This is a genomic window from Comamonas suwonensis, assembly GCF_012844455.2.
Taxonomy (GTDB): domain Bacteria; phylum Pseudomonadota; class Gammaproteobacteria; order Burkholderiales; family Burkholderiaceae_C; genus Comamonas; species Comamonas suwonensis.
Genome location: NZ_JABBCQ020000004.1, coordinates 229,230 through 285,947, shown reverse-complemented (window position 1 = coordinate 285,947; position 56,718 = coordinate 229,230). Strand labels below are relative to the sequence as shown.

The window sequence follows — 56,718 nt, the reverse complement described above, 5'->3', positions numbered from 1 at the left end:
TCCTGCTGCAAAAAACGGGCGAAGTCCTGCAGGCGCAGGTCCTCGCGAATCACGCCCATGGCGTCGAAGTATTCCTGCACCTTGGGCCTTTGCAGCGTCTGTGCAAAAGCGTCTGACCAGCGCCTGGCCAGTGCATCCGGTATGCCGGCTGTGGCAAACACGCCAAACCAGGTAGGCAGGCTCAGTCCCGGCACACTGGCTTCCAGGCTGGGCACTTGCGGCAGCACGGCCAACGGTGAGCGCGCAGTCACGCCAATCGCCTTGAGGCGACCGGCGCGCAGATGAATCAGCGCCGAGGCAATGTTGTCGAACATCAGATCGGCTGACCCGTCTAGCAGTGCCGACAACGCCGGACTGGCTCCGGAAAACGGCAGATGCTGCAGCGGCACGCGGGTGAGTGCCTGAAATAGCTGGCCCGCAATATGGCCGATGCTGCCGTTGCCCGCTGAGGCATAGCGCAGGGGTTGCCTGGTTTTGCTCATGAAGCGCAACAAATCGTCGGGCGTGTAGATGCGCCATTGCATGGCCAGATCGGCGCGCATGACCAGTACATGAGGCATGCGCGCCACCATGGTGAGAGGCTGAAAATCGCGCAGCGGGTCGTAGGGCAGTTGCGGGTTGAGCCAAGGCAGGACGGCATGGGTGGCCACCGCGCCCATCAGCAGCATGGGCTCGCGAGCCCCTGCTCTGGCCACCATGGCGGCACCCTTCGCCCCACCGTCGCCAAGCACATTGAGCACCTGAATGGAGCCCAGCGTCGTGGTCTCCGCCGCCAGCTTGCGCGCTGAGCGATCGAGAGGTCCACCTGCTGCGTAGGGAACGACCAGAGACAGCTCGCTCTTGCGGCGGCTGGTGTTTGAGGGAAATTCCCCATGCACCCCGGCGGCTAAAGCACTGGAAGCTACTAAAGATGTAGCGGTCGTAGCGGCCAGCCTGAGGGCCTGGCGTCTTGAAACACTGGTTGCTGCAGCAGGCAACTCCATTCCCGTCGCTCTGCAGGCTTGTGAGGCAGTGGCGGGTGGATGAGGGTGCGGCACGTTGGCTTTCAGGGCGTTGATCAGCGCTGCAGCGGGCCGGTGTCACCTGTGGTTTGACCACAAATGCGGCGATGCAGCATTTGTAAAAGTATAGATATGAAAAATGTAGCGGATATGGTCCGTTTGATCGTTGGTGGCGACCGGGCAACAGCACCTCGCCCCAGTCTGCTGCAGGGCGGCTGGCGCAGGCAGAAGAGCTGGGGTGGATGCTGAACATGGCTGTATTGCCGGTGTGATGGCCGTGGCGGGCTCAGCTCTTGAGCACGCCGCGGCGCATCTGGTCGAGCTCCATGGTCTCGAACAGCGCCTTGAAGTTACCTTCGCCAAAGCCGCTATTGCCCTTGCGCTGGATGAACTCGAAGAAGATGGGCCCCAGTTGGTTCTCGCTGAAGATTTGCAGCAGCAACTCGCCCTGTGCGCCATCCACCAGAATATTGCGCGCCATCAGCTCGGGCACAGGTTCTTGCAGATTGGGGATGCGCTTGGGCAGCAGCTCGTAATAGGTCTCGCTGGTGTTGAGCAGCTTGATGCCGTTCATCTGCAGGCCATCTACCGTGTCGTACAGATTGGTGGAGCCCAGCGCGATGTGCTGAAAACCCTCGCCGTGGTACATGTCCAGATATTCCTGAATCTGGCCGGCCTTGTCATTGCCTTCTTCGTTGATGGGTATGCGAATCTTGCCGCAGGGGCTGGTCATGGCCTTGCTCTTGACGCCCGTGGACAGGCCTTCAATATCGAAGTAGCGAATTTCGCGGAAGTTGAAGATGCGCTCGTAGAAATCGGCCAGTCCGCTCATGCGGCCCCGGTAGACGTTGTTGGTCAGGTGGTCGATGTAGGTCAGGCCCAGGCCTTCAGGATGCAAGTCGGCACCGGGCAGGGGCTCAAAGTCCACGTCAAAAAAGCTGATGTTGCCCAGGTCGCCGTCCTTGGCGCCGTTCTTGCCGCGCCATTTGTCGATGAAATAGATCAGCGAGTCGCCAACGCCTTTGATGGCGGGAATGTTCAGCTCGCCTGGGGCGGCCTGTTGGGCATAGCCCCAGGCCCCCAGCGAGGTGGCGCGCTCATAGGCAAACTTGGCATCGTCAACACGAATGGCAATGGCGCAGACGCTGGGGCCGTGCAGCCGGGCAAAGCGCTGGGCAAAGCTGTCAGGCTCGGCGTTGATGATGAAGTTGATCTCGCCCTGGCGGTACAGCGTCACATTCTTGCGGCGGTGCTTGGCGATGGCAGTAAAGCCCATGCGCTCGAACAGAGCGCCCATCGCAACGGGATCGGGGGCGGCATATTCGACGAACTCGAAACCGTCCGTACCCATGGGGTTGTCCCAGGTCTGGAAGTTGCTGGGGGTGCTTTGTGGCAGGGCTGCGTTCATGGCGGGGTCTCCATCCGATAGGGGGTCAACACATGAAGAACAGGTGTCGAAGGATGGATTCACTGTAGGGCAGAGCATGAACAGCCTTCATGCAAAAATACGGTAGTCGCCACCACTTGAATGCATGAAAATTGCGAGAAATATTGATTTCATGCAATTTAAGTGGATATTGCGGGTTAACCCCGAACAAAAACTGCGATATTTTTATAATCTGCCGCCATGAGCCCTACGCACACCATCGACAAACTGGACAAGGCGATTTTGCGCCGATTGCAGGCCAATGGCCGAGAAACTTATGACGTTATCGGCGAGCAGGTCGGCCTGTCCCCCAGCGCCGTGCTGCGCCGGGTTAAACGCCTCGAAGAAAACGGCGTTATCGACCGCTATGTCGCACTGGTGCAGCCCGAAAGTGTGGGCCTGGGCTTGACGGCTTACATCAACGTGCGCTTGGAAAAGTACACCGAAACCAGCAAGCGCAACCCCATGGATCTGTTTCGCGCCAGCGTGCAGACCTGGCCCGAGGTGGTGGAGTGCGTGTCCCTGACCGGTGAGATGGACTATTTGCTGCGCGTGGTGGTGGCCGACATGCAGCATTACAGCCGTTTCATCATGGATACCCTGCTCAAGCATCCCAGCGTGCAAGATTGCAAGACCAGCTTTGTGATGGACAGAGTCAAGGTCACAACGGCGGTTCCCCTGTAGAGTGCAAGAAGAGGTGGCGTCCTTCATACGGACCATGGGCTAGCCAAAAAATGGCGCTAAGGTGTTGAATTAACGCAAAATCCTTACAAGATTGTTGCGATGCAATATGGAGCTTGTGATGATTCGGGTTTTTACCTATATTTCATGCCATGAACCTCCCCAAAGACTGGTTGAAATCGCCCTGGCAGGCCAGCTCCGGCTGGCTGCGCGTCATGGGTAAGTCCCATAGCGCCGAGCGTCGCTCGCCGTCCTTGGTGCCGATTCGCTCGTTGAGCCCGCGCCACCGCGATCGCATTACCAAGCACCTGCTCAAGCTCGATGCGCGGGACCGCTATCTGCGCTTTGGCTATGCGGCCAACGATGAGCAGGTGGCGCGCTATGTGGAGCAGTTGGACTTTGAGCGCGACGATATCTTCGGTATCTTCAACCGCCGCCTGGAGTTGATCGCCATGGCCCACTTGGCGTTTGCGGGTCACCCGGAGTACGAGAAATGCGCTGAATTCGGTGTTTCCGTGCTCAAGACGGCACGCGGCAAGGGGCTGGGCGCGCGTCTGTTTGACCGTGCCGTGCTGCATGCACGCAGCAAGAATGTGAGCATGATGTTTATTCATGCGCTGTCCGAGAACACGGCCATGCTTAAGATCGCACGCAATGCAGGCGCGACCGTCAAGCGTGAAGGCTCGGAAGCCGAAGCCTATCTGGAGCTGCCGCCTGCCAACTTCGAGACCCATGTGAGCGAGCTGGTGACCGAGCATTTGGGCGAGATGGACTACCAGCTCAAAAAACAGGCCGTCAACTTCTGGAGCTTTCTGGCCGGCGTGCAGGAAGTGCGCAAGGGTGTGCAGGAAGGCCGCCACAAGTCGGGCGAGTAAGTCGCCTCGGCACCTGATGTCGATTGCACCGAAAATCTGCAGCAGTGTTCGAGTTTTGAAGGCTGAAATGCCTCAAGCCCAATCCAGAAAAGCGTAAGCAGCTATCAAAAAAGTGATAAAACTGCGCCGACTGGAATATTGGGGCATGGCTTTTGTGCCGTCGCAAGCTTGTTGTCATCACAATCCGTTATTCTTGGTAGCTTGTTTGACTACCGCACGTCCTGCACTCCAAGACAGTGTCTGACCCCCATCATTCGCGACTTCCTGAGAGGGAAGACAAGCGAAGCTTCCTGCAAAAGGTGGCTGAGTTCATCCATCCGGCTCCGGAATCAACCGATGAACTGATCGAAACCCTGGCTGAGGCCGAAGACAACCAGGTCATCGGCACCGAGTCCCGCGTCATGCTGGAACGCGTGATTCGCATGGCCGATATGAGCGCCGGCGAGGTCATGGTGGCTGCGCCACGCATGGATCTCGTCAATATTGACGCGCCGTTTGAAGAAATCCTGCACCAGGTCATCACCACGGCCCACTCGCGTTTTCCGGTGTATCAAGGCGAGCGCGAGAACATCATTGGCATTCTCCTGGCCAAGGATTTGCTCAAGCTGCAGCGCTCTCCGACCCTGAATATCCGCGCTCTGGTGCGCCACGCCGTGTTTGTGCCCGAGAGCAAGGGGCTCAACGATTTGCTGCGCGAGTTTCGCGCCAACCGAAACCATCTGGCCATCGTCATCGACGAATTTGGCCGCGTGGCGGGCTTGGTGACGATTGAAGACGTGCTGGAAGAAATCGTGGGCGAGATCGAAGACGAGTTCGACATCCCCGAGGATGAGGGCGACATCTTTGCTTTGGCTGACAACAGTTACCGCGTGGCGGGCGATGCAAGCGTCGAGCATGTGAGCGAGGAATTCGAGACCACGCTGCAGGCCAGCGACCCTCATGAGCATTTCGACACCATTGGCGGCCTGATTGCCCATGAAGTCGGCCATGTGCCCAAGCGCGGAGAGCAGATTCATCTGGGCGGGCTGGAGTTCACCGTGCTTCACACCAAGGGCGGCGCGGTGCGCTGGTTCAAGGTCGTGCGCGATCCATCGCCAGACAGTCTGGTGAAGAACTGATATCCCTTATCCTTGAACACACCCAGCCACCCGGTTGGGTGTTTTTGTTAGAGCCTGTCTATTCTTATGACCACCACCGCTTCCATTGCTAAGACCCTCGACGCCAAGCCCCAGGGCTGGATGAGCGGGCTTTTGATGCTGGTCGCGGGCGGCTTGCAGGCCTTTTCTCTGGCCTGGCCCTGGGCGCGCGGGCAGGGCGATGGGCTTCTGACGCTGGTGGGCGGCTATGGTCGCCCTCTGTGGTGGCTGCAGATTCTGTCGCTGGCCGTGCTGGTTCATGCATTGCTGGCGGCGGGCACTGCAAGGCAGGCCGCAGGCAGGGCGTGGCTGTTTGGTACGGCATGGCTGGCCGCTACTTTCTGGTGGTTGTTTATCTCCATGCACACCTACGGTGGTCTGGCAGCACCGCTGGCTGTGGCTGCGGTGCTGGCTCTGGCTGCGTTTTTGGGGTGTTATTACGCCATTTTTTCTTGGTTATTTAAGCGCCTATTTCATACACAGCATGCACTGACAGCTATGATTTTTGCTGCCTTGTGGACGCTGGCCGAGTTGGCGCGTGGCTGGCTGTGGACAGGCTTTCCCTGGGGGGCTGGCGGTTACGCCCATGTAGAAGGTCCGTTGGCCGCGCTGCCGCGCTGGGTGGGTGTTTACGGCACCGGTTTTGTGGCTGCCTGGATTGCGGCCTGGCTGGCCATGCTGCTCTGGCGCTGGCAGACGCAGCAGCGCGTGCTACAGCTCAAGCCTGCAGCGGCAAGTGTTGCAGCCCTGTCTCTCGCCTTGGGCGGCCTGTGGTGGCTGCGCAATGACGCCGTTGATGCCCCCAGTCCGCAGCCTGGCATGAGCGTGGCATTGCTGCAGGGCAATATTCCACAAGACGAAAAATTTGAAATGGGCTCTGGTGTGGTGGATGCGCTGCGCTGGTATGCCCAGCAGCTGCATGACGCCAAGGCTCAGCTGGTGGTAGCGCCTGAAACGGCTATCCCGCTGCTGCCCCAGCAACTGCCCGCAGACTATATGGACTTTGTGCGCCAGCCGTTTGTGGGTAAAAACTCCCAACAGGCCGCGCTGGTGGGTATTCCGCTAGGTGACTGGGACAAGGGCTTTACGAATACGGTGGAAGGCTGGCTGCCCGGGCAGGCCCAGCCTTATCAGTACGACAAGCACCATCTGGTGCCGTTTGGCGAGTTCATTCCACCCATGTTCCGCTGGTTTACTGAGTTGATGAACATTCCGCTGGGCGACTTCAATCGCGGCGCTTTGGGTCAGCCATCCATGAACTGGGCGGGCGAACGTTTGTCTCCCAATATTTGTTACGAAGACTTGTTTGGCGAAGAGCTGGCAGCGCACTTTGGCAATGCCGCCACGGCCCCCACAGTGATGGTCAATCTGAGCAATATTGGCTGGTTTGGCGATTCGGTGGCCATTGACCAGCATCTGTCTATCAGCCGCATGCGCTCTTTGGAGTTTGAGCGCCCCATGCTGCGCGCCACCAATACAGGGGCCACCGTGATCATCAACCACAAGGCCGAGGTTGTCAGCGCGCTGGCACCCTTTGACCGGGCGGTGCTGCAAGGCGAGGTGCAGGGGCGAGACACTCTGACGCCTTATGCGCGCTGGGTACATGCGCTGGGGCTGCTGCCTTTGACGCTGCTGTGTCTGGCGGTCTGTGGCTTTGCGTGGCGCAGGAATCGAAGCGCAGAAGATTGAATTCCATGGGGGAGTTCCCCATGTGGGATAAGCACTTCTGTCATCAGGCCTTGCCGTATTTGTGGCAGAGTTTCGATCCAGATAACGGGTATTTTGTCTCGGGTATGGCGGCAGCCTTGATAATGCCGGGTTATGTGCGCCCGTGTGGGCGTAGACCCACCCACCCAAATATAGAGTAACGGGTAGCTTGCACAGGCTGCCGTGGAGCAATTGAAAGAATGGCTGAATCTTTTTCCTACGAACAATTGATCGCGTCCGGCGAAGGCAAGCTGTTTGGCGCTGATAGCGGACGTCTGCCCCTGCCTCCCATGCTGATGTTCGATCGCATCACGCATATTGATGAAGACGGCGGTGAGCACGGTCTGGGAAAGATTGTGGCCGAGCTGGATGTGAACCCCGACCTGTGGTTCTTCAAATGCCACTTCCAGGGCGATCCCGTCATGCCCGGTTGCCTGGGCTTGGATGCCATGTGGCAGCTGATCGGCTTTTACCTGACCTGGCTGCGCCTGCCCGGCAAGGGCCGCGCTCTGGGTGCGGGCGAAGTCAAGTTCACCGGCGAAGTGGGCCCGGACGTCAAGTTGGTGACCTACGAAATCAATATCAAGCGCGTCATCAAGCGCAAGCTGAACATGGCCATTGGCGATGCACGCCTGCTGGCTGACGGCAAGGAAATCTACGTGGCCAATGATCTGCGCGTGGGTCTGTTCCTGCGTGAAGACGGTGCCAAGGGAACGCCAGCATGAGCAAGAAGCGGGTAGTGATCACCGGCGCGGGCATTGTCTCGTGCATTGGTAATGACCTGGCAACGGTGGAGACCTCGCTGCGCGAAGGCCGCACCGGTATCAAGGCCATGCCGAAGTTCACCGAGCTGGGCATGCGCTCGCAGGTGGCCGGTATCCCTGAAATCGATATCGAAGCACGCATTGACCGCAAGCAATTGCGCTTCATGGGCGATGCTGCAGCATACTCGCAGATCGCTCTGGAAGACGCCATCAAGCAAGCGGGCCTGACGCCTGAGCAGGTGAGCCATCCCCGTACTGGCCTGATCATGGGCTCTGGCGGCGGCTCGCCAGCCAACCAGATTGAAGCGGCTGATACGCTGCGTGAAAAGGGCATCCGCCGTGTCGGACCCTATCAGGTCACGCGTTGCATGAGCTCTACCGTGTCCGCCTGCCTGGCAACCAATTTCAAGGTCAAGGGCATCAACTATTCCATCACCTCGGCTTGCTCTACCTCGGCACACTGCATTGGTGCGGCCGCGCAGCAGATCGCCTGGGGCATGCAGGATGTGATGTTTGCCGGCGGCGGCGAAGAGCTGTCTTGGGGCATGTCCCTGCTGTTTGATGGCATGGGAGCCATGTCCAGCAAGAACAACGAATCGCCCGAGAAGGCTTCGCGTGCCTACGATGCCAACCGTGACGGTTTCGTCATCGCGGGCGGCGGCGGTGCTGTGGTGCTGGAAAGCCTGGAGCATGCCCTGGCGCGTGGTGCCAACATTCTGGCTGAGGTGGTCGGTTTCGGTGCTACCAGCGACGGTGAAGACATGGTCGCACCTTCGGGTGACGGTGCCATTGCCTGCATGCAGCAAGCCATGGAAACCATCGATGCACCCATTGACTACATCAACACACACGGTACATCGACCCCGGTGGGCGATATGCAGGAAGTGCGCGCCATGCGGGCGCTGTTTGGTGACAAGGTGCCTCCGTTCTCGTCCACCAAGTCGCTGACCGGTCACTCGCTGGGCGCCACCGGCGTGCAGGAGGCCATTTACTGCCTGATCATGATGAACAAGGGCTTTATCGCCGGCTCCGTGAACGTGGATACCCCTGATCCGCTGCTGGGCGATATGCCTCTGGTCACTCAGACCCGTGATGCCGAACTGAAGACCGTGCTGTCCAACAGCTTTGGTTTTGGTGGCACCAATGCTTCCCTGGTGCTCAAGCGCTGGGAAGGCCAGTAAGCTCTGTAGCCTTGATCGCCAGCCCGCTTGACCTCAAGGTAAGCGGGCTTTTTTGTCACCAACGTCACTGACCATAGCCTCCTTCATGAAGATCGCAATTCTTGACCGTGATGGCACCTTGAATGAATGGGGTGCGCAAGGCTTTATAGGAAGCCCCGATGAATGGGTGGCGGTGCCCAGCGCGCTGGAGGCGGTTTCGCGCCTTAATCGCGCAGGCTGGCATGTGGTGGTGGCGACCAATCAACCGGGGCTGGGGCGCGGGCTGTTTGATGTGATTGAGCTCAACGCCGTGCACGCCAAGATGCAGCGTGAGCTGGCGGCCGTGGGTGCCCGGGTCGAAGCCGTATTTTTTTGCCCTCATGCCCCCGATGAAGACTGCCTTTGCCGCAAGCCGGGTGCAGCCTTGTTTGAGCAGATTGCTGACCGCTATGGTGCGGAAGGCCCGGAAATCTGGGCCATTGGCAGTGGTGTAGAGCATTTGCAGGCCGGCAAGGTGCTGGGTGCGCATCTGGTGTTTGTGGAATCCACAGCCAGGCCTGTGTCCTGCGATGATGTCAATCTGCCAGAGGGCAGTGAGCGTTATCCTGATTTGGAGGCCGTGGTCAACATGCTGCTGCCGCTCAGCGATGGTGAAGCTTCCGCCACCGATTCAGCGCCTGCCTCCCATTGATTTCAGGTTTCAGGTCAAAATAGTCTCAACCGCTTGAAAGATCAGCGCAAGCTGCTATGTTTCTTGCAGATTTTTGAGCCCCATTAACGGGTGCCTGCCCTCCAGCTTTTCGATTGCCGTCATGTCCCTGATCCGTTCAGTCCTCCACATGCTGTGGATGGTCGTCACCGTCATCCCCTACACCCTCGCTGTGCTTTTGACCAAGTGGGTCAGCGGTTCATCCGCCAAGACTTATCGCGTGGCCCGTGCTTGGCTCAAGCTGTCGGTGGACAGTGCCAAGGTCATTATGGGAATTCAGTACCGGGTGCAGGGCATGGAGAACCTGCCAACCGATCCCAAGCAAGGCGTGGTTTTGCTGGTCAAGCACCAGTCCACGTATGAGACCTTTTTGATGCCTGCCATCATGCCGCGCCCACTGGCCTATGTGTTCAAGAAGGAGCTGCTCAAGGTTCCATTCTTTGGCTGGTCTATAGGTGCTCTGGATATGATCCACATCGACCGTGCCCAGCGCTCGCGCGCTTTTCACAAAGTGGTAGAGCAGGGCAAGCGCCTGCTCGATCAAGGTACCTGGGTCATCATGTTTCCCGAAGGGACACGCATAAAGCGCGGCGAAAAGGGGGAATACAAGACCAGTGCCACGCGTCTGGCCATCATGACGGGCGCGCCTGTGGTGCCCGTTGCCGTGACTTCAGCCAAGTGCTGGCCACGCAAGGCTTTCATTAAGTCGCCCGGTGTGGTTGATGTGTCCATTGGTCAACCCATTCCTTCCGTTGGCCGCAAGCATGATGAGCTGATGGCCGAGGTGGAAGCCTGGATTGAGGCCGAAATGCAGCGTCTTGACCCTGAGGCTTACGCTCAGAAAAGTTAACCAGTTGCAGAACCTGATCCATGTCCACCGGCGATAGCTTGCAGCAAGCTTGGCAATGGCTGACGCCGCCTGCCGTTGAGGACGGGCAGGGCGGCTTGATCCCACGCAGGCGCTTGCGCAGCACGGGGGTTAATGCAAGTCAGGCTGTGCTTGATTTTGAGAAAAATACGGCTCAACCGCTTGCTGATAGAGCAGTAGATGCTATTGATTTTGCAGAGGATGCACCGCCAGCGCAGGCGGCTTTGCCTGTGCACCCCGGAGCTAGTCACAGCGCGCAGCTACAAGGGCGTAGCGTGGCTTACTTGCTGCGCCGTTCAGCGCGCCGCAGCATCGGCTTTAGTGTGGGGGTGCAAGGCCTTGAGGTCACAGCGCCGCAATGGCTGGGCATGGGGGATATCGAATCTGCGCTTCAGACCAAGGCCGACTGGATTGTGCGCAAACTCCAGGAGTCGGGCCAGCGTCAGCAAATCAAGAACGAAGCCCGCATCTTCTGGCAAGAAGGTGGGCTGCTGGGCTATCTGGGTCAACCCATGGCGCTGAGGCTGACAGGTGACGCAGCGAACCCTTTGCGCACCCGGCAAACCCATAGAGAACAGGCGGCGGACGGTGCGCAAAATCTGCACTTGCCGCTTACCGTCCAGGCATCTGCAGCGCAGATTCGCGCCGCCGTTCAGGCCTGGATTTTGCGGGAAGCCCGTACCCATTTCACCGCGCGCATGCTGCACTTTGCCGGTCAGATGGATGTGCGCTGGACGGCGCTGCGGTTGAGCAGTGCCAGCACGCGCTGGGGCAGTGCCACTAGCGGTGGCATCATCCGGCTGAACTGGCGGCTGATGCAGCACAGCCCGCAAATCATTGACTATGTGGTGGTACATGAGCTGGCGCATCTACACCATATGGATCACAGTCCGCAGTTCTGGTCCGTGGTAGAGCAGGTTCTGCCCGACTGGAAGCAGTTGCGCAGGTCATTGAGAGACAAGCCGCTTCCCGCCTGGGAGTAGGCAGGGTGTCGCGGCACTCAACAACAAGGATTCAATATGAGCAATACGACGCAAATTCAGCCCGCTACTGGCTATGCCGGTGATGTGCCAGCGGAGCTGGCTTGGCAATGGCTGCAAAGCGGCGAAGCCGTGCTGGTCGATGTACGCACCGATGCCGAACGTGAATGGGTAGGCAAGGTGCCGGGCGCGATTGCCGTGGCGTGGAAGCAGTGGCCAGGCATGGCGGCCAATCCAAACTTTGATGAGCAGCTTCGCGCAGCCGTGCCCGAAGGTAAAAAAGTCGTGTTGCTATGCCGCAGCGGCGTGCGTTCCGTCGCTGCCGCCCAGCGCGCAGCAGGTTTGGGGATTGAGGCTTACAACATCCTCGAAGGCTTTGAAGGCGATGTGGATGCCAACGGTCAGCGGGGCCGCCTGAGTGGCTGGCGCAAACGCGGCCTACCCTGGAATCAGTGACACCAGCGCAGCCATAGGCTTAAGAGTCACTAACACCACCCTTGAGGTGGTCGTTATTTGCCTGGTCGTGCGTTTGTACTGCCTGCGGCTTCATGCCTCGTCTCAACCGCCAATCTGCGATTGGCTGGGTGGTGTCCGTGCCTCTAAACCTCGCGGTAGCCGTTCGGGTTCTGGCTTTGCCAGCGCCAGGTGTCAGCGCACATGGCCTCCAGGCTATGCTCGGCCTGCCAGCCCAGGGTTTTCAGGGCGTGGTCCGGGTTGGCGTAGCAGCTGGCCACGTCACCAGGGCGACGCTCCGAGATCACATAGGGCAAGGTTTTGCCGCACGATTTTTCAAAGGCGTGCAGGACTTCAAGCACGCTATAGCCTTTGCCGGTACCCAGGTTGACAGTCAGCAGTTCGGGCTGAGCCAGGCCGGCCAGTTTTTCCAGCGCCTTGACATGGCCCCGGGCCAGATCCACGACGTGGATGTAGTCGCGCACACCGGTGCCGTCTACCGTGTCATAGTCGCCGCCAAAAATCTGCAGCTTCTCGCGGCGGCCCACGGCGACCTGCGCGACAAAGGGCAGCAGGTTGTTGGGAATGTCCGAGGGGTCTTCGCCAATCAGGCCGCTTGCATGCGCACCGATGGGGTTGAAGTAGCGCAGCACAGCCAGTGACCACTGCGAGTCAGAGCGGTAGAGGTCAGCCAGAATCTCTTCCACCATGAGCTTGCTGCGACCATAAGGGTTGGTGGCAGAAGTCGGGTGCTCTTCATTGAGCGGCAGATACTGCGGCGAGCCATAGACGGTGGCCGATGAGCTAAATACCAGCTTGCGCACATTCTGGCTCTTCATCGCGCGCAGCAGAACCAGGGTGCCGTTGACGTTGTTGTCGTAATAGTCCACAGGCTGGGCGACCGATTCGCCAACTGCTTTTTTACCCGCAAAGTGCACCACGCTGTCGATGCTGTGTTCTTTCAGTGCCTGCTCCAGTGCACCCTGGTCGCGGATGTCGCCGCGAATGACCGGAATCGAACGCCCAGTGATCTTCTCTACTCGCCGAATGGCTTCTGGATGGCTGTTGCTGAAGTTGTCAAAGATCACGACTTCATGGCCGTGACTGAGCAATTCGATGGCGGTGTGGCTGCCGATATAACCGGCGCCGCCTGTGAGCAAAGTTTTCATGGAAAGTAGTCTAGCGTTGGCGGTATGAAAAAAGCGCTCATCTGAGCGCTTTTTTCGGTGTTAATTGTGTTTAAAGCGCAGGGATACGCAGCTTCTGACCAGGATAAATCTTGTCTGGGTTGCTGAGCATGGGCTTGTTGGCTTCAAAGATGGTGTTGTATTTGTTGGCGTCGCCGTAGTACTTCTTGGAAATGGCCGACAGCGTGTCGCCGCGCACCACATCATGGTACTGGGCTTCGGGTTCGGGGTTGGTGACGCTCATTAGGTTGTCCACAGACTGGACATTGGCAACATTGCCGCAGCACAGAGTGACCTTTTCCTTCGCCGTCTGGGTGGGGGCTACGCCTTGCACCGTGACCTTGCCTTGAGATCCATCGAATTGAACCTGCAGATTGGAGACGCCCAGATTCTGTGTGTTGATGTAGTTTGCGATGGCTTGAGCCGCCTTCACATTCAAGTCTTCCGATGGCGCTGCGGCATGTGCATCACTGCCGCCAAATAGTTTTTCACCGGCTTCCTTAATGAAACTGAACAGACCCATGGTTTTCGACTCCTCAAAGTGATGGAAGAAATAGGCGTTTCACTTTACATGGAAATACAGAAGATTCCTTGCAGGACATGGACTCAGCGCTTTTTTGACAATTTCCCATCAATAGGTAATGAATGTTGCAACCGGGTGCCTGCAGCGGGGAAAAGTACTGATAATCCGCCGCATGACATTTTTGGCGATAGACATTGGCAACACCCGTTTGAAGTGGGCCATGTATGAAGATCACCGCCCCGGGGCTGCCTTGCTGGCGCATGGGGCGGAGTTTCTGGAGCATATCGAGCGACTGGCAGAAGGGGCCTGGGCAGGCTTGCCGGCGCCTGATCGCATGCTGGGCTGCGTCGTGGCTGGAGAGACGGCAAGACGCCGCGTGCATGAACAGATTGAACTCATGGTGGGGTGGAACTTTGAGCCTCATTGGGCCATCCCCTCCACGGCCGAGGCGGGTGTGAGCAATGGTTATGACCATCCTTCCCGATTAGGAGCGGATCGCTGGGTCGCAATGATTGGTGCGCGTCACCACATGCTGCAGTTGGGTGACGCAAGGCCTCTGATTACGGTCATGGTCGGTACCGCTGTCACGGTGGATGCCATGGATGCCCAAGGGCACTTCCTCGGTGGCCTGATTATTCCCGGTCATGGCATCATGCTCAAAGCCTTGGAAGGGGGGACGGCTGGCCTGCATGTTCCCACGGGCGATGTCAAAAGCTTTCCCAAGAACACCAGTGATGCATTGACCAGCGGAGGCACCTATGCCATCGCGGGAGCCGTTGAACGCATGTACCAACATCTGGCCGAGCATTGCGGCTCTGAGCCCATGTGCATCATGGCTGGCGGTGCGGGCTGGAAGATGTCTCCAAGCATGACTCGCCCCTTTCAGCTGATCAATAACCTGATTTTCGATGGTTTGCTGGTTATGGCTGAAAAGCGCTGGGGTTGAGGCTACTTTAGGTGCTCCTTCCGCGCTCAGATCATTCGAGTTTTAATTTAAGGTTGTTCCCATGATTTTTGTAACTGGCGGTGCGGGCTTTATTGGTGCTAATTTTGTTTTGGACTGGTTGGCAAATACAGATGAATCTGTGGTCAATATTGACAAGCTGACTTACGCCGGAAATCTTGAGAATCTGAGTAGTGTTTTTAACGAGCCTCGCCACATTTTTGTGCAGGCAGATATTGGCGATGGCCAGCAGATGGCAGCTTTGCTGGCAAAGTATCAGCCGCGCGCTGTGGTGAACTTTGCGGCTGAGTCGCATGTGGATCGCTCAATCCATGGTCCTGAGGACTTTATACAGACCAATGTGGTCGGCACCTTTCGCTTGCTGGAAGCCGTGCGCGCATATTGGGGTACTCTTGATGCTGCTTTGAAGAAGGACTTCCGCTTTTTGCATGTGTCGACCGATGAGGTGTATGGCACTTTGTCGCCCACTGCCCCAGCGTTCACCGAAGAACATAACTATGAACCCAATAGCCCATATTCGGCCAGCAAGGCGGCCAGCGATCATCTGGTACGTGCCTGGCACCATACCTACGGTCTGCCGGTGCTCACCACTAACTGCAGCAACAATTACGGGCCGCTGCACTTCCCTGAAAAGCTGATCCCGCTTGTGATCGTCAATGCCTTGGCCGGCAAGCCACTGCCTGTTTACGGCGATGGCATGCAAGTCCGGGACTGGCTCTATGTGCGCGACCATTGCAGCGCCATCCGCCGGGTACTGGATGCGGGAATATTAGGTGAGACTTATAACGTGGGCGGCTGGAACGAGAAGGCCAATATCGATATCGTCAAGACAGTATGCAGCTTGCTTGATGAACTGCGTCCCCGCACGGATGGCCTGCCGTATGCACAGCAGATCACTTATGTACAGGATCGCCCTGGCCATGACCGTCGCTATGCCATTGATGCCCGCAAGCTTGAGCGTGAACTGGGCTGGAAGCCGGCTGAAACCTTTGAAACGGGTATCCGGAAGACAGTCCAGTGGTATCTGGAAAACCCTGAATGGGTGGCTAACGTTCAGTCTGGCAGCTATCGCGACTGGGTGCAAAAGCAGTACGCGGAGTAAGCTTGCATGAAAATTTTGCTACTGGGTAAAAACGGCCAAGTGGGCTGGGAGCTGCAGCGCAGCCTGGCCCCGCTGGGCGAGTTGCTGGCTCTTGATCGCCGCGATAAAGGTGGAGATATCTCCGATCTGTTGGCGCTGGCGCAGATCATTCGCGATGTGCGGCCGGATGTCATCGTCAATGCAGCGGCTCATACGGCCGTGGATAAGGCAGAGAGCGAACCAGATCTGGCTCGGCGCTTGAATGCCGAGGCACCTGCGCTGATGGCTGAGGAAGCCCAGAAACTTGGTGCCTTGCTTGTGCACTACAGTACCGACTACGTGTTCGATGGCGCTGGAGCCCTAGCCCATAAGGAAAGCGATGATACCGGCCCCTTGTCGGTCTACGGCCGCACCAAACTCGAAGGTGAGCAGCGTATTGCGCAGGCTGGCTGCAGACATCTGATTTTTCGCACCAGTTGGGTTTATGCGGCACGTGGCGGTAATTTTGCCAAGACCATGCTGCGCTTGGCGCAGGAGCGTGAAAAACTCAGCGTGATTGACGACCAGTGGGGTGCCCCAACGGGTGCAGACCTGATTGCAGACATTAGCGCTCATGCGATACGACATGTGGCCCAGCATGCCGCTGACCAGGGTGTTTATCATCTCGTCGCATCAGGCGAGACCAACTGGCATGCCTATGCCAGTTATGTGATTGAGCGGGCTAAAAACCTGCGTCCTGATCTGGATTGGAAAGTGCAGGAAATTGCGGCAGTGCCGACAACAGCCTTCCCCACACCTGCTGTTCGCCCCCTGAATTCGCGCCTCAATACTTATCAATTGCAGGCGGCGATGAAGCTGAATTTACCGGACTGGAAGTGCGGTGTAGACCGCATGCTGCAAGAGATTCTCTAAATATCAAGCCCGCACGAACGGAAACGATCCATGACAAAAGCACGCAAAGGCATCATCTTGGCTGGTGGCTCGGGCACGCGCCTCCATCCTGCAACGCTTGCCATTAGCAAACAACTGCTGCCGATCTACGACAAACCCATGATTTACTATCCGTTGAGCACGCTGATGTTGGCGGGTATACGCGATATTTTGATTATCAGCACGCCGCAGGATACGCCGCGTTTCGAGCAGTTGCTGGGTGACGGCAGTCAGTGGGGACTGAACCTTGAATATGCGGTGCAACCCAGTCCTGATGGATTGGCCCAGGCATTTTTGATTGGCGAAAAATTTCTGGATGGTGCCCCCAGCGCCTTGGTGTTGGGTGACAACATCTATCACGGTCATGAGTTGCATCGACTGCTGCAACGCGCAGGTGAACGCACAGAAGGCTCTACCGTGTTTGCCTACCATGTGCAGGACCCTGAGCGCTATGGCGTGGCCGAGTTTGATGCCAATGGCAGGGTGTTGTCGCTGGAAGAAAAGCCCACGCAACCCAAGAGCAATTACGCGGTGACGGGTTTGTACTTTTACGATGAACGAGTGGTTGAGCTTGCCAAGCAGGTCAAGCCTTCACCGCGTGGTGAACTGGAAATTACGGACCTCAATGCCATGTATCTGGCCCAAGGGAAACTCAATGTGGAGTTGATGGGGCGAGGCTATGCCTGGCTGGATACCGGCACCCACGACAGCTTGCTTGAGGCGGGGCAATTCATCGCCACACTGCAGCAGCGTCAAGGTCTGAAGGTTGCTTGCCCCGAAGAAATTGCGTACCGCCAGAAATGGATCGATGCTGTGCAGTTGGAAAAGCTGGGTAAGGCACTGGCTAAAAATGGCTATGGTCAGTATCTGCTTCAAGTGCTCAAGGAAAAACTGCACCCATGAAGTTCACACCTTTGGCAATTCCCGATGTCTTTCTGATTGAGCCCAAGGTGTTTGGCGACGCACGTGGCTTTTTTCTGGAAAGCTTTAAGCAGGATTCATTCAACGCGGCAACAGGCACCAGCTACGAGTTCATTCAGGACAACCATAGCCGCAGCAGCAAGGGTGTGCTGCGTGGTTTGCACTATCAGCTGCCGCCTCATGCTCAGGGCAAGCTGGTTCGCGTAACCTCTGGCGCGGTGTTTGATGTGGCCGTGGATATTCGCCGTAGTTCGTCCACATTTGGCCAGTGGGTGGGAGCAGAGCTGACGGCTGAGAATCATCATCAGCTCTGGATTCCGCCGGGCTTTGCCCATGGCTTTCTAGTGCTCAGCGATACAGCTGATTTTGTCTACAAGACCACGGCCTATTACGCGCCGGAGTCGGATCGTGGCCTGCTCTGGAACGATGTGGACATTGGCATTGCATGGCCTTCGCTGGATGTAGCGTTCTCTCTGTCCGAGAAGGATCAGAAGCAGCCTACATTCAAATTGGCAGAAATGTTCGATTAAGTATGGACTGATGTGCTATTAATTTAATAGTTTTTCGCGCTTGAATAGCAGGAGATTCATTGAGTTAATGATCTGAAGCTCAATCAAATCAAGCGCAGGCAGCTATGAAATTAGCTTTGAACCAATATCGGAGCAATCAGCATCAACAGCAAAAGCACCGCCAGAACGGCGAAGGTGATCTTCACCCAGCTATAAGGCCGTTCACCGGCAATCTGTCCTGTATAGCCATTGGCCACGATCTGGTAGGTCTTGCTGCCGTAGGTGTAGCCCACCAGCCAGGCGGGTACCAGCGTGTGTTTGAAGGTGCGGCCTGAGTACTGGCGCTGCACCTGCAGGTTGCGCTGGGTATCGCCTGGGACCTGCTGTGAGCAAAGATTGCGCAGCTGGCTGTCCATATCTTCTTCGTTGAGCTTGGCGGCTTTGCTCAGGTCCACCTGGTAACGCTCTACCGTCCAGCCGCGCACAAATTCGGGGCTGTAGGGCTTGAGGTCGGTGGTGGTGGGAAAGGGCTCAATCTGACGCAGCAGGTTGGGTTGTACGCCGACGGTGCCAGGCACCAGTTCATCGTCAAAGAAATGCTGCAGGCTGCCTGATACCGGCTCCCAGCGCACATGCTGCACTTGGCGGGTTTGCACATTGCCGTTGCTGTCGCGATACGACTCGGTGGTGTAGTAGTAATACCCGGCCTCGGCCCACCACTGGGCGGCGGCGTGGGCGTCAAAAGTCCAATAGGGCAGATACACGCCGTGCAGCGTATCGGTCAGTGCTGCGCTTTTGAGTTTGCTGGGTGCAAACCAGCGGCTGCCATACCACTGGCGAATCTTGTCGCGAACCTGCCCGTCGCTGATCTTGAACGGCAAGATGCTTTGCGGCGTGATGGCGTCGTTGCGCTCTTCGTGGGCGACTATGGCGGGTGAACCGCAAAAGTCACAACGCTGGGCTGTTGTCTTGTTCAGAAAGACCGAAATGGCACGACAGTTCTGGCATTGCACCTCGTAGCGCTCATCCGTTCCCCAGCCGCGGCCGTTGGCGGGGTTGCGCAAAGCCTCGGCTAAATCCTGCTCCAAGACAGCCTGCCCCAGTTCAGGCTGCGTCTCCTCACTCCAGGGCACCACCGTGCCGCAGTAGGGGCACTTGAGCGACTGGGCTTTGGCATTCCACTCCAGATTGCCTGCACATTCCGGGCAGACATGTTTGCCGACCATGGTGGGCGGCGCGGCTTCAGTGGCAGGGGTGTAGCTGGAAGAGGGGGCTTTGTCGGTCACGGCGTGCATTTCTCAAAGGCACTGCATTGGACCTTGGACACCGGCGCAGCCAATCAAAGAAACGCCGGGAAGGGCCGCCCCGCAGCAAGAGGGCGTAGACCCCCTCCCGCCAAGCGAGAGAGGGAAAGCCGCGTAGCGGCTCAGGGGGCTTTTACCCTCTCAAGAACTCGTCAAGTGCCGCCTGCGCAATACGCCACTGGCTGCCGATCTGGCGGGCTTTGAGGTTGCCGGCCTGAATTTCGGCCAGTACATCAGCCTCGGCTACCCCCAGCACCTGCGCTGCTTGAGCAGGGGTCAGAACTTGCAGTCCACCTGCAGCGGGGGCGGCCGGTGTTTGCGCAGCCTGTGAGGCTGCAGGCGAGAAGGGATCTGCGGCAGTTGCTCCTGCTGCGATAGCGCCGCCGCCAGACTGCATGCCCTTCATCATCTCTTGTGCCATGCCAAAGCCCATGGCCATGGTGGCGGGGATGGTGGCCGCAGCCGCACCTTCGCCGCCGTTGGCCATGGCTTGGCCCATCTGGTACTTCACATAATCGTTGAGGTTGCCAATGGCGCCCATGCTGGAGCGCTTGTCGATGGCTTGCTCGACCTCAGGCGGCACGGAGACGTTTTCCAGCAGGAAGCTGGTGATCTCCAGGCCGTATTTTTCTGCGACAGGTGGGTTGATCAGCTGCAGCAGCGCATCTCCCAGCTCGCTATAGCGCTGGGCCACGTCGAGCGCGGGAATGTGTGCCTTGGCCAGTGCTTCAGAGAAGATGCTGACAATGCGCGAGCGCATGGTGTCGGCAAACTCGTCCAGACGGAAATTCTGATCGGTGCCCGCCACTTCCTTGAGGAACTTGGCCGGGTCCACGATGCGGAAGTCATAGGTACCAAAGGCGCGCAGACGGATTACGCCAAAGTCCTTGTCACGCATCATGATGGGGTTGGACGTTCCCCACTTGTTGCCCGTGAACAAGCGCGTGTTGATGTAGTAAACATCGCACTTGAAGGGCGAGTTGAAGCCGTACTTCCAGCCACGCAATGTGGACAGGATGGGAATGTTCTGCGTGGTCAGCTGATAGCGACCCGGATTGAACAGGTCTACGAACTGGCCTTCGGAGACAAACTGAACCTGTTGCGACTCACGAACGATCAGCTGGGCGCCGTTCTTGATTTCCTTGTCCTCATCAGGCCAGCGGTATGACAGCGTGTCGCGCGAATCATCGGTCCATTCGATGATTTCAATCAGTTGCTTGGTGATGATTTTCATGAAATCCATGGCGAGCTCCAGAAGTGGATGACGGGAAATGAAACATTCTAGGAGGCTGGCAGGCTGCGCAGCCTCGCTATCGCCAAAGAGCGGTAGGGAAATTGTTAAAAAAGTGAGCGTCTTCCGCTTGATCTATATGGGCTAGCTGCCTAAAAAGCCTGATTTCAGTCGCATGGGCGCGAAAACAGCGCTGTAAGAACTTTCACATTTTGAAATCTCATCCGCAGTTGCTGCCTTGGAGAATGCATTCCGTGGGGCCGCGGATACAGCCTACGCCCAGCGTAGGACTCTCAGACTTAGAATCACTGTCTACGCGGCTAGACCGCCCAGACACTCCTATATAGATAAGCGACAGATTATTTCTGCCGCGCGAACGTACCTTTTGTCATGCTGACCTTCCAACAAATCATTCTGAAACTGCAGTCCTACTGGGCCGAACAGGGCTGTGCATTGCTCCAGCCCTATGACATGGAAGTCGGCGCCGGTACCTCGCACACCGCGACCTTTCTGCGTGCCATCGGCCCCGAGCCCTGGAAGGCCGCTTACGTGCAGCCCAGCCGCCGCCCCAAGGACGGCCGCTATGGCGAGAACCCCAACCGCCTGCAGCACTACTACCAATTCCAGGTGGTGCTCAAGCCCGCACCCGACAACATCCTTGAGCTGTATCTGGGCTCGCTCGAAGCACTGGGCTTCGATCTGAAGAAGAACGACATCCGCTTTGTCGAGGACGACTGGGAAAACCCCACGCTGGGCGCCTGGGGCCTGGGCTGGGAAGTCTGGCTCAACGGCATGGAAGTGACCCAGTTCACCTACTTCCAGCAAGTGGCCGGCATCGACTGCAAGCCCGCCACCGGCGAGATCACCTACGGGCTGGAGCGTCTGGCCATGTATCTGCAGGGCAAGGAATCGGTGTACGACCTGGTCTATACCGACGGCCTGTCCTATGGCGACGTGTTCCATCAGAACGAAGTGGAGCAGTCCACCTACAACTTCGAGCATTCGAATGCCGAGTTCCTGTTCAGCGCCTTTGCGGCCCACGAAGGCACGGCCAATCAGCTGATCGACGCCCAGCTGGCGCTGCCTGCCTATGAGCAGGTGCTCAAGGCCGCCCACACCTTCAACCTGCTGGACGCCCGTGGCGCCATCTCAGTGACCGAGCGCGCTGCCTATATCGGCCGCATCCGCAATCTGGCCCGCGCCGTGGGCAAGAGCTATCTGGACAGCCGCGCGCGTCTGGGCTTCCCCATGGCGCCCAAGCAGCACGCCGACGAGGTGCTGGCCGAGCTGGCCAAGGCCGCAGAGCAGGCAGCCAAGAAAGCCGCTTGAGCCTGTCTGAGCCGCTTTCACGCTACCACCGTCCCAAATTCCAAAATTTCAGCAGCCAGCCTTGATCTAGAAAGCGCTGACTGCTATCAAAATCATCATGAACGCATCGAATCTACTGGTTGAACTGTTTGTCGAAGAGCTGCCGCCCAAGGCGCTGCAAAAGCTCGGCGATGCTTTTGCTGCCGTCATCTTCGAGCAGCTCAAGGCCCAGGGACTGCTGGCATCGACCGAGTCGCGCCTGACCGCCTACGCCTCGCCCCGCCGTCTGGCCGTGCACATCACCGAAGTGCTGCCTCAGGCTGAGGACAAGGCTGTCTCGCAAAAGCTGATGCCTGTCTCCGTGGCGCTGGATGCCGAGGGCAAGCCCACGGCCGCACTGCTGAAAAAGCTGGCGGCCCTGGGGTCCGACGAATCCGCCGTGGCCGCTCTGAAGCGCCAGGGCGAAGGCAAGGCCGAAGCCCTGTTCTACGAATCCACTGCCAAGGGCGTGCTGCTGACCGATGGCGTGCAAAAGGCGCTGGATGAAGCACTGGCCAAGCTGCCCATCCCCAAGGTCATGCGCTACCAGTTGCAGGACGGCTGGACCAGCGTGCACTTTGTGCGCCCGGCCCACGGTCTGGTCGTGCTGCATGGCACCCAGGTGCTGATCGGCGTGAAGGCCCTGGGCCTGACGGCCGGTGCCGCCACCCATGGCCACCGCTTTGAAGCCGCTGTGGACCCCGTGGTCATCCAGAATGCCGACAGCTATGCCGAGCAACTGCGCGAAGAGGGCGCCGTGATCGCCAGCTTCACCGAGCGCCGTGCCGATATCGCCCGCCAGCTGCAGGCCGCCGCCGAACGCATTGGCGGCGACGTGCGCCCCATCGACGACCCGGCCCTGCTGGACGAGGTGACGGCCCTGGTCGAGCGCCCCAATGTGCTGGTCTGCGAGTTCGAGAAGGAATTCCTGGCCGTGCCCCAGGAGTGCCTGATTTTGACCATGAAGGCCAATCAGAAGTACTTCCCGCTGCTGGATGCCAATGGCAAGCTGACCCACCAGTTCCTGATCGTCAGCAACATTCAGCCCCAGGACGCTTCGGCCGTGGTCGGCGGTAACGAACGTGTGGTGCGCCCCCGTCTGGCGGACGCCAAGTTCTTCTTCGACCAGGACCGCAAAAAGACCCTGGCCAGCCGCGTAGAGCAGCTGGACAAGGTGGTCTATCACAACAAGCTGGGCACCCAGGGCGAGCGCATCGCGCGCGTACGCGCCATCGCCAAGAGCATTGCCCAGCAGTTGGGCAACTCCGAGCTGGGCCGTCTGGCCGACCAGGCCGCCATGCTGGCCAAGACCGATCTGGTCACCGACATGGTGGGCGAGTTCCCCGAGCTGCAAGGCATCATGGGCCGTTACTACGCCCAGAACGACGGCCTGGATGTGGCTGTGGCAGATGCCATCGAAGACCACTACAAGCCCCGCTTTGCCGGCGACGAACTGCCGCGCGGCGATGTCGGCGTGATCGTGGCCCTGGCCGACAAGCTCGAAACCCTGGTCGGCATGTTCGGTATCGGCAACCTGCCCACCGGCGACCGCGACCCCTTCGCCCTGCGCCGCCATGCGCTGGGCGTGATCCGCATGCTGGTCGAAAAGGATCTGGAGCTGGATCTGGAAACCCTGCTGGTCAGCACCTTGCCCGCCTTTGGCGACAAGATCCAGGACGCCACGCCCCAGCTGGTCGAATTCATCTACGACCGCCTGGCCAATATGTTCCGCGAACAAGGCTACAGCGCCCAGGAAGTCGAGGCCGTGCTGGCCCTGCATCCCCAGCGCCTGTCCGATGTGCAAAAGCGCCTGGAGGCCGTGCGCGCGTTTGCGACCCTGCCCGAGGCTGCGGCCCTGGCTGCGGCCAACAAGCGTGTGGGCAATATTTTGAAGAAAGCTGAAACCGACGTTCAGCCCCAGGTGAACGAGGCGCAGCTGGTGGAACAGGCTGAAAAAGACCTGTATGCGGTGCTGCAACAAGTGGCGCCCAAAGCCCAGCAACAGCTTGCAGCAGGTGATTACACCGCCAGCCTGCAAACACTGGCAGCATTGCGTGCTGCGGTCGATGCATTCTTCGAGCATGTCATGGTCAATGCCGAAGATCCGACCCTCAAGGCCAATCGACTGGGCTTGCTGGCTTCGCTCCATGGGGCTATGAATCGGGTGGCGGATTTGGCGAAGCTTGTCGCGTGATGATTTTATATTCTTGGTCATTTTAAAAAAAAATGATGCCCAAACCTTTCTCCATAAATGAATGGAAATAAATATTTGGGAAAAATGATGGTTACGATTAGAAAAACATCAGATAGGGTCCCTGGTTTTGAAGAACTGGCTTGGGATATTTTTTTTCAATCAAAGAGTAGAGGTATATCTCTAGTCAGGCATTTCCCTTGGATTCTTGAACCTCTGGATAAGGGGTTCTATATCTTGGCAGAGATCAAGGCGCGCGTAGTCGGTGGGCTTGTGGTCAAGAACTGGCGAGGATTGATTGACGGTCATGATGTTAAAGTGGGGATGATTGGCTTGGTTTGCGTGAGTTTCGACTTCAGAGGCCAAGGAATTTCCAGAATGCTTCTTGAAGCAGCCTTGAGTGAGGCTAGGGTTGATTCATTTGATGCACTGACGTTGTGGACAAATTCACCGGCACTGTATGCACAGTATGGTTTTTTTGGGGCAGATGCTTGGCAATATGGATGGGTTCATAAAAAGGAAAGAGTAGATGAAAAAGAAGATATTTTCTTAGTTGATTTTAATATTGCCGAAATACAGGGAAAGGCGATACCTCCATTTGCTCAATCTATTAATGAGTTGAAAGGAAAGATTTCTTCTGTTTTCTTGATCAAGGATGGAAATGGATGGATTGTTGCTGGCTATAAGGGGGATGTGAAAGAGGCGGCTTATTTGATGGCCAGAAATTTGGTGAATAGCTGGAGATTGAATATTGAAAAAGATGATCCTCTGAAGGGTGAGCTGGAACGCTTGGGCTACGAAATAAATGTGGATCTGGTCAATCTTCAGATGTGGCACACAATCGATTTGAAACTGCGTGTCTCTGATCTTGTCAATAAGATCAAAATTCCCGTCTTGGAAAGAATTTAGGAAAATTTATGTTGCCCCTAGTTAAAGTTGGACTGCCACCATCTGAACAGTTGATGCCTTCGCTTGAACGTGTTCTATACAGCGGACAGATTGCGGAAGGCGAACAGGTTTACGAATTCGAAGAGAGGTTCAGCAAGCATTTTGGGTTGTCGCATGTTTTGGCCATGAGCAGTGGAACTGCCGCGCTCCATGCTGCATTGACTCTTTCCGGCGTATCTCCCGGAGACGAAGTGATCAGCACTCCTATGACTGCTGAGCCGACCAATACATCTATCCTTTATTGCGGAGCCAAGGTGGTTTGGGCGGATGTGGATCCGGTTTCTGGAAATATTGATCCGAACTCTATTCTGGAAAAGATTACGTCCAAAACAAAAGCTATCATCGTTGTTCATTATGCTGGTTATCCGGTACGTTTGGCTGAAATACGAGAAATCGCAGACAGACATGGAATCTCTCTCATCGAGGATTGTGCCCATGCCTTGGGGGCCAAATATGATGGAAATTCAGTTGGATTGATTGGAGATTTTTCTATATTCTCTTTTCAAGCGATCAAACACATGCCGATGGTTGATGGAGGGGTTCTTATATGCAAGGAAGAAAGGCATATGAGGCCAGCCAAGAAGTTTCGATGGTTTGGCATGCTGAAAGGGGTGCCTCGTACCGAGGTGGACATAACAAGCATTGGTTATAAATATAATATGAACAATGTGGTTGCGACAATTGGTCTTTCGCAACTGCAGGTAATTGATGCTCGCATCAATGCCTTCAAGGAGAATGGAAAATATTTTGACCACGAATTAGCAAAGATTCCTGGACTGGATTTCGCAAAATGCGATGAAAAAGGAGAATCCAGTTATTGGCTGTATACCATGCTGAGTGATACCAGTGATGAAATTGAAAAGTCGCTTGCTGGAGCGGGTATTCATGCTTCAAAATTGCATCGGCCGAACAATTTCCACAGCATCTTCTCGCAGTCCGAGACTTCTTTGCCAGGGCTGGAGAAGTTCTATCAACGTCTTTTGCATATCCCATGCGGCTGGTGGGTGAGTGCGGAAGACCGTAACCATATCGTCAACGCGTTGCGAAAAGGTTGATGATCATGAGTTCAGGAAGCGGGAAAATGCCACTTTTCGTTCCGGTTAATTTGCCGGAAATGGAAAAAGCAGCACTGGATGTAATTAGATCGGGGCAAATTGCTGCAGGTCCCTTGGTGGAACAGTTTGAAAGGGAGCTTTCGCAACTTGTGAAAAAAGATCATATCGTTCTAACAAATGATATGACCAGCGCTTTGATATTGGCGCTGAAGTTGTCTGGGGTACAGCCCGGGGACAAAGTGGCAACACAGGCCTTTTCCTGCCTTTCGACCAACTCCGCAATTGCTATTGTGGGGGCTGAGCCAGTATGGATTGATATCAATCCGAAAATACTGTCCATGTGCCCAGAAGATCTGGGACGTAAGATGTCTCCCGATATCAAGGCCGTATTGCTTTACCATATTGCGGGCTATCCGGCGGAAACAGCCAAGATCTCCTCAATATGCCGTACCAACAGTATTAAATTAATAGAGGATTGCAATAACGCCTTGGGTGCATTGACTGGAGGAAGTCCAGTGGGGCAGATGGGCGATTTTTCAGTTTATTCGTTTTATCCGAACCGTCAGGTCAACGGCTTCGAAGGCGGCGCTGTGGTCTGTCCTGATGATGCGAATGAAAATCGTGCCAAAAAACTTCGGCGTTTTGGTGTCGATTATAAAAACTTCAGGGATCATCGCGGTGAAATTGATCCGGGATGTGATGTTCCAGAAATTGGAATCTCAGCTTCCTTCAGCCAGTTGAACGCCGCAGTGTCTCTTGCACAATTGCCCACACTTGCTGCAAGACAAGCTCAGACATTGAGAAATGCAGAGCGCTTGAGAGCAGGGTTGGTGAATATCAAAGGTATCAATCTGATTGCTACAGATAAAGATAAATTGCCTGCATACTGGGTTTTTTTGATTTATGCGGAGCAGCGCGACCAGCTTCTCGAAACACTCAAGAGAAATAATATTAATGCATCGATATTGCATCAGCGTAATGATGTCTATACCGGATTTTCTCCTGTTCAGGCTCAGCTAGATGGGACCGAATACATCATGGGGCATATCATGGCGATTCCCTGTGGCTGGTGGTTGGGGGAGGAGAATATTGATGCCATAGCCAACACCATAGCTGAATTTTACACTGATTGATAGTGAAGAGTAGCATTCTAATTCGTAAGAGATATCGGGCGATATTCGATTTACTTCTATTGTATATTAGTAAATCTGGCGCCATTGTTGTCGGTGTATTTGCTCTTCCGTGGTATCAAAAACTATTGGGCGCGTCCGATTTCGGTCTGGTTGCACTTATATTGGCCTTGCAGGCATTCTTTTTGATGATGGATCTCGGAACCTCCACATTGGTGGGGAGAGAACTGGCGGCGGAAAAAAGTTTTAGCCCTCCGCGCTGTACACTGAGGGCCGGTGAGTTGGTTCTGCATTTATTCTATATTTTTCTAATGCTACTGGCATTACTTTTAAATAGAATATTAAATTTTAATTTTCCGTCCATTCAGATAATTTTGGGAACGATATTTTTTTGGGCCCTCTCTGTTCAAAATATAGGGCAATCTGCATTAATGGCACGCCGAAAATATCACTTGGCAGCAGTATCTCAGATTGTTGGAGTTTTATCCAGAGCATTCATCACCATATTGGTTCTGAGCTTTTTTTTCGCAAATTTCGAGAGTTTTCTTTTTGTTCAGTCAGTAGTAGCAGTTTTTCAAATGTTTTTGACATTGCATTTTTGTAACAAAGTGGTTAATAAAGATGATTTTGAATATAGCATTAATGAATTTGTACCGGTTGTTGGAAATATTCTGAGAAGAGGCGCGCCTTTGGTCGCTTTCGGGTTGGCCGGTGCTGCAGTGATGCAGATGGACAAGGTGATTATTGGCGTGTGGGGGGATACCAAGGCTGTTGCGGCTTATTATCTTGCCAGTACATTATGTCTTGTTCCGATAAGTGTGTTGGCCGGGCCGGTTGCACAGTACTTTCAGCCAAAGATCATTAGCAATCTGACAGCGAGAGATTTTGATTCTTTCGAAAGGAATCTGAAACTTATGATCATGGCCCTGATGTTGGCGGTTGTGATTCCATCATTATTGCTCTGGATAAACAGAGAATTAATAGTGAATATCTGGTTGAGAGGCCAAAGCAATACAGATGAAGTTATACATTATGTGAAACTTTTGCTGCCTGGTGTCGCTATAGGTTCATTTGGTTTTGTTTCCTATGTGATATTGATTGCATATCAGGATTATAAAGCGCAAGCAATAATATCTGCGGCAATGACAATAATGACATTGGGGGTGACTGCATATTTTGCAAAAAACAATAACGTCGAGGCAATATGTATTGTATATGTGATTTATCACATATTATCTGCTTTTGCGGGATGGCTGCGTGCTTGTTTTTTGCAGACCCAGAATGGATATAAAACGTTTTTGTATAGAGACGGTATATTATTCTTTTTGGTAGTCGTTATTTTGATGCTTATTTTGATGAATAATTAACAGTTCATACATATTATGAGGAAAAGAAATGTTAAAAAATAGAACTCTGATGATCACCGGTGGTACAGGATCTTTCGGTAAGACTGTGCTTAATAGATTCCTTGATACCAATATCAAGGAAATTGTGATTTTTAGCCGGGACGAAAAAAAGCAGGAAGACTTGCGTATTGCACTGAATAATCCTAAAGTGCGCTTTCACATTGGTGATGTTAGAAATTACGAAAGCATTTCCCGTGCAATGGTCGGAGTGGATTATATTTTCCATGCAGCCGCATTGAAGCAGGTCCCATCGTGCGAGTTTTTTCCAATGGAAGCTGTACAGACCAATGTCATTGGAACTGAAAATGTTCTCAATGCTGCGATTGATCGCGGAGTGAAGCGCGTTGTTGTTTTAAGTACGGATAAAGCTGTTTACCCTATCAATGCCATGGGCATTTCAAAGGCAATGGCCGAGAAGCTCGTGACAGCAAAATCTCGGACGATTTCCGACGGTGGAACGGTGTTCTGTGCAACCCGCTATGGAAATGTCATGGCTTCAAGAGGGTCGGTCATTCCACTTTTTGTTGAAAAGCTGAAAGCTGGGATGCCGCTTACGATTACAGATCCAGAGATGACGCGTTTTCTGATGTCGCTTGAGGACTCTGTCGATCTGGTGCTACATGCGTTTGAAAATGGCAAGCAAGGGGATATTTTTATCCAAAAAGCACCTGCATCCACTATTGCTGATCTGGCACAAGCAATCCAGGATCTTTTCAACTCCAATGTTCCTGTAAAAATCATTGGAACTCGGCATGGCGAAAAGCTCTATGAAACACTTATATCTCGTGAAGAGATGAGTAAAGCAGAAGATATGGGGCGCTATTATAGAGTTCCTGCCGATAATAGGGATTTGAATTATGACAAGTTCATATTGATAGGCAAGCCTGAAGCAAATGCAATCGATGACTATACTTCACATAACACATATCGTTTGAGCATTGATGAAATAAAGAAATTATTGCTGAGCCTGTCGTATATTAAAGAACAATTGGAAATTAAATGACAACCAAACCTTTAATTTCTATCATCGTTCCTTCGCATAATAGGCCTGATTGCGCAGTGAGTGCAGTCAGGTCTTTGCTGAAGTTGGCAGATTGCGTTGAGATAGTTCTTAGTGATACAAGCGAAATAGATGCCATTTCAAAAAAAATTGCATCATATAAATGTAGTAGATTGAAATACATCCGACCTGAAAGGAAAATGAGTGTAGTGGAGCACTTTAATTATGCTCTTCAACATTCTGAAGGAGAATTTATTGTATTTATTGGAGACGATGATTTAGTTTCACCTGACATCGTTGATGTCGCTCTTTGGGCCAAAAAAAATGATGCCGATGCATTGAGCTTTTCTTTTCCTGCCCTTTATTACTGGCCTAATTTCATCAGCTCGACACGTTGGGCTGCATCAAGTGGAACTCTATCTATCGATAATTTTGAAGGCGGTGTGCGTCCAATCAATTGCCGACAGGAACTTCATAAATCGCTACAAAATTTGGGTGCTGGCGTATTAGGTATGCCAAGAGCTTATGCGGGTATGATTTCTCGAGATTTGTTGGATAGAATTTCTGATAAATATGGTGAATTATTTGGTGGAGTTAGCCCTGATATATATAGTGCTGCTCTAATTTCGATGGAGTCTCTGAATTCATATTTCATTGATTTTCCTATTATCATACCAGGTGCATCAGGAGGAAGCACTTCTGGTCAAAGTGCAAATGGCCGTCATGAAGGCGCTCTAAGGGAGAATGCTCATATTTCGGCATTTAAAGACTTGATTTGGGACCACCGGGTTCCCGAGTTTTATAGCGTTCCAACTGTCTGGGCTTATTCTTTACTCAAAGCGGTTGACCTCAATCCTGAATGGAAACGTAGTATTAATTTGCCAAATCTTTATTTTAGAATAGTTGTCAATAATTTCAAGTATAAGAATTATGTGAAGCCATGTGTGCTTGAATATATTTCTAGCAACTCTTTATTGAAAATATTGAGTGATTTTTTTGTGTTAAATAGGAATATTTTAATTTTTATCTCGCTGAAGATGAAAATTAAGTTTTCCAAAAAAAATAGGCGGATTGTATTTGAGAATATTGAAGATACGGATTCTGCCTATGATATATTTGTAGATTATATGAAAAATAATAGAATCAAATTGGATATTTAAGATTAAATATCTGGATATATTATGAATTTCTTCGAAGTAATATTGGTGATTATTTTAGTTGGATTATTGCTGGCACTGACTTCGCTTTACTTCACATGCACCATTTCTGGAGAAGGAAAAAACAAAATACAGGATTTTAAGAAGAATCGAATCCCCCTTCTGGTTGGCACTTCTTCTATGGTGGTGCTATATATTTTTATATTGAGTGTACGAAGTCTAGATTTCGGCGTGGATACTGCAACATACGCCTCGTTGTTTCATGATTTCTGTTCTGGTGATAAGGATGTTGGCAACGATGCCAGCTTTATATATTCATTAAATTGGTTGAATTTTTTCATGTTTGGGGCTTGTGATGTGAATATTTTACCTATGGCTTGGGGAGCCGGGTTTATGGTGCCATTCTTGTTCATGAGGATGAAATTTAATTTCAAAATATATTTTTTTTCGCTTTTATTATTTTCCATCATTGGAGTAGAGTTTACAACAAATGCGTTAAGGCAGGGTTTTTCTTTAGGATTTTTAATAGTTGCAATTTCTTATTTTGATAGAAGAAATATTCTTGCGATTGTTTTTTTAATTGTTTCTATATTATTTCACTCAAGCTCATTTCTGGTTTTTGCGATGTATATTTTGACCAAGCTCAGAAGAAGGGTTTTTTATTTATTTTTCTTTTTTTCTATATTTTTTGTTTGTGCATTAGTTAATTTTGAAATTAATATTCCAATAATTTCAAGCTTTATGTACGAGATAAAAAAATATTTGTTGCATGATAGTGATGAAATTTTTATTAGGGTATTTGCATTTTTATCTTTAATCTCTATTTATATTCTCTCTATTGGAGATAATAAATTTTATTCGGGAGAGTCAATTGGGTTTAGATTGTTGGCTTTGCGATTGTGTTTCCTCTGCATTCCATTTCTATGGCTCCCTTACTTCGGGTATAGAATAGTTTATGGAGTGTATCCCGTTGTTTTATTTCTTATAATGAAGGATATCTCCTCTAGAAAAAAAAATGATGATCGTAAGGTTTTTATTATGTTAGTTTTTAATGTAATTATTATTCTTGCGTGGGCTGTTGGCTCTAATCATATGAGAAATACTAACTTTATTTGAGATTTATGAATAAAGTCAATAATAATATCGGGATATCCGTCGTTATCCCTGCATTTAATCGAGTTGATTTACTGAGTCGTGCGTATGATTCCGTATTTTCTATAAACCCGGAAAGAGTGGAAATTATTGTTATCGACGATGGATCTGATATTAATATATTAGAAAATGTTCCGAATTTTAATAAAAATGGAATTTTAATTAGAAAATATAGAAAATATAAGAATTCTGGCGCCCAAGGTGCAAGAAATATGGGTATTCGTCGAGCTAGGTTTGCCTATATTGCTTTTCTTGATTCAGATGATGCTTTTTCTCAATCAAAAATAGATATTATTTTGAATATTTTGCAAAAAGAATCCTGTGATTTGATTTTCCATGGAGTCGAGGGAGCATCCAAGTACAGTGTGTTGGGGAATTTTTGGTATTCAAAGCTAAAGAGAATAATTCCTTTGCATTGGTTGATTTGCATTTTTAATCCAGTTGTTACGCCTTCTTTGATTATTAGGCGTATGAATAAACTGGGTGTTGAGAAATTTAGATTCTCGGAGGATTGGGCTTATTTGATTCGTTATGTTACGAGCCAAACAAGAGTCTTTTATTTGAATGAAAACTTGTCCATTGTTTTCCGCTCTCAAGGTGAGGATGGCGGACTTTCTCGTAATGTTTGGAAAATGCGTCAAGGTGAATTTGAAGCAAGAAGGTTACTTTTTAGAGAATTTTCTTTGCCAATAGCAATTATAAAATTCGGATTGGGTGGATTTTTTGGATCTCTTCGAGTAATTAATGATTTAATAAAAAGAAGATATCGCGCTTAATTGAATATTGCTGATAATTATTAGGGGGTTGTTAGATGAATGAGAATCCGATCAGGTTGAGTAGTCGAGTGGCATTCATTGGCTGTGCTGGTGTTCCTAATCGGTACGGTGGCTTCGAGGCTTTCGTTGAGTATTGCGGTCCAGAAATAGCCTCAAAAGTTGAAGAGGTCTTTGTGACTTGTGATGCTGGATTATATGAAGATGTGAGTACTATATATAAAGGCATGCATCGCATATTTATCAATACACCAGCTAATGGCTGGCAATCTATATTTCACGACTTGTTCGCATTTTTTAAGGTTTTCAAGCGCTCTACTCATATTGTAGTACTTGGTGTTTCTGGCGGGGTTTGGTTTCCTTTTTTTAGAATATTATGTGATATTCTAAAGAAAAAGTTGATTGTTAATGTTGATGGTGTTGAATGGCGTCGAGAGAAATTCAGCTTTTTTAAAAGATGTGTTATCTGGATTTTTGATAGACTTGCTCAAATTTTCTCACATGTTGTAATTTATGATAATGTTGGACTAAAAGATTTTTTAATTAATGGTGGTAGGAGAAAATCTGTCTTTATAGCTTATTCCGGGGATCATGTTATAAGAAAAACGGAAGAGGTTGTCGTTAGGCAGGGAGGGTTAACTATCTGTAGAATAGAGCCTGAAAACAATATTGAAATGCTAATATTGGGTGCTTTGCGGGCCGGTCTGAAAAATTATAAAATTGTTGGTAATTGGAATTCTAGTAAATACGGAATTAACATACGAAATAAATACTCTGCTTATCCCAATCTTTCATTATTAGATCCAATTTATGATCCTATGGATTTGGCTAAAATCAGGGAAGAATGTGCGGTATATCTGCACGGGCATAGCGTTGGCGGAACCAACCCATCTTTAGTAGAGATGTTATTTTATGATTGCAGGATAATTTGCTTTGATGTCATTTTTAATCGTGAGGCTGCCAAAGATGCTGCTGAATATTTTCGGGATGTCGATAGCTTGGCTCTTGAAATCAACGCTACCGAGAAAATTATAAAAAATAGATCAATAATTAGAGAAATGTACAAAAGTAAATTTATTGCGAATGAGTATTTGAAACTTCTTCAATAATTTCCGTGTATTGATTCTGCAAGGTGTTGTTGCGTTACAGGGACTTCCCATCAACGCAAGCGCTGATCAGTAACTCTTGACTAAGAAACCTCTGCATAAACCCCCAACGCATGTGCTTACACATGCGTGCCGGGTGCGGCAGCATCCCGGCCCATCCAGCAATCTGATCTCGGCCTGAACCTCTCCACCAAGAAGACACGCAAACGCGAATTCCTTGAACAGATGCAGCAGGTTGTGCCTTGGAGGGATTTGGTAGCACTAATTGCGCCTTACGCACCCGAAGGCCGCAAGGGGCGTCCCCCGTTTCCTGCCGAGATGTTGCAGCGCGTCCACTTCATGCATGTATGGACTCGACGCCTTTTGCAAGCCCCTCTCGTTTGATGATCAACGGTTTGCACACATGTATTCGGCTTGCTTGATAGGCAATGCTTTCGCTTGCCCGCAGCCTTGATGAGATCCGCGCGTTCCGTCCTTAGCAGCAGTTCGGACTGATCGCTCGGCCCACATGAAATACAGGATCACGTAACGCTGGTCTAACCGGTTGTGTCATCACATTTGAGAAGCGTCGCAAAAAAACCACGGCGGGGTGTTGACCGACTCTTGCCGGCCTGCAATCAAGTTCGAGAGCGTTCTGCTATGCCGCCACCATCGACGGGCGGTAGCTCTCAGGACCACTCAGGACAGATTGAATGATCCGTGCATTCTTGTTGGCCAGCGCTACAGTCGTGCGGTTGTATCCGCGCCTGGAGATCAGTTCCCGCAGCCACATGCTGCGTGCATCCTCGCGGCACGCAACTCTGATCAGGACAGAGCGCGCACCGTGGATCAACAGCGTTCGCAAATAGGTATTTCCCCGCTTGCTAATGCCGAGCAGGCGAGACTTTCCGCCCGATGAATTTTGTTGGGGAACGAGTCAGATCCAAGCAGCCAGGTGGCGGCCGTTTTTGAATGTCTTGGCATCGCCAATAGCGGCCACCATTGCAGTTGCGGTCATCACCCCTATGCCTGGGATGGCTGCGATTTTCTGGCACAACGCGGGCTGTTTCATGAATGCTTCAAGCCATTCTTCCGTTTGAGCAATCTGAGCTTCGATTGCGTGGAACCCATTGAGCGCAATGCGCAGTAACGTCTGGCAGCGAATGGTCAGCTCGCCTTGTGTCTGCTCGAGGATTTCAGGGAAAGACTTCTTAAAAGCTGCTGGAGATCGGTTTACGGTGATGCCTCTTTCTGCGAGCAGACCCCGCACTTGATTGATGAGTGCGGTACGCTGCTGTACTAGCAGCTCGCGCGGCCTGAATGTCTTGCTGCTCGACGGACTTCACCTGCACGAAGTTCATGCTCGGGCGGCAGGCTGTATTGACCCAGCGGTTTCTGCACAGGTCAGGCTGCTAAAGCATAAGCCTCAGCGGGGGTCTTCATGCCCAGCGCCTGATGAGGGCGCCGGTGGTTATAAAAGCCGATCCAATCTGCGATCACACGACTGGCGTGCTGCAGTGTCTCGAAGCGGTGGCGGTGCACGCATTGGTCTTTGAGCGTTCTGATCACGCGCTCGACCATGCCGTTTTGCTCCGGGCTGTACGGGGTGATGAACTCCTGCTGCAGGCCATAGCTTTTGACCAAGGCCGTGTAGCTGCGGCTGGTGAACACCAGACCGTTGTCTGACCTCAACAGGAACGGGTGCCGGACCTTGCCCAGACAGCCGTACCTGGCAATCAACGCCTGCTCCAGCGCCGCTTCAGCGGTCTTGGATCGGCCACTTCGGCTGAGGTGCCAGCCCAGCAGCTCGCGGCTGTAGCAGTCGATCACCAGGGCCAGCGAAGCCCAGCCATCACGCCCTGTCCACACGCGGCACAGATCGGTGGCCCAGCGCTCATCTGGCGCCTTGGCCACAGAAGGCAATGCCTGGATGCGAGGCCTGAAGCCCACCGGGCGCTTGCGCACCTGCCAGCCCTTGAGCTGGAAGACCCGCTGCACGGTGTTCTTGTTCAAGCCAAGCAGGTGCGCCACGGTGCGATAGCCGAACGACGGGTTCTCTTCGATCATGGCCTTGATGGGCTTGACGAAGTGTTCCTGAACCTTCGGTGGTGCCTTGGTGCTGCGGTAGTACACCGTGCGCCGGGGCATCTCGAACCAATCGCACAGCTTGACCAGGCTGACTTTGAATCCGTCTTGGGCCAGTCCCTGCTGAAGGCTGAGGATCATTTCTCGTCCTCGTTGCCCAGCAGGGACGCCAGCTTTTTTCTGGCACGCAGCTCCAACATAGCTTCGCCATAGGCCTGCTGAAGTTCGCGCAGTTGCTTCTCGTACTGCTCTTTGATTTCCAAGGGCTTGGTGCGCAGGGCGTTCTCCATGCCACGCTTGCCTTCATCGACCCATTGCTCAACCTCCGAGGGGTTGAGGTCGAAGGCCCGGCTGGCCTCCGAGATCGTGGTCTTGCCCTGGATGATGTCCAGGACAAGGGCTGTCTTACGCTTGGCTGTCCAGCGCTTGATGTCGTCTTCCATCAGGGTGCTCATCGTCGTTTCCTTCAACGTTAACACCTGAGCAGGAATTCACTGGGTCAATACAAGGCTGCCTCGACGATCGCCTCTGCATCGTTGTGATCGTTCTTGTTTGTCTTGACGAAGGGCTTGACGTAATGCGGGCTGATCAGCTTGACTTCGATGCCAATGGCTTGGAACTGTCTTGCCCAGTGATGAGCGGAACTGCAGGCCTCCATCGCGATGGTGCGCGGCTGTAGTTGCCGGACCGCCTCCATCAATGCAGATCGACTGACCTTGGCTCGGTGCAGTGCACGACCGCGACGATCAGCTCCGTGTAGTTGAAACACGCGCTTGGCCAAATCGATGCCCAGAATGTCAACGTTCATGATGGACCTTCGGTAGCGGCAAGTTGTGAAAGACGACCAGTTTGTGACGAAAGTGGCGTCGGGTCCATCTCAGTAGTAGTGGTTCACCCTCAGTGATCCCGCCATGGAGGAAGCGCTGCATGACATGCCGTTGTTTCGGGATTTCGCAGGTTTGTCGTGGAATAGCTCTACACCCGATGAGAGCACCATCTTGCGCTTCTGCCATTTACTGGAAACGCACAAGCTGGCCGAGCAAATTCTGAAGATCGTCACGGACTTGCTCGTGGGCAAAAAGCTGCTGCTGCGTACAGGCAACATCGCGGATGCCACGTTGATTGCAGCGCCCAGTTCCACCAAGAACAGCACCAAGTCTCGTGATCCAGAGATGCACTAGACCAAGAAGGGCAACCAGTGGCACTTCGGCATGAAGGCCCATATCGGTGTGGATGCTGACTCTGGCTTGGTTCACACCGTGCGTGGAACTGCCGCCAATGTCAGCGATGTTGTCGAAGCCAACAGCCTTCTGCACGGACAGGAAACCGATGGCTATGGTGATGCAGGCTATCAGGGCGCAGACAAAACGTCCTGACATGCCGGTTGACACATCCGTGCGCAAGCTGCACTGGCACATTGCAATGAAGCGTAGCAAGCGCAAGGCTCTGGACCCGATGCAGCCGATCCCCTTGTTGCAAGAGCAACTCGAGCAGGTCAAATCCAAAATACGGGCCAAGGTCGAACATCCATTCCGGGTCATCAAACGCCAGTTTGGTCACGTCAAAGTTCGCTACCGAGGCTTGAACAAGAACCCCCTGCAATTGCACACCCTGTTTGCTTTGGCGAATTTGTGGATGACCCGTACCTGCTTGCTCGCAAACAGTCCATTCAGATCAGTTTAAGCAGCCTGAGAAGGCAAGATGTCCGCTAAACGCGGACATCTTGATGGGGAGTAGAGCTACCAAAAAGTGGCAGTACACGCTTATGTGGTGGCTATCACGTGCGGAACTGCTTTGTGCAGAGGCTCCCTAGTTCTCGATAGAGTTCTGGGGCCGCCAAATCGACATCTGCGCGTCTGAGTGCCTCGATGATCTGGCTGTCGGTGAAACGTTATTTTTTCATGGTAAAGACTCTCATGTGAAAGCCTCTACTTCTCAGGGCGCTGGATTTGCGGTGGGATTACCCTCTCATTTCCTCCAATTTTTGAAATTAAAAATGATCAAGCTATTATTTTAGTGTTTTTTTAATAATCGGAGATGTTCGATTTCTACGTTGTGTTTTTATATTTTTGGATTCCAACGGAAATAAGCCAGCTTGTTATAAAATGCCAAATAACACAAAAAACTCACTACAAAAGAAGTTGCCGTAAGTAATTTGCTTTGATATGTCAAAACAGCTAGAGAGCAGGGAATTGCTGCGTAAATCCAGAGGAATGGTGAGGTCAGCCCGTTTTGCATGGGTTTTGAAAAATTAGAGAATATTTTTCTTGCCCAGCGCTTGTTTGCAAGTGAATGCAGGTGAAAGAAATCTGGCTCTGTCGGGCTGTAACCTTCGCGCATGGTTCGGCGCAAAATACTGAAGCCGACCTCAATAATTGGGTAGGAACAGATCAGTAAACTGGTCCACGGTGATACGGAATGATTTCGCTCAGGTAAAAGTACAGCAATCCAAGCTAGCGTAAATCCCAGGAAGTAGGCGCCGCCGTCGCCCAAAAATATTTTACCCTTGGGCCAGTTGACGAGAAAAAAGCCGGCGACCGCACCTGCGATGATCATGCAAGTGAAAGCGAGGGGAATATCACCCACATGCCTAGCGACGACGCCGAAGGCGGCCAAGATGATCAAAGCTGTGCCAGCCGTAAGACCGTTCAGTCCATCAATAATATTGATAGAGTTGGCGACGCCTCCCACTGCAATCGCAGTAAAGATGACGGAGATGACGGTAAAACCCAGTAAAAAGTCAATACCTGGTACGTCGACATGAGTGAGTGAGGTACCTGTAATGCCCCAGCCTAGTACGCCAGATGCCATGGTTGCCAGCAGTCGTATCTTTACAGAGACTTTTTTGGTCAGATCTTCCAGTAATCCAAAAATGAAAGCGGGTATGCCCGCCAGCAGAATGGCGCTGAGGATAGCTCTTTTTTCTGCTGCAGCAATACCATGACTGGAGGCCGCAAATCCTGCAAAAACCCCGATCGCAATCCCAATGCCGCCGATACGTGGTGTGGGGGTGGTATGAACTTTCTGGACTCCGCTGCTTGAATCCATGGATAAGCTGCCATGCCATTTTTGCGTAAGAACCAGGAGAAGGCAGGTTGCAAAAGATGCCAGTAGGGCAACTGTTGCGTCATATCGTATTAATTCAAGAAGCGAAAATTGAGTTGAAAACATGCAACTAGTTCTTGTTGGAAGGCGTGGTTATCGACCTGGGGCGGATCGGTGGAACAATCTGTGCTGTAGCGCTGTTTGCGGCACAATGCAGCCCATCTGACTTGAACATTGTCCCACGGGACAGAGCCTTGATCTATGACCACCATTGACCCCACCACCCAGATCGCCCCTCGCGACAAAGCTGAAATCCTCGCGCAAGCGCTGCCCTACATTCGCAAGTTTCATGGCAAGACCATGGTCATCAAGTATGGCGGCAACGCCATGACCGATCCTGCCCTGCAGGCGGACTTTGCGGAAGATGTGGTGTTGCTCAAGCTGGTGGGGATTAACCCTGTGGTGGTTCATGGTGGTGGGCCTCAGATTGAAGCGGCGCTGGGGCGCTTGGGCAAGAAGGGGGAGTTCATCCAAGGCATGCGTGTCACGGATGAAGAGACCATGGAAGTCGTGGAGTGGGTGCTTGCTGGTGAGGTGCAGCAGGACATCGTGGGTCTGATTCATCAGGCGGGTGGCAAGGCTGTGGGTCTGACCGGCCGTGACGGTGGGCTGATTCGTGCCAAGAAGCTCAAGATGGTGGACAACAAAGATCCGAGCATTGAGTACGATGTGGGCCATGTGGGTGACATCGTGGCGATCGATCCTAGCGTGGTAAAGGCCCTGCAGGATGATGCGTTCATTCCTGTGATCAGCCCCATCGGTTTTGGTGAGGAAAACGAGAGTTACAACATCAACGCAGACGTGGTGGCCAGTAAGCTGGCGACTGTGTTGCAAGCTGAAAAACTGGTGCTTTTAACCAACACTCCGGGTGTTTTGGATAAGGCAGGCAAGTTGCTGACGGATCTGACGGCTCGTGAAATCGATGGTTTGTTTGCGGATGGCACGATTTCTGGCGGCATGTTGCCCAAGATTGCTGGTGCTCTGGATGCTGCCAAGGCGGGTGTGAACGCCGTGCACATCATTGATGGTCGCGTGCCGCATTCCATGCTGCTGGAAATTTTGACGGACCAGGCTTATGGCACGATGATTCGTAGCCATTGATGAGCCTGTCTGGCCCTGACATGTAGCTGCCCGTGCAAGGTGGCTTGTCGCATAAAGCGTTAACATCGTCACAGGGCTTTTTCGGGCGGACCTGAGCTCAGGATCCCGCCGCAAGCCGCCTTTGGGCGGCTTTTGTTTTTGAGCTAGGTAGGACTTTATGCGTTTGCTTCTGGTGGAAGATGATGTGATGGTGGCCAGCGGTATCAAGCTTGGTCTGTCCGACGCTGGCTATGCCGTGGACTGGGTAGGTAGTGCGGAGCGTGCGCTGGAGGTGCTGGCTCAGGAGGCGTTTGATGTTGCAGTGATCGATATCGGTCTGCCTGGCATCAACGGGCTGGAGCTGACCCGCCGCCTGCGCAGCAGCGAGGTGGAAAGCAAGGCCATGCCGGTATTGATCCTCACTGCGCGTGATGCGCTGCAGGATCGGGTGCAGGGACTGGACTGGGGGGCAGATGACTATATGGTCAAGCCCTTTGAGCTTCCCGAGCTGCTGGCGCGTCTGCGGGCACTGATGCGCCGCTCTCAGGCTGCAACGTCTGCAGTGCTGAACTTTGGCTGTATTGAGCTGGATACGGCTGGTCGCCGTGCGGGTGCTCGCCAGGCGCCGCAAGAGGGTGAGAACGAAGGCAAGCTTCTGGCGATTGATCTGGGTCCGCGTGAATGGACGGTGCTTGAATATTTGCTGCTCAATGCGCCCAAGCCCGCCAGCAAAGAGAAACTGTTGCAAGCCCTGACAGGCTGGGACCGTGAAATCACACCTAATGCGGTAGAAGTTTATGTTTCGCGCCTGCGCAGCAAACTGGAGCCACATGGTGTGGCTTTGCGCTCTATTCGAGGCTTTGGTTATCGGTTGGAGTTGATGCCTGAAGCTCTTTGATTAAAGCGCATTGATGGATCAAACTGATAGCTGTTTACGCTTAATTGATATTGATTTCAGATAGATATATATCTTAATTCTTTATTAATGAAGCGATGGTAGCTATGAGAAATAGAGCTCTCAGCCACTTTATTCACATACCTATTAATGACTGCCAACCTGCGCTTTCGTCTGCTGGTTTTGTTGCTGGTGCCACTGATGCTGTTGGGGGTCATGGGTGGCTGGTTCAGCTACAGTGCGGCGGATGAGGCTTCTACCCAGCATGACCAGCGCTTGTTGCGCTTGCTGCCTGCACTGGCGGATTCGGTGCTGGCCCCGTCGATTGCCGATGGCACGCCGCCGCTGGTGTCGCTGACTCCCTCGGTGGAAGATTTTTTGCGCAATCAGGGCGATGAAGTGGCTTATGCCATTGGCGATCTGCAAGGCAATGTGGTTGCGGGCGATGCCTGGATACGCTTTGATGTACCGGCGACGGGCACGGCGGAATTTCACAGCCAGGAGCATGACGGCGTGACTTACCGCGTGGGCGTGCTCAAGGCAGAAACCTATGGTGCGGGCGAGATGGTCGTCATGCTGGCGGATAGCAGTGATGTGCGTCAGCAATGGGTGCGCCAGTTAATCATGCATGTGCTGCTGCCCAATCTGCTGCTGATTGCCGGCGCGGCCGTGGCGATTTACTGGTCGGTTAGTCGGGCCTTCAAGCCGTTGCATAAGTTGACTCAGGCGGTAGAGCGCCGCTCACCGCGCGACCTCAGCCCTATTGATGAGCAGACATCGCCCGCTGAAGTGCGCCCGCTGGTGCGTGCTCTCAATCGATTGTTCTCTTTAGTCAATGCACAGGCCGAAGGTCAGCGCCGATTTGTGGCGGATGCGGCCCATCAGTTGCGCACGCCGCTTGCCGCCTTGCAGGCACAGGTTGAGGCCTGGGCGCTGAGCGCGCAAGAGGCGCAGCGCATTGCCAAGCGCAGCGGCGGGCAGGCACAGGTGGTGCTGAATGTGGAGCAGATTGAGCAGTTGCGTGATGCCACGCGGCGCACCTCTCAGCTGGCGCGCCAGTTACTGGCCTTGTCGCGCGCGGATGCCCGCAATGCCGAGGTGCAGCCCCTGCAAGAGGTCGACCTCAAAGACCTGTGCGAGAGCATGCTGGAGACCTTTATCGACCGGGCCTCAGCCAAGGGTCTGGACTTTGGGCTGGAGGTTCAGCCAGCTTCTGTCTGGGGCCATAGCTGGTTGCTGCGTGAGCTGGTCTCGAACCTGGTGGAAAACGCCATTAAATACACGCCCCAAGGTGGCAGTGTCACGCTGCTTTGTGGACTGCGCCCTCAGCCTGTGGGTACGGATGATGTCACGCTGCTCAATATGCCCGGCGTTGCTCAGTGGGCCTATGTCGAAGTCGATGACGATGGACCCGGCGTGCCTGAGGAAGAGCGCAGCCAGATTACCCAGCGCTTTTATCGCGCTCAGGGCGTGGTGGAAGAGGGAACGGGTTTGGGTTTGGCGATTGCCGATGAGATTACTCAACTCCACCAAGGCGTTCTGAGTTTTGCCGAGGGTAGTTTTGGTAAAGGCTTATTAGTAAGGCTTGAAATTCCAGTTCAAACAGTTTCAGAAGGTAGCCATGATCTATCTGAAGGTCTGCAAGGGTGATTTCTCGGTTACGCTTGGGAGGTGGTGAGAGCGGTGGGTTGAATGTTCAGGCGCGGAGACCACAAAACCGGATTAAGTACGGTTTTGCAAACCTGAAAGCCTGCCGATTAGGGAGTCGTGTGCTTAACAGTGCAACTGGCTGTGAGAAAATTGCTAATAAATACTGAGTCGCCTATGTCTGAGTCTGAAGTCCTATCGCCTGTTTCCAATAACGAAAATCTAACTGAGGACACATCCGTCGCTCCTGCATTGGCCCCTGCGCGCAAGCGTCCCAAGCCAGGAGAGCGCCGTGAGCAAATCCTGCAGGCCTTGGCATCCATGCTGGAAAAGCCCGGTGCCGATCGCATTACGACGGCTGCCCTGGCTGCCCATCTGAGCGTGAGCGAGGCGGCGCTCTATCGCCACTTCGCCAGCAAGGCCCAGATGTTTGAAGGCCTGATCGAATTCATCGAGCAGTCTGTCTTCTCCATGATTCAACAAATCGTAGGCCGTGATGTGCCAGAGGTAGCACTCGGTCCTATCGAAGGCGCGCGCAATGCCAACCGCGTGATCGCTCTGTTGCTGCAGTTTGGTGAAAAGAATCCTGGCATGGTGCGGGTGATGGTGGGCGATGCCATCGTGTTTGAGCACGAGCGCCTGCAAACACGCATGAATCAGTTTTTTGACCGCATTGAATCCACTCTGCGCCAGTGCCTGCGCCCTGCGGCGGGTGCCATGGGCTCTTCCGCTCCTACGGCTGAAGCTTCGGTGGCAGCCAGCGTGCTGACTGCGTTTGCGCTGGGCCGTCTACAGCGTTATGCCCGTTCGGGCTTCCGCCGCTTGCCGACTGAACACCTGGATGCCAGCCTGGCCATGATGGTCGTGGCGTAATCCAGCGCTTTTCCTCCATGAAAAAACGCCGCAGTCGCAGGACTGGCGGCGTTTTTTCATGACTGCGAGGAGGTTGCAGCTAGGGAAATCCTTGGCAAGAAAGGATCGGTATTTACCCTTTGCATGCCTGAATCCATAAAGAAACTGTGCAAAATAGAACGATCGTTCGTTTTATTGAGAATTTCATGGTTTCGTCTTCCGTTCCCCGTTCTTCAACTTCTCCCGCTAGCCGGGATGCGGCGCATGTGGCTGGCCGCGCAGAGGGGAGTGCCGGGCTGAATCATCCAGAGATGCCTGCAAAGACTGCTGCCAAGTCTCGCAAGGCACTGCCCGCTGCGCAAGCTGCTGCTAGCCCCAGGGCAGAGGGCACTGAGTCTGCCGTCAAGACTTCAGGGCGCTCATTGGCAAAAGGCCAGCAAACCAAGGCCACGATTGTGGAGTCCGCTCTTAATTTGGCAACCCATATAGGTCTGGAAGGCCTGTCCATTGGTGCGATTGCTGAACTCACTGGCATGAGCAAGTCAGGCGTGTTTGCCCACTTTGGCTCGCGTGAAGAGTTGCAGATTTCCGTGGTGCACGAATACCACGACCGTTTTGAGCAAGAAGTGTTCTACCCAGCCATCGAGGCAGAGCGTGGCATACCGCGTCTGCGTGAGCTGTTTGGGAACTGGATGAAGCGCACTTCCATGGAGATTGATTCCGGCTGCATCTATATCAGCGGTGCCGTGGAGTTTGACGACCGCACCGGCCCTGTGCGCGATGCGCTGGTCGAGTCCGTCAGCACCTGGCTGGCTGCCATGCGTCGCACGATTGAGCAGAGCCAGGAATGTGGCGACCTACGTGCTGATGCCGATGCCAGCCAGTTGCTGTTTGAAATTCACGGCCTGATTCTGGCGCTGCACTACGAAGCCCGCTTCTTGCACAGTGAAGGCTCGATCGAGCGTGCCCATGCTGGCTTCAACAACATTCTGGCGCGCTACGCCAGTGAGCCCCCAGCGGCCTGACGCCCCACACGGCAAGCGACGGTCCATCTAGCAACCCTATCCAACGCGAAACTACCTCAGGAGACGACACATGCCCAGCTACAACCCGCCACTGCGTGATATGCAATTCCTCATGCATGAGGTCTTCAAGGTCGCTGAGTCTTATCAGCAGATGCCCACGCACGCCGAGGTGGATGTAGACACCATCAATGCGGTGCTGGAAGAGGCTGGCAAGTTTGCGGCCAATGTGACCTTTCCGCTGAACATCAGCGGCGATGCCGAGGGTTGCACGCTGGACAAGGCCACGCATGAGGTGACTACGCCCAAAGGCTTCAAGCAAGCCTATGCCCAGTTTGTGGAAGGTGGCTGGCCTGCCTTGTCCTGCGACCCCGAATACGGCGGTCAGGGCCTACCCATGGTTCTGAATTCGGCACTGTATGAAATGCTCAACAGCGCCAATCAGGCCTGGACCATGTACCCCGGCCTGTCCCACGGTGCTTATGAAGCCCTGCATGCCTACGGTACACCCGAGCAGAAAAAGACCTATCTGGGCAAGCTGACCAGCGGTGAGTGGACAGGCACTATGTGCCTGACCGAGTCGCATTGCGGCACCGATTTGGGCCTGCTGCGTAGCAAGGCTGAGCCGCTGGCCGATGGCACTTACAAGATCACCGGCAACAAGATTTTCATCTCCGCAGGTGAGCACGACTTCACCGAAAACATCGTGCATCTGGTGCTGGCCCGCCTGCCTGATGCGCCTGTGGGCTCTAAGGGCATCAGCCTGTTTGTGGTGCCCAAGTTCCTGATCAAGGCCGATGGCTCCCTGGGTGAACGCAACCCCATCTTCTGCGGTGCGCTGGAGCACAAGATGGGCATCCACGGCAATGCCACGGCGCAGATCAATATCGATGGAGCCATCGGCACCATGGTGGGTGAGCCCAACAAGGGTCTGCAAGCCATGTTTGTGATGATGAACGCCGCCCGTCTGGGCGTGGGCAACCAGTCGCTGGGCCTGACCGAAGTGGCCTTCCAGAACGCGCTGGCCTATGCCAAGGACAGGCTGCAGATGCGATCCCTGTCTGGCGTCAAGGCCAAAGACAAGGCAGCGGACCCCATCATCGTGCACCCCGATGTGCGCCGCATGCTGATGACAGCCAAGGCCTATGCCGAGGGGGGGCGTGCGCTGTCCACCTTCAGCGCACTGCTGATTGATACCGAACTGAACCACCCTGACGAAAAAGTGCGCAAAGACAGCGCCGAGCTGGTCGCGCTGCTCACGCCCATCGTCAAGGCCTTCATCACCGACAACGGCTGGATCTCCACCACCATGTGCCAGCAGGTCTATGGCGGCCACGGCTTCATCACCGAGTGGGGCATGGAGCAGTTTGTGCGCGATAACCGCATCAACATGATTTACGAAGGCACCAACGGCGTGCAGGCGCTGGATTTGCTGGGTCGCAAGATCCTGGGCAATCAGGGCGCCACGCTCAAGAAGTTTGGCAAGCTGATCGCCAAGCTGGTGGAGGAAGAGGGCGTCAATGAAAAGATGAGCGAGTTCATCACGCCCATCGCCATGCTGGGCGACCAGATGACCAAGTTCACCACCGAAATCGGTTTCAAGGGCATGCAAAACCCCGACGACGTGGGCGCTGCATCTGTGGACTATCTGCGCGTGGCCGGTCACCTGGTCTTTGGCTACCTGTTTGCCCGCATGGCGCAGGTGGCGCTGCGCGAAATTGCTGCTGGCAATGCCGACCCCTTCTATCTGGGCAAGCTGCAGACGGCGCGTTTCTACTTTGCCAAGCTGTTCCCCGAAACATTGACGCTGATGCGCACCGCCCGCGCTGGCAGCCAGTCGCTGATGGACACCGAAGCCGCTCTGGCCTGAAGCTCCACAAGCCATGCAGCCTCGCTATTGAAAGCGTAGCTGCATGCGCTGATTCATCCCTTGTTTTAATATTAAAGGACTTGGAAATGAAGAAAATTAAAGCGCTGACAGCTCTTGTTTTGGTAGCGGGTGGCATGTCCACTGCATTGGCGCAGATGTCGCCCCTAGGCACCTGGCGCAGCATGGACGAGAAAGAAAACACGCCCAAGGCGCAGGTGAAGATCACCGAAGCGGGGGGCATCGTCTCCGGCAAGGTTGAGGCACTGCTGCGCAAAGGCGCTGACCCCAATCAGCTGTGCACCGAGTGCAAGGACGAGCTGAAAGACAAGCCCATGGTGGGCATGACGCTGATCAGCGGCGTCAAAAAGGCCGAGGGCAAGGAAGTCTGGGAGGGCGGCAAGATTCTCGACCCCGAAAACGGCAAGACCTACACCGTGCGGCTGACGCCCATCGAAGACGGCAAAAAGCTGGAAGTACGCGGCTCCATCGGCCCCTTCTGGCGCACGCAGACCTGGGTCCGCGTTCAATAAATCTCAAGACAAAACAGCCAGTGCTGAAGCTGCTTGACGCTAGGTTAAGCAGCAGCTGGCCCTTAATGGAACATTGCTCATGTCCCGATTCAATGTGAAAAAAGTCGCCGTGCTGGGTGCGGGCGTGATGGGTGCGCAGATTGCCGCCCATCTGGTCAACGTCAAGGTGCCGGTCATTTTGTTTGACCTGCCCGCCAAAGAAGGCTCCAAGAGCGGCATTGCAGAGCGCGCCATCGCCAATCTCAAAAAGCTCAAGCCTTCGCCCATTGGTGTGGCCGATGATGTGGATCTGATTCAGCCCGCGAATTACGAAGAGCACATGAAGCTGCTCAAGGGTTGCGATCTGGTCATCGAAGCCATTGCCGAGCGCATGGACTGGAAGCTGGACCTGTATCACAAGGTCGCCCCCTTCATTGCCAAGCATGCGCTGGTGGCCTCCAACACTTCGGGTCTGTCCATCACCAAGCTCAGCGAGGCTTTGCCCGATGCGATCAAGCCGCGTTTTTGCGGCATTCACTTCTTCAACCCACCGCGCTATATGCAGCTGGTGGAGTTGATCAACACGCCCACGACCCAGCCCGAAGTGCTGGATCAGCTTGAAACCTTCGTGACTGCGGTGCTAGGCAAGGGTGTGGTTCGCGCGCATGACACGCCCAACTTCATCGCCAACCGCATTGGTATTGCGGGCATGCTTTCCACCATGAAGCAGGCCGAGAATTTTGGTTTGAACTTTGATGTGGTCGATGACCTCACCGGCAAAAAGCTGGGCCGTGCATCAAGCGGTACCTTCCGCACTGCGGATGTGGTGGGCCTGGACACCATGGCCCACGTCATCAAGACCATGCAGGAGAACCTGAACGAGCAAAGCGACCCCTTCTTTGCTAACTTTGGCACACCCAAGGTGCTGCAAAAGCTGCTGGACCTCGGCTTTTTGGGTAATAAAACCAAGCAGGGCTTTTACAAGCGCGTGGGTCGTGAAACCATGCAGTTCGAGCTGGCCAGCGAGGACTACATTCCAGCCGGTGGCAAGGCCGACGAGGTGTATGGCCGCATGCTCAAAAAGCCCGCAGCTGAACGCCTGAAACTGCTGCGCAATGCCGAAGGTAAGGAAGGCCAGTTCCTCTGGGCCATTCTGCGCGACAGCTTCCATTACGCTGCCGTGCATCTGGAGCATATTGCCGACTGCGCACGCGATCTGGATCAGGCCATGCGCTGGGGCTATGGCATGCAGCAAGGCCCGTTCGAGCTGTGGCAAGACGCTGGCTGGCTGGATGTGGCAAAGATGGTTCAGGAAGATATTGATGCAGGCAAGGCGCTGTGCAAGGCGCCGCTGCCTAAGTGGGTGTTTGAAGGCCCGGTGGCTGAAGCCGGTGGCGTGCACACGGGCAATGGTTCGTGGAGCGCATCTCAGGCCCAATTTGTGCCGCGCCGCGTGCTGCCGGTGTACGAACGCCAGATCTTCCCTGAAAAGCTGCTGGGCGAAACCAACCTGCCTGACTGGCAGACCGCTGGCACCACGATTGCTGAAACCAAGGCGCTGCGTACCTGGACACTCGACGATGGTTCTGAAGGTCCCTCCGGTAAGCGGGTTCTGATCGCCAGCATCAAGAACAAGATGCACGCCATCAGCCCCGAAGTCATGGAAGGGCTGATGGAAGCAGTGGATACGGCTGAGAGCGACTTTGATGGCATGGTCATCTGGTCGGGCGATTCGCCTTTCAGCGTGGGGGCTGACCTTGAAGCCACCATGCCCGCCTTTGTGATTGGCGGCGCAGACGCCATCGAAAGCATCGAGCAAGAGCTGCAAAACCTGATGCTGCGCCTGCGTTATGCACAGGTACCAGTGGTGTCGGCCATTCACGGGCTGGCTCTGGGCGGGGGCTGTGAAATGGCCGTGTATTCGGCCCGCCGCGTGGCGCATATGGAAAGCTACATCGGCTTGGTAGAAGTCGGCGTGGGCCTGGTGCCCGGCGCAGGCGGCCTGACCTATATCGCCCGCCGCGCTGCCGAAAATTCTGCGACCAGCACAGGCAAGGATTTGCTGCCCTTCCTCACCGAAGGCTTCACCGCAGCCGCCATGGCCAAGGTGGGCACCAGCGCACTGGAGTCACGCAAGCTTGGCTATCTGCTGGAAAGCGACATCGTGGTGGCCCACAAAGATGAAGTGCTGTTTGTGGCCATCAACGAAGCCAAATCTATGGCCGCCAGCGGCTGGCGCGCACCGCTCAAGCGCAGCTTCCCCGTGGCGGGCCGCAGCGGTCAGGCCACCATCAAGGGATCGCTGGTGAATATGCGCGATGGCGGTTTTATCAGCGAGTTTGACCAGTACATCGCAGGAATGATTGCTAACGTGGTGTGCGGCGGCGATGTGGATGCCGGAACGCTGGTGGATGAGGCCTATCTGATGAAGCTGGAGCGCAAGGCTTTCTGCCATTTGATTGCTCATCCCAAGACCCATGAACGTATCTTGGGCATGCTCAATACCGGCAAGCCGGTGCGCAACTAAGGCGAAGCGAGGAGATTCAAAAATGAAACAAGTACAAGACGCCTACATCGTTGCCGCAACGCGCACGCCCATTGGTCGTTCGCACAAGGGCGTGTTTCGTAACTACCGCCCTGATGATCTGCTGGCCACCACGCTGAAAGCAGCGCTGGCTCAGGTTCCCGGCCTAGACCCCAAGGCCATTGAAGACATCATTTGCGGCTGCGCCATTCCTGAAGGTCAGCAAGGCCTGAATGTGGCGCGCATTGGCGCGGTGCTGGCGGGGCTGCCCACCAGCATTGGCGGCATTACCGTCAACCGCTTCTGTGCCTCGGGTTTATCTGCCGTGGCCATGGCCGCTGACCGTATTCGTGTGGGCGAGGCCGATGTGATGGTTGCCGCCGGTGTGGAAAGCATGAGCATGGTGCCCATGATGGGCAATTCGCCCAGCCTGTCGCCCACCATATTCGAGCGCGATGGAGATGTAGGCATTGCCTATGGCATGGGCCTGACGGCCGAGAAGGTGGCCCAGCAGTGGAATGTCAGCCGCGAAGCGCAGGACGCGTTTGCGCTGGAGTCGCATCGCCGCGCCATTGCAGCCCAGCAGGCGGGCGAGTTCGCTGACGAAATCACGCCGATTGAAGTGACAGACCGCACGCTGAACATTGCCACTGGTGAGCCTGTTATCAGCACCCGCACCGTGAGCCTGGATGAAGGCCCGCGCCCAGATACCAGCATCGAAGGTCTGGCCAAGTTGCGCACCGTGTTTGCGGCGCGTGGCTCGGTCACGGCAGGTAATAGCTCGCAGACCAGCGATGGTGCAGGTGCACTGATTCTGGCCAGTGGCGATGCCGTTAAGCGTTTTGGCCTGACGCCGCTGGCGCGCTTTGTGAGCTATGCGAGCAGAGGTGTTCCGCCCTCGATCATGGGCATTGGCCCGATTGAGGCCATCCCTGCCGCGCTGCGTTATGCCGGTCTCAGCCAGAACGACATGGACTGGATTGAGCTGAACGAGGCTTTTGCAGCCCAGTCTCTGGCGGTGATCAATACGCTCAATCTCGATCCCAGCAAGGTCAATCCCATGGGCGGCGCGATTGCACTGGGCCACCCGCTGGGTGCGACGGGTGCGATTCGTGCGGCGACCGTGGTGCACGCGCTGCGCCGCAAGCAGCTCAGGTACGGCATGGTGACCATGTGCGTGGGCATGGGCCAGGGCGCAGCCGGCATCTTCGAGCGCGTTTAAGCGGCGCAGGCATTTGATGCAGACCACTCCGCAGCCTGCAGTGCAATGGACGGAGATGAACTTGCCCATCTCCGTCGGTCCGGCCCATCTGGTGCTGCGCCAATGTCAACCCACGACAGCCACGGCGCAGGCGCAAGTGGTTGTGGCCCCTGCCATGGGCGTGCAGCAAAGCTATTACCAGCCCTTTGCGCGCTGGCTGGCAGAGCAGGGCTACGGCGTGACCACGTTTGACTACCGCGACCATGGCCTCTCGCTGCAAGGACCTCTGCGCGAGGCCAAGGCCGATCTGCTGGACTGGGCCAAGGATTGCGAGCGGGTTGCCGCGCAGCTTAAAAGCCAGTTTCCCGATCAAGCCCTGATCTGGATTGGCCACAGCGTGGGCTCGCAGCTGCCGGGTCTGGCTGCAACGCCTTTGCCCATCAACGGCCTGCTTTCCGTGGCCAGCGGCAGCGGTTACTGGCGCGATAACGCTGCACCCACCAAACGCGTTATTCGACTTTTTTGGTGGGGCGTGGCGCCGCTGGCGACTTGGCTGTACGGCTCATTTCCGGGGCGCAAGCTGGGTATGGTCGGTGACTTGCCTGCAGGCGTGCTCTGGCAATGGCGGCGCTGGTGCATGAATCCGCGTTACGCCATGGGCATTGAAGGCGAATGGGTGGCCGATGCCTATGCCGCCGCCCACTACCCGCTGCACGCTTTATATATGGAAGACGACGAAATGATGTCACTGGCCAGCGTGCAGTCGCTGGTGGGCTGGTACCAGAGTGCGCCCAGCACGCTGGAGCATGTGAGCGCGGCGCTGGCTCCAGCAGGGCGCATAGGCCATCTGGGGTATTTCAGAGAAGAGATGGCTGAGCTACTGTGGCGGCCCCTGTTGCCATTGCTGCAGAGCTGGCGCGTGGGTGATCGAAGCCCTGGCAAACCCTTGTTTAGGCCGTAAGAGTCACCTGTTTGACGGCCTTCATTCCTGCCCTTGGGCAACACTGAGACCTATGAGCACAGACCTCCACCCCTTTGATCGTGCCGTGGCCCTGACTGCCACGGGAGTGCCCAATCAGTACCGTGGGCAAGCATCGCCGGATTACTGGAACATGGTCGGACCCTATGGCGGCATCACGGCTGCCAGCCTGGTTCAGGCCATGCAGCAGCACCCGCAATGTCTGGGGGACCCGATCTCCATCACCGTCAATTACGCTGCGGCGGTCGGTCCCGGTGCTTTCGAGATTGATGCCAACCCGGTGCGCACCAACCGCTCGACCCAGCACTGGATTTTGACCGTGCTGCAGCCTGACGCAGACGGCAAGATGCAGGTGGTGACCACCGCCACCGCCGTAACCGCTGTGCGCCGCGAGACCTGGAGCGTGAGCGATATGCCCATGCCCGCCGTCAAGCCAGCGGCAGAGTTTGAGCGTGTACCGCCACTATTCAAAGGTGTTGAGTGGCTCGCCCGCTATGAGATGCGTTTTGTGCACGGTATTTTGCCTAAAGAGGAAGACGGCTCAGAGCGCGACTCTCTGACGCAGCTGTGGGTGAGAGACAATCCGCCGCGTCCGCTGGATTTTGCGTCGCTGGCTGCGGTCTCTGACGTGTTCTTTCCGCGGGCGTGGCTGCGCCGCGCCAAACGCGTTCCGGCGGGCACGGTGTCCATCACCGTGTACTTTCATGCCGGGCGTGAGGAGCTGGCCGCTGTGGGCGATGACCTGCTGCTGGCGCAGGCGCGCGGGCAGGAGTTCCGCAACGGCTTTTTTGACCAGACAGCCCAGTTGTGGAGCCAGTCTGGCCAGATGCTGGCCACCAGCCACCAGATTGTTTATTACAAGGAATAAGGCGCCGAATCCGGCGACCGATCCACCATTCGATAAGGCAAGACCATGAGCAATACCCAGGATTCCCAGGACATTCTGGTGCACACCGAAGAGGGCGTTTGCACCATCACCTTCAACCGCGCAGCAAAGAAAAACTCTTTCACTGAAGCCATGTACACGCAGATGGCAGATGCGCTGGTATCGGCCAAGACCGATGCGGGCGTGCGCGTGGTGGTGTTCCAGGGTGATATCGCCATCTTCAGCGCGGGCAACGATATTGCTGACTTCCTTAAGCAAACATCGACCCCCGGTGCCATGGGGGCTGATGCCCCGGTGTGGCGTTTTCTGCAGGAAGTCTCGGCCTTCCCCAAGCCACTGGTTGCCGCCGTCTGTGGCCCGGCAGTAGGCATTGGTACAACGCTGCTGCTGCATTGCGACCTGGTTTATGCGGGTGACAACGCGGCCTTCTCGCTGCCCTTCATCAACCTGGGTGTCTGCCCCGAAGCCGCATCCAGCTTGTTGCTGCCGCAAATGCTGGGCTACCACCGAGCGGCCGAGGCGCTGCTGCTGGGCGAGCCCTTCATGGCTGAAGCCGCACTGGAAGTGGGTCTGGTCAATCGCGTGGTGCCGCCTAACGAATGCAATGGCGTGGCGCAGGCTCAGGCCAAGAAGCTGGCGCGCAAGCCCCTGTCTTCGCTGATCGAAACCAAGCGTCTGATGAAGGGCGGCCAGGCCAAGGCGGTGAGCGAGCGCATTGCGGAAGAAGGCGCTGTCTTCGCCCGCATGCTGCGTGAGCCTGCCGCCAAAGAAGCGCTGACATCTTTTATGGAAAAACGCCACCCGGATTTCAGCAAGTACTGAAATCCACGCCAGTGAAGCTGGCGTGAGCGAAGCGATGGGAGGTGTTTTCGTCAAAAGCGTCACCCTGACTTCAGCAAGTGCTGATCTGAAAATCGCCCGTTGCTGGGCGATTCTTTTTTCTTTGCTCTGAAAGCGAATCCATGACAACTCAGGTTTCACTTGCTGCTAAGAGTCGCAAGAATACTCAGGCAGAGATTGTTCAGTTCGAGCCTGAATTTCTCGCCGGTTTGCACGAGATTTTTGAAAAGCGCGTGGCCTTCAATCAGACCATAGGCCTCAAGATCGGTGAAATTTCACCAGCCTTGGTGCATGGCCATATCGCCATGCGGCCTGAATTGATAGGGCATGCGGCCTATGAGCGCATTCATGGCGGCGTTATCAGCGCGGGACTGGACTCAATGGGCGGTCTGGCAGTCATGGCCGCTATTGCTGCCCGCCATATGGATGACACGCCCATGCAGCGTCTGCAGCGCTTTTCCCGGCTGGGCACGATCGACTTGCGTGTCGACTATCTGCGCCCCGGTATTGGGAAGGAATTCTTGCTCACCGCCAAGGTGATCCGCCTGGGCTCACGTGTTGCCAATACCCAGATGGAGTTTCTGTCTGCCGATGGCGAACTGCTGTCCACTGGTACAGCGGCCTATATCGTTTCTTGAGTTTCTCCTGAAAAGAGAGCGCGCTGCGCTCTCCAGTCTTGGGCTAGAGGTCTGAAATGCCTTAAAAACAGGCAAGTGAACGCTTGCCAGTATGCAGCCAAATATTGCATGGTGTGAGATGAAGCAATGCATGCAAGTAACTGAAACTTGTGAAAGCTTTGCTTACTGTTCTTGCGAGATAACGGCAAATATAGCCATTGATGCTGCGTAGGATCGGCGTTTTCTGACAAGGAGGCTCCTGCCATGGCTGTGCAAAACCCGTTCTTTGGTAAACGCGAAAACGATACTTTTTCTTCCCGCAATTCCGCAACAGGGATTCCTTCGGCAGGTACTTTGAACAGCTCTGGACTGGGTGTGCAGCCCTCCAGCAATATGCGCCCGGCAACGCCGCCTGCCGCTCCTGTGACGGAGGCAACGGGTGGCAGCCAGCTCACCGTGGGCCCCAACATCAAGCTCAAGGGCGTGGAAATTACCGACTGCGACACTCTGGTGGTTGAAGGCACGGTTGAGGCGACCATGAACTCCCGCGTCATCAGGATTGCCGAGAACGGTGCCTTTCACGGCACGGCAGAAATTGACATCGCCGAAATTCACGGCCGCTTTGATGGCTCGTTGACTGTGCGCGAGAAGCTGGTGATTTATGGTTCCGGCAAGGTCAGCGGCAAGATTCGTTACGGCAAGGTTGTGATCGAAGAGGGCGGTGAGCTGACAGGCCAGATCGAAGCCGGTACAGGCTTTTCAGCCGCAGCCAGCAGCGCAAGTGCTACCAGCAGCAGCCGGGGCAAATCCATCAGCACGCTCAGCACCAGCCCTTTGAGCGCGGTCGCCAGCACGGCAGAGGCAACAGGCATCGCCGCCGTTGCCTGAAATTCCGCGCACAGCCCATGAAAAAAGCGACTCATTGAGTCGCTTTTTTTGTGCCATGAAGAGAGGACTCAGCGTTTCTGAGGCGCGCTCTGCTCCTGCGACTGAATGGCTTCGCGCCATGCACGGGTCTGTTCGGTATCGGGCAGGGCCTGTGGCTTGCCGGTGGCATCAATGGCCACATAGGTCAGGCGGGCCTCGGTGACTTTGACGAACTTGCCCTGATCCGAGAAACGTTCGGCAAACACTTCCACATTCACCGTGACCGAAGTACGGCCCACATGCAGCACACCGGCGTAGAAGGACAGAATGTCGCCCACGCGCACCGGTTGCTTGAAGATGAATTCGTTGACGGCTACCGTCACCATGCGGGTGTGGCTGATACGCTGGGGCAGCACCGAACCTGCCAAGTCCACCTGAGCCATGACCCAGCCACCAAAGATGTCGCCATTGGCATTGACATCGGCAGGCATGGGGACGACTTTGAGAACCAGCTCCTTGTCTTCGGGCAAAGGCTGAGGGGGGAGGTTGGGACGAGGTGGCATGGATGTCGCAGGCACAGAGGTAAAGGTGGAATTGTGCTTCAACTTCGGGTTTCTACTATGTTGTTGGGAAATACCAATGACGCCGGTTCAGGAAAGTGAGTAGGTGGTAACTATGAATCTGCTTTCGTGGTCGATGTATGGGGTTTTGTGCTTAGTGCTGGCGGGCTGCGGCATTTCTCCCGTTGTATCCGATCAGAAAAACGATTCTGTATCGCAGCCGTTGCAAGGCTTGAGCGGCATAGCCGAGCAGACATCCTGCCATCCTGATCGATTGACGGACGAAGAGGCTCAGGAGGGGGCATTTTCGGCACTCGTTCCCACGCAAGCACTGGCTGCCAGCGCAAAGGGGCAGCGCGTTTGCTGGGGTGGAGGTTTGCGCACGATCGAGGCCGTTAAAGGAGGGCGCGACTGCGTGGTCATGCTGTATGCAGAACTCAGTCCCAAGGTGTTCTGGGGTTGGCCGCGCGATGCATCGTTCTTCATGGCCTGCGGGCCGGGTCACTATGACAGGACACTGCTGCAGCCGTTTACCTTGGGCTTGATTGGCGGAAAAGTAACGGGGCAGGCAGAATTCGCAGGCGATCCCATTCCCGTCATAGAAATAGAAGCCTTTTACCGCGCTTCAGACTGCCTGCAAGGCGATACCTCCCCACAATGCGTTCACGGCCACATACAACCCCTGAAGAAGCCGCAGTAGCGGCACCCAATCCCGACTCGGCCACGCTGCGCCGTCTTCTCCCCTACATCCTGCAATACAAGTGGCGCGTGCTGGCGGCGCTGCTGTTCATGCTGGGCGCCAAACTAGCCAATGTGGGCGTGCCAGTCCTGCTTAAGCATCTGGTCGATGCGCTGGACATCAAGCCCGGTCAGGCGCAGGCAGTGCTGGTTGTGCCCGTGGGGCTGCTGCTGGCCTATGGTCTGCTGCGCTTTTCCACCACCATGTTTACCGAGTTGCGCGATCTGGTCTTTGCCAAGGCCACGCAGGGCACGTCGCGATCGATTGCACTTTCGACTTTTCAGCATCTCCATGCGTTAAGCCTGCGCTTTCATCTGGAGCGTCAGACCGGCGGCATGACACGCGATATCGAGCGCGGCGTGCGCAGCACGGAATCGCTGATCTCGTACTCGCTGTACTCCATCCTGCCCACGCTGATTGAAATGGGGCTGGTGCTGGGTATCCTGGCGGTGCGTTTTGATGCCTGGTTTGCCATCATTACGCTGGCAGCGCTGGTGTTCTACATCACCTTCACCGTCACGGTGACCGAATGGCGCACGCGCTTTCGCAAGGAAGCCAATGCACAGGAGTCTGCAGCGCATACCAAAGCCATTGATTCGCTGCTGAACTACGAGACCGTCAAGTACTTCAACAACGAAGAGTTTGAATCTGCCCGCTACGACGAAAACCTGGAAAAGCTGCGCCGCGTGCGGCTGAAGAGTCAGACCACGCTGTCCATGCTCAATGCAGGACAGCAGCTCATCATTGGTACTGCGCTGGTCGCTATTTTGTGGCGTGCCACGCAAG

Annotated in this window: 52 protein-coding genes and 4 pseudogenes (2 of these 56 running past the window's edge); 44 read left to right on the top strand and 12 right to left on the bottom strand. The window is 54.6% G+C overall.

Features of this window, described 5'->3' with window-relative positions:
- Nucleotides 1-983: the 5' portion of a Bug family tripartite tricarboxylate transporter substrate binding protein gene (locus tag HF327_RS06675; protein WP_169107490.1), read on the bottom strand. 49 nt of this gene lie to the left of the window's left edge; 983 of the gene's 1,032 nt are visible here — the first part of the coding sequence; the start codon lies at nt 981-983; the stop codon falls past the left edge of the window.
- 304 nt (nt 984-1,287) lie between these two features.
- Complete coding sequence (hppD, locus tag HF327_RS06670; RefSeq protein WP_169107489.1) at nt 1,288-2,409, bottom strand: 4-hydroxyphenylpyruvate dioxygenase; 1,122 nt, start codon at nt 2,407-2,409, stop codon at nt 1,288-1,290.
- A gap of 219 nt (nt 2,410-2,628) precedes the next feature.
- Between hppD and HF327_RS06665 the strand changes: the two genes are divergently transcribed.
- The 10 genes from HF327_RS06665 (at nt 2,629) to HF327_RS06620 (ending at nt 11,763) form a co-directional block, all read left to right on the top strand.
- Nucleotides 2,629-3,111 (top strand): Lrp/AsnC family transcriptional regulator, encoded by a 483-nt coding sequence (locus HF327_RS06665; RefSeq protein WP_099735618.1) that lies wholly within the window; start codon nt 2,629-2,631, stop codon nt 3,109-3,111.
- A 149-nt stretch (nt 3,112-3,260) separates the two neighbouring features.
- The gene (locus HF327_RS06660; protein WP_169107488.1) at nt 3,261-3,983 is read left to right on the top strand and encodes a GNAT family N-acetyltransferase; all 723 of its coding nucleotides are present in this window, start codon (nt 3,261-3,263) and stop codon (nt 3,981-3,983) included.
- Between the two features lie 236 nt (nt 3,984-4,219).
- Entirely contained in the window at nt 4,220-5,101 is an 882-nt protein-coding gene (locus HF327_RS06655; RefSeq protein ID WP_169107487.1) for an HlyC/CorC family transporter, read from the top strand.
- 66 nt (nt 5,102-5,167) lie between these two features.
- Nucleotides 5,168-6,808 carry an apolipoprotein N-acyltransferase gene (gene lnt / locus HF327_RS06650; protein ID WP_169107486.1) on the top strand — a complete coding sequence of 547 codons (1,641 nt, stop codon included), beginning with the start codon at nt 5,168-5,170 and terminating at the stop codon, nt 6,806-6,808.
- Nucleotides 6,809-7,026: 218 nt separating this feature from the next.
- Nucleotides 7,027-7,551: a bifunctional 3-hydroxydecanoyl-ACP dehydratase/trans-2-decenoyl-ACP isomerase gene (fabA, locus tag HF327_RS06645; protein WP_099735623.1), complete on the top strand. Its 525-nt coding sequence runs from the start codon at nt 7,027-7,029 to the stop codon at nt 7,549-7,551.
- Complete coding sequence (gene fabB, locus HF327_RS06640; RefSeq protein ID WP_169107485.1) at nt 7,548-8,771, top strand: beta-ketoacyl-ACP synthase I; 1,224 nt, start codon at nt 7,548-7,550, stop codon at nt 8,769-8,771. The genes fabA and fabB overlap by 4 nt, the downstream gene beginning before the upstream one ends.
- A gap of 85 nt (nt 8,772-8,856) precedes the next feature.
- Nucleotides 8,857-9,441 carry a D-glycero-alpha-D-manno-heptose-1,7-bisphosphate 7-phosphatase gene (locus tag HF327_RS06635; protein WP_169107484.1) on the top strand — a complete coding sequence of 195 codons (585 nt, stop codon included), beginning with the start codon at nt 8,857-8,859 and terminating at the stop codon, nt 9,439-9,441.
- 121 nt (nt 9,442-9,562) lie between these two features.
- The gene (locus tag HF327_RS06630; protein WP_169107483.1) at nt 9,563-10,309 is read left to right on the top strand and encodes a lysophospholipid acyltransferase family protein; all 747 of its coding nucleotides are present in this window, start codon (nt 9,563-9,565) and stop codon (nt 10,307-10,309) included.
- 20 nt (nt 10,310-10,329) lie between these two features.
- Nucleotides 10,330-11,310 carry a M48 family metallopeptidase gene (locus tag HF327_RS06625; protein WP_169107482.1) on the top strand — a complete coding sequence of 327 codons (981 nt, stop codon included), beginning with the start codon at nt 10,330-10,332 and terminating at the stop codon, nt 11,308-11,310.
- Nucleotides 11,311-11,346: 36 nt separating this feature from the next.
- Nucleotides 11,347-11,763, top strand: a complete 417-nt coding sequence (locus HF327_RS06620; RefSeq protein WP_169107481.1) for a rhodanese-like domain-containing protein — start codon at nt 11,347-11,349, stop codon at nt 11,761-11,763.
- Between the two features lie 143 nt (nt 11,764-11,906).
- On the opposite strand, the gene galE is transcribed toward HF327_RS06620, so the two are convergent.
- Complete coding sequence (galE, locus tag HF327_RS06615; protein WP_169107480.1) at nt 11,907-12,929, bottom strand: UDP-glucose 4-epimerase GalE; 1,023 nt, start codon at nt 12,927-12,929, stop codon at nt 11,907-11,909.
- A 70-nt stretch (nt 12,930-12,999) separates the two neighbouring features.
- Nucleotides 13,000-13,470, bottom strand: a complete 471-nt coding sequence (lysM, locus tag HF327_RS06610) for a peptidoglycan-binding protein LysM (RefSeq protein WP_169107479.1) — start codon at nt 13,468-13,470, stop codon at nt 13,000-13,002.
- Nucleotides 13,471-13,642: 172 nt separating this feature from the next.
- Between lysM and HF327_RS06605 the strand changes: the two genes are divergently transcribed.
- From HF327_RS06605 to rfbC, 5 genes are all read left to right on the top strand, one after another.
- Nucleotides 13,643-14,416: a type III pantothenate kinase gene (locus HF327_RS06605; RefSeq protein ID WP_169107478.1), complete on the top strand. Its 774-nt coding sequence runs from the start codon at nt 13,643-13,645 to the stop codon at nt 14,414-14,416.
- A 61-nt stretch (nt 14,417-14,477) separates the two neighbouring features.
- Nucleotides 14,478-15,536 carry a dTDP-glucose 4,6-dehydratase gene (gene rfbB / locus HF327_RS06600; RefSeq protein WP_169107477.1) on the top strand — a complete coding sequence of 353 codons (1,059 nt, stop codon included), beginning with the start codon at nt 14,478-14,480 and terminating at the stop codon, nt 15,534-15,536.
- A gap of 6 nt (nt 15,537-15,542) precedes the next feature.
- The gene (gene rfbD / locus HF327_RS06595; RefSeq protein WP_169107476.1) at nt 15,543-16,427 is read left to right on the top strand and encodes a dTDP-4-dehydrorhamnose reductase; all 885 of its coding nucleotides are present in this window, start codon (nt 15,543-15,545) and stop codon (nt 16,425-16,427) included.
- A 30-nt stretch (nt 16,428-16,457) separates the two neighbouring features.
- On the top strand, nt 16,458-17,348 hold the full coding sequence (gene rfbA / locus HF327_RS06590; protein WP_169107475.1) for a glucose-1-phosphate thymidylyltransferase RfbA: 891 nt from the start codon (nt 16,458-16,460) through the stop codon (nt 17,346-17,348).
- Entirely contained in the window at nt 17,345-17,896 is a 552-nt protein-coding gene (rfbC, locus tag HF327_RS06585) for a dTDP-4-dehydrorhamnose 3,5-epimerase (RefSeq protein WP_169107474.1), read from the top strand. The genes rfbA and rfbC overlap by 4 nt, the downstream gene beginning before the upstream one ends.
- 110 nt (nt 17,897-18,006) lie before the next feature.
- On the opposite strand, the gene HF327_RS06580 is transcribed toward rfbC, so the two are convergent.
- Both HF327_RS06580 and HF327_RS06575 read right to left on the bottom strand, forming a co-directional pair.
- Entirely contained in the window at nt 18,007-19,101 is a 1,095-nt protein-coding gene (locus HF327_RS06580) for a zinc ribbon domain-containing protein (RefSeq protein WP_169107518.1), read from the bottom strand.
- Nucleotides 19,102-19,312: 211 nt separating this feature from the next.
- Nucleotides 19,313-20,422, bottom strand: a complete 1,110-nt coding sequence (locus HF327_RS06575) for an SPFH and helix-turn-helix domain-containing protein (protein ID WP_169107473.1) — start codon at nt 20,420-20,422, stop codon at nt 19,313-19,315.
- A 378-nt stretch (nt 20,423-20,800) separates the two neighbouring features.
- On the opposite strand from HF327_RS06575, the gene glyQ reads away from it, so the two are divergent.
- The 12 genes and pseudogenes from glyQ to HF327_RS21980 all read left to right on the top strand — a co-directional run.
- Nucleotides 20,801-21,739 (top strand): glycine--tRNA ligase subunit alpha, encoded by a 939-nt coding sequence (gene glyQ / locus HF327_RS06570; protein WP_169107472.1) that lies wholly within the window; start codon nt 20,801-20,803, stop codon nt 21,737-21,739.
- Nucleotides 21,740-21,836: 97 nt separating this feature from the next.
- Nucleotides 21,837-23,951: a glycine--tRNA ligase subunit beta gene (glyS, locus tag HF327_RS06565; RefSeq protein ID WP_169107471.1), complete on the top strand. Its 2,115-nt coding sequence runs from the start codon at nt 21,837-21,839 to the stop codon at nt 23,949-23,951.
- A gap of 84 nt (nt 23,952-24,035) precedes the next feature.
- Nucleotides 24,036-24,857 carry a GNAT family N-acetyltransferase gene (locus tag HF327_RS06560; protein ID WP_236024082.1) on the top strand — a complete coding sequence of 274 codons (822 nt, stop codon included), beginning with the start codon at nt 24,036-24,038 and terminating at the stop codon, nt 24,855-24,857.
- Between the two features lie 8 nt (nt 24,858-24,865).
- Nucleotides 24,866-25,951 (top strand): DegT/DnrJ/EryC1/StrS family aminotransferase, encoded by a 1,086-nt coding sequence (locus tag HF327_RS06555; RefSeq protein ID WP_169107469.1) that lies wholly within the window; start codon nt 24,866-24,868, stop codon nt 25,949-25,951.
- Between the two features lie 5 nt (nt 25,952-25,956).
- On the top strand, nt 25,957-27,084 hold the full coding sequence (locus HF327_RS06550) for a DegT/DnrJ/EryC1/StrS family aminotransferase (RefSeq protein WP_169107468.1): 1,128 nt from the start codon (nt 25,957-25,959) through the stop codon (nt 27,082-27,084).
- 2 nt (nt 27,085-27,086) lie between these two features.
- Complete coding sequence (locus HF327_RS06545) at nt 27,087-28,448, top strand: lipopolysaccharide biosynthesis protein (protein ID WP_169107467.1); 1,362 nt, start codon at nt 27,087-27,089, stop codon at nt 28,446-28,448.
- A gap of 28 nt (nt 28,449-28,476) precedes the next feature.
- Nucleotides 28,477-29,490: a polysaccharide biosynthesis protein gene (locus HF327_RS06540; protein WP_169107466.1), complete on the top strand. Its 1,014-nt coding sequence runs from the start codon at nt 28,477-28,479 to the stop codon at nt 29,488-29,490.
- Complete coding sequence (locus tag HF327_RS06535; protein WP_169107465.1) at nt 29,487-30,647, top strand: glycosyltransferase family 2 protein; 1,161 nt, start codon at nt 29,487-29,489, stop codon at nt 30,645-30,647. The genes HF327_RS06540 and HF327_RS06535 overlap by 4 nt, the downstream gene beginning before the upstream one ends.
- Before the next feature lie 21 nt (nt 30,648-30,668).
- Nucleotides 30,669-31,760, top strand: a complete 1,092-nt coding sequence (locus HF327_RS06530) for an EpsG family protein (protein WP_169107464.1) — start codon at nt 30,669-30,671, stop codon at nt 31,758-31,760.
- 5 nt (nt 31,761-31,765) lie between these two features.
- Nucleotides 31,766-32,572 (top strand): glycosyltransferase family 2 protein, encoded by an 807-nt coding sequence (locus HF327_RS06525; RefSeq protein WP_169107463.1) that lies wholly within the window; start codon nt 31,766-31,768, stop codon nt 32,570-32,572.
- Between the two features lie 68 nt (nt 32,573-32,640).
- Nucleotides 32,641-33,678: a DUF1972 domain-containing protein gene (locus tag HF327_RS06520; RefSeq protein WP_169107462.1), complete on the top strand. Its 1,038-nt coding sequence runs from the start codon at nt 32,641-32,643 to the stop codon at nt 33,676-33,678.
- A 153-nt stretch (nt 33,679-33,831) separates the two neighbouring features.
- Nucleotides 33,832-34,026: pseudogene (locus tag HF327_RS21980) on the top strand (IS5 family transposase); the annotation flags it as partial.
- 286 nt (nt 34,027-34,312) lie between these two features.
- Here the strand turns inward: HF327_RS21980 and HF327_RS21975 are convergent.
- From HF327_RS21975 to HF327_RS06490, 4 genes and pseudogenes are all read right to left on the bottom strand, one after another.
- Nucleotides 34,313-35,039 (bottom strand): annotated as a pseudogene (locus HF327_RS21975) (IS110 family RNA-guided transposase); the annotation flags it as partial.
- A gap of 19 nt (nt 35,040-35,058) precedes the next feature.
- Complete coding sequence (locus HF327_RS06500) at nt 35,059-35,880, bottom strand: IS3 family transposase (RefSeq protein WP_059441892.1); 822 nt, start codon at nt 35,878-35,880, stop codon at nt 35,059-35,061.
- Nucleotides 35,877-36,194 (bottom strand): DUF1153 domain-containing protein, encoded by a 318-nt coding sequence (locus HF327_RS06495; RefSeq protein WP_059441893.1) that lies wholly within the window; start codon nt 36,192-36,194, stop codon nt 35,877-35,879. The genes HF327_RS06500 and HF327_RS06495 overlap by 4 nt, the downstream gene beginning before the upstream one ends.
- A gap of 53 nt (nt 36,195-36,247) precedes the next feature.
- Nucleotides 36,248-36,547: pseudogene (locus HF327_RS06490) on the bottom strand (IS110 family transposase); the annotation flags it as partial.
- 79 nt (nt 36,548-36,626) lie between these two features.
- Here HF327_RS06490 and HF327_RS06485 point away from each other — a divergent pair.
- Nucleotides 36,627-37,422 (top strand): annotated as a pseudogene (locus tag HF327_RS06485) (IS5 family transposase); the annotation flags it as partial.
- A 378-nt stretch (nt 37,423-37,800) separates the two neighbouring features.
- Here HF327_RS06485 and HF327_RS06480 read toward each other — a convergent pair.
- On the bottom strand, nt 37,801-38,910 hold the full coding sequence (locus HF327_RS06480) for an MraY family glycosyltransferase (protein WP_169107460.1): 1,110 nt from the start codon (nt 38,908-38,910) through the stop codon (nt 37,801-37,803).
- A gap of 135 nt (nt 38,911-39,045) precedes the next feature.
- Here HF327_RS06480 and argB point away from each other — a divergent pair, with 135 nt between their 5' ends.
- From argB to HF327_RS06410, 14 genes are all read left to right on the top strand, one after another.
- Nucleotides 39,046-39,945, top strand: coding sequence for an acetylglutamate kinase (argB, locus tag HF327_RS06475; protein ID WP_169107459.1), 900 nt, complete (start codon nt 39,046-39,048; stop codon nt 39,943-39,945).
- 157 nt (nt 39,946-40,102) lie between these two features.
- Entirely contained in the window at nt 40,103-40,822 is a 720-nt protein-coding gene (locus HF327_RS06470; RefSeq protein ID WP_169107458.1) for a response regulator transcription factor, read from the top strand.
- A 147-nt stretch (nt 40,823-40,969) separates the two neighbouring features.
- A complete protein-coding gene (locus tag HF327_RS06465; protein WP_169107457.1) occupies nt 40,970-42,469 on the top strand; it encodes a sensor histidine kinase in 1,500 nt (499 codons plus the stop codon).
- 174 nt (nt 42,470-42,643) lie between these two features.
- Nucleotides 42,644-43,339 carry a nucleoid occlusion factor SlmA gene (gene slmA, locus HF327_RS06460; RefSeq protein ID WP_169107456.1) on the top strand — a complete coding sequence of 232 codons (696 nt, stop codon included), beginning with the start codon at nt 42,644-42,646 and terminating at the stop codon, nt 43,337-43,339.
- A 185-nt stretch (nt 43,340-43,524) separates the two neighbouring features.
- Nucleotides 43,525-44,343 (top strand): TetR/AcrR family transcriptional regulator, encoded by an 819-nt coding sequence (locus HF327_RS06455; RefSeq protein WP_198460434.1) that lies wholly within the window; start codon nt 43,525-43,527, stop codon nt 44,341-44,343.
- A 70-nt stretch (nt 44,344-44,413) separates the two neighbouring features.
- A complete protein-coding gene (locus tag HF327_RS06450; protein ID WP_169107455.1) occupies nt 44,414-46,210 on the top strand; it encodes an acyl-CoA dehydrogenase C-terminal domain-containing protein in 1,797 nt (598 codons plus the stop codon).
- Nucleotides 46,211-46,296: 86 nt separating this feature from the next.
- Nucleotides 46,297-46,740, top strand: coding sequence for a DUF2147 domain-containing protein (locus HF327_RS06445; protein ID WP_169107454.1), 444 nt, complete (start codon nt 46,297-46,299; stop codon nt 46,738-46,740).
- A 79-nt stretch (nt 46,741-46,819) separates the two neighbouring features.
- Nucleotides 46,820-49,246 (top strand): 3-hydroxyacyl-CoA dehydrogenase/enoyl-CoA hydratase family protein, encoded by a 2,427-nt coding sequence (locus tag HF327_RS06440; RefSeq protein WP_169107453.1) that lies wholly within the window; start codon nt 46,820-46,822, stop codon nt 49,244-49,246.
- A 22-nt stretch (nt 49,247-49,268) separates the two neighbouring features.
- A complete protein-coding gene (locus HF327_RS06435; protein ID WP_169107452.1) occupies nt 49,269-50,465 on the top strand; it encodes an acetyl-CoA C-acyltransferase in 1,197 nt (398 codons plus the stop codon).
- A 16-nt stretch (nt 50,466-50,481) separates the two neighbouring features.
- Complete coding sequence (locus tag HF327_RS06430) at nt 50,482-51,405, top strand: alpha/beta hydrolase family protein (RefSeq protein ID WP_169107451.1); 924 nt, start codon at nt 50,482-50,484, stop codon at nt 51,403-51,405.
- A 52-nt stretch (nt 51,406-51,457) separates the two neighbouring features.
- Nucleotides 51,458-52,291 (top strand): acyl-CoA thioesterase, encoded by an 834-nt coding sequence (locus tag HF327_RS06425; RefSeq protein ID WP_169107450.1) that lies wholly within the window; start codon nt 51,458-51,460, stop codon nt 52,289-52,291.
- Between the two features lie 45 nt (nt 52,292-52,336).
- The gene (locus tag HF327_RS06420) at nt 52,337-53,131 is read left to right on the top strand and encodes an enoyl-CoA hydratase (RefSeq protein ID WP_169107449.1); all 795 of its coding nucleotides are present in this window, start codon (nt 52,337-52,339) and stop codon (nt 53,129-53,131) included.
- Nucleotides 53,132-53,271: 140 nt separating this feature from the next.
- Entirely contained in the window at nt 53,272-53,787 is a 516-nt protein-coding gene (locus HF327_RS06415; protein ID WP_169107448.1) for a thioesterase family protein, read from the top strand.
- A 243-nt stretch (nt 53,788-54,030) separates the two neighbouring features.
- The gene (locus HF327_RS06410; protein ID WP_169107447.1) at nt 54,031-54,654 is read left to right on the top strand and encodes a bactofilin family protein; all 624 of its coding nucleotides are present in this window, start codon (nt 54,031-54,033) and stop codon (nt 54,652-54,654) included.
- 68 nt (nt 54,655-54,722) lie between these two features.
- Here the strand turns inward: HF327_RS06410 and HF327_RS06405 are convergent, their stop codons facing one another.
- The gene (locus HF327_RS06405) at nt 54,723-55,196 is read right to left on the bottom strand and encodes an acyl-CoA thioesterase (protein WP_169107515.1); all 474 of its coding nucleotides are present in this window, start codon (nt 55,194-55,196) and stop codon (nt 54,723-54,725) included.
- A gap of 112 nt (nt 55,197-55,308) precedes the next feature.
- Here HF327_RS06405 and HF327_RS21880 point away from each other — a divergent pair, with 112 nt between their 5' ends.
- Nucleotides 55,309-55,893 (top strand): hypothetical protein, encoded by a 585-nt coding sequence (locus HF327_RS21880; RefSeq protein ID WP_236024069.1) that lies wholly within the window; start codon nt 55,309-55,311, stop codon nt 55,891-55,893.
- Nucleotides 55,851-56,718 carry the beginning of an ABCB family ABC transporter ATP-binding protein/permease gene (locus tag HF327_RS06395; RefSeq protein ID WP_169107446.1) on the top strand. Its footprint extends 953 nt past the window's final position, so 868 of the gene's 1,821 nt are visible here — the first part of the coding sequence; the start codon lies at nt 55,851-55,853; its stop codon lies beyond the right edge, outside the window. The genes HF327_RS21880 and HF327_RS06395 overlap by 43 nt, the downstream gene beginning before the upstream one ends.

Bases quoted from the DNA above. Each gene is read 5' to 3' on its own strand.
- rfbD (WP_169107476.1), top strand. From the start codon at position 15,543: ATGAAAATTTTGCTACTGGGTAAAAACGGCCAAGTGGGCTGGGAGCTG.
- HF327_RS06440 (WP_169107453.1), top strand. From the start codon at position 46,820: ATGTCCCGATTCAATGTGAAAAAAGTCGCCGTGCTGGGTGCGGGCGTG.
- HF327_RS06430 (WP_169107451.1), top strand. From the start codon at position 50,482: ATGCAGACCACTCCGCAGCCTGCAGTGCAATGGACGGAGATGAACTTG.
- galE (WP_169107480.1), bottom strand. From the start codon at position 12,929: ATGAAAACTTTGCTCACAGGCGGCGCCGGTTATATCGGCAGCCACACC.
- slmA (WP_169107456.1), top strand. From the start codon at position 42,644: ATGTCTGAGTCTGAAGTCCTATCGCCTGTTTCCAATAACGAAAATCTA.
- HF327_RS06625 (WP_169107482.1), top strand. From the start codon at position 10,330: ATGTCCACCGGCGATAGCTTGCAGCAAGCTTGGCAATGGCTGACGCCG.
- HF327_RS06550 (WP_169107468.1), top strand. From the start codon at position 25,957: ATGAGTTCAGGAAGCGGGAAAATGCCACTTTTCGTTCCGGTTAATTTG.
- fabB (WP_169107485.1), top strand. From the start codon at position 7,548: ATGAGCAAGAAGCGGGTAGTGATCACCGGCGCGGGCATTGTCTCGTGC.
- HF327_RS21880 (WP_236024069.1), top strand. From the start codon at position 55,309: ATGAATCTGCTTTCGTGGTCGATGTATGGGGTTTTGTGCTTAGTGCTG.
- HF327_RS06525 (WP_169107463.1), top strand. From the start codon at position 31,766: ATGAATAAAGTCAATAATAATATCGGGATATCCGTCGTTATCCCTGCA.
- HF327_RS06605 (WP_169107478.1), top strand. From the start codon at position 13,643: ATGACATTTTTGGCGATAGACATTGGCAACACCCGTTTGAAGTGGGCC.
- lysM (WP_169107479.1), bottom strand. From the start codon at position 13,470: ATGGGTCTGTTCAGTTTCATTAAGGAAGCCGGTGAAAAACTATTTGGC.
- HF327_RS06580 (WP_169107518.1), bottom strand. From the start codon at position 19,101: ATGGTCGGCAAACATGTCTGCCCGGAATGTGCAGGCAATCTGGAGTGG.
- argB (WP_169107459.1), top strand. From the start codon at position 39,046: ATGACCACCATTGACCCCACCACCCAGATCGCCCCTCGCGACAAAGCT.
- glyQ (WP_169107472.1), top strand. From the start codon at position 20,801: ATGCTGACCTTCCAACAAATCATTCTGAAACTGCAGTCCTACTGGGCC.
- HF327_RS06420 (WP_169107449.1), top strand. From the start codon at position 52,337: ATGAGCAATACCCAGGATTCCCAGGACATTCTGGTGCACACCGAAGAG.
- HF327_RS06660 (WP_169107488.1), top strand. From the start codon at position 3,261: ATGAACCTCCCCAAAGACTGGTTGAAATCGCCCTGGCAGGCCAGCTCC.
- HF327_RS06620 (WP_169107481.1), top strand. From the start codon at position 11,347: ATGAGCAATACGACGCAAATTCAGCCCGCTACTGGCTATGCCGGTGAT.
- HF327_RS06435 (WP_169107452.1), top strand. From the start codon at position 49,269: ATGAAACAAGTACAAGACGCCTACATCGTTGCCGCAACGCGCACGCCC.
- HF327_RS06410 (WP_169107447.1), top strand. From the start codon at position 54,031: ATGGCTGTGCAAAACCCGTTCTTTGGTAAACGCGAAAACGATACTTTT.
- HF327_RS06665 (WP_099735618.1), top strand. From the start codon at position 2,629: ATGAGCCCTACGCACACCATCGACAAACTGGACAAGGCGATTTTGCGC.
- HF327_RS06445 (WP_169107454.1), top strand. From the start codon at position 46,297: ATGAAGAAAATTAAAGCGCTGACAGCTCTTGTTTTGGTAGCGGGTGGC.
- HF327_RS06540 (WP_169107466.1), top strand. From the start codon at position 28,477: ATGTTAAAAAATAGAACTCTGATGATCACCGGTGGTACAGGATCTTTC.
- rfbC (WP_169107474.1), top strand. From the start codon at position 17,345: ATGAAGTTCACACCTTTGGCAATTCCCGATGTCTTTCTGATTGAGCCC.
- HF327_RS06560 (WP_236024082.1), top strand. From the start codon at position 24,036: ATGATGGTTACGATTAGAAAAACATCAGATAGGGTCCCTGGTTTTGAA.
- hppD (WP_169107489.1), bottom strand. From the start codon at position 2,409: ATGAACGCAGCCCTGCCACAAAGCACCCCCAGCAACTTCCAGACCTGG.
- HF327_RS06450 (WP_169107455.1), top strand. From the start codon at position 44,414: ATGCCCAGCTACAACCCGCCACTGCGTGATATGCAATTCCTCATGCAT.
- rfbB (WP_169107477.1), top strand. From the start codon at position 14,478: ATGATTTTTGTAACTGGCGGTGCGGGCTTTATTGGTGCTAATTTTGTT.
- HF327_RS06455 (WP_198460434.1), top strand. From the start codon at position 43,525: ATGGTTTCGTCTTCCGTTCCCCGTTCTTCAACTTCTCCCGCTAGCCGG.
- HF327_RS06635 (WP_169107484.1), top strand. From the start codon at position 8,857: ATGAAGATCGCAATTCTTGACCGTGATGGCACCTTGAATGAATGGGGT.
- lnt (WP_169107486.1), top strand. From the start codon at position 5,168: ATGACCACCACCGCTTCCATTGCTAAGACCCTCGACGCCAAGCCCCAG.
- HF327_RS06500 (WP_059441892.1), bottom strand. From the start codon at position 35,880: ATGATCCTCAGCCTTCAGCAGGGACTGGCCCAAGACGGATTCAAAGTC.
- glyS (WP_169107471.1), top strand. From the start codon at position 21,837: ATGAACGCATCGAATCTACTGGTTGAACTGTTTGTCGAAGAGCTGCCG.
- HF327_RS06535 (WP_169107465.1), top strand. From the start codon at position 29,487: ATGACAACCAAACCTTTAATTTCTATCATCGTTCCTTCGCATAATAGG.
- HF327_RS06495 (WP_059441893.1), bottom strand. From the start codon at position 36,194: ATGAGCACCCTGATGGAAGACGACATCAAGCGCTGGACAGCCAAGCGT.
- HF327_RS06575 (WP_169107473.1), bottom strand. From the start codon at position 20,422: ATGGATTTCATGAAAATCATCACCAAGCAACTGATTGAAATCATCGAA.
- rfbA (WP_169107475.1), top strand. From the start codon at position 16,458: ATGACAAAAGCACGCAAAGGCATCATCTTGGCTGGTGGCTCGGGCACG.
- HF327_RS06405 (WP_169107515.1), bottom strand. From the start codon at position 55,196: ATGCCACCTCGTCCCAACCTCCCCCCTCAGCCTTTGCCCGAAGACAAG.
- HF327_RS06480 (WP_169107460.1), bottom strand. From the start codon at position 38,910: ATGTTTTCAACTCAATTTTCGCTTCTTGAATTAATACGATATGACGCA.
- HF327_RS06425 (WP_169107450.1), top strand. From the start codon at position 51,458: ATGAGCACAGACCTCCACCCCTTTGATCGTGCCGTGGCCCTGACTGCC.
- HF327_RS06415 (WP_169107448.1), top strand. From the start codon at position 53,272: ATGACAACTCAGGTTTCACTTGCTGCTAAGAGTCGCAAGAATACTCAG.
- HF327_RS06530 (WP_169107464.1), top strand. From the start codon at position 30,669: ATGAATTTCTTCGAAGTAATATTGGTGATTATTTTAGTTGGATTATTG.
- HF327_RS06470 (WP_169107458.1), top strand. From the start codon at position 40,103: ATGCGTTTGCTTCTGGTGGAAGATGATGTGATGGTGGCCAGCGGTATC.
- fabA (WP_099735623.1), top strand. From the start codon at position 7,027: ATGGCTGAATCTTTTTCCTACGAACAATTGATCGCGTCCGGCGAAGGC.
- HF327_RS06555 (WP_169107469.1), top strand. From the start codon at position 24,866: ATGTTGCCCCTAGTTAAAGTTGGACTGCCACCATCTGAACAGTTGATG.
- HF327_RS06630 (WP_169107483.1), top strand. From the start codon at position 9,563: ATGTCCCTGATCCGTTCAGTCCTCCACATGCTGTGGATGGTCGTCACC.
- HF327_RS06465 (WP_169107457.1), top strand. From the start codon at position 40,970: ATGACTGCCAACCTGCGCTTTCGTCTGCTGGTTTTGTTGCTGGTGCCA.